Below are 57,671 nucleotides of genomic sequence, written 5' to 3' on the forward strand. Positions count from 1 at the left end.
CATGCAGCGTCCGGGGCCGACGCGGCTGACGCGGCTGGGGCGCGACACGGTGAGACGGCCTCGGCGGCCCCGAAGGCCGGGGGCGTAAGTCGGCAGAGCCGAGGGCTGTCCGGCTCGGCTCGCTCACAGCAGGCCGGGCTGCTGCCATTCGGCGCCGAGGACGTGGTGGTCCAGGAAGTTGAGGAACGTCTCGTACCACAGGCGTGTGTGGTTCGGCTTCAGGACCCAGTGGTTCTCGTCCGGGAAGTAGAGGTACTTCGCGGGGACCTCGTGCCGCTGCAGTTCCTGGAAGAGCGTGGCGCCCTGCCCGACGGGCACGCGGTAGTCCTTGGCGCCGTGGATGACCAGCATCGGGGTGCTGATCTTCGCGACGTCCAGGTGCGGCGAGTCGGCCTCGTACCGCTCGGGGCGGGTCAGCGGGTCGCCGAAGATCCGCTGGAAGTACCACGGCACATCGGTGTCGCCCTGGAACATCCGCAGGTCCCACAGGCCCGCATGGCTGATGATCGCCTTGAACCGGTCCGTGCTGGTGGCGACCCGGTTCGCCATGTATCCGCCGTACGAGCCGCCCGCGAGCGCCGTACGTGAGGCATCGATGTCGTTGCGGGCCTCGGTCGCGTCGGTCAGCGTGATCACATCCGTGTAGGGGCGGCCGCCCCACTGCCCCCAGCCGCGCCGGTGGTTGATCTGCCCGTAGCCGGTCGACAGGGCTGGATCGGGCAGCAGCACCGCATAGCCGCGCGCGGCGAACGGCCACGGGTTCCACCGCCAGGTCCAGCCGTTCCAGCTGGACTGCGGTCCGCCGTGGACGGCGACGAGCAGCGGGGCGGGTCGCTCGGCGGACGCGCCTTCGGGCAGCACGAGCCAGCCGCGCAGTACGAACCCGTCGTCCGCCTCCGCGTGCACCTCGGTGAGTGTGCCGGGCAGCTCGCCGACGCGACCCGGGGCGGGCAGCACGGCCGGAGTCTGGTCGGCGACGCCGGCGTCGATCCGGACGGGCGTCGGCGGCGCGTCGACCGCGTGGCGCAGGGCGTAGAGCGTCCGCCCGTCGGGGGCCACGGTCAGCGAGCCGTACGCGCCCGACGCGGTGAGCCGCGTGACGCTGCCGTCCGGGTCGCGGCGGAAGACGGGTGCGCGCCCTTGCTCGTCGGACGTGAAGAACAGCGTGTCGTCCACCGGTGAACAGGCCACGCCACCGGGCCAGTTGTCGAACCCGGGCAGCAGGTCCAGCACCGCGCCGTCGGCCAGGTCGATCCGGACGAGGGTCGCGTCCCAGGGTTCGTCGTACGTCGGGTAGCGCATTCGGCAGCACACGACGGCCGAGCCGTCGTGTGTGAACCGCGGCGCCTCGTAGAGGTGCTCCCGGTCACCGACGACGTGGATCTCCTCACCGCTCACCGCGTCGGCCACCACCACGGCGGTGCGATGCTCGTCCGGGACCCGCCCGGGCACGAACCGGCGGTACGCCACCCGTGTGCCGTCCGGCGACAACGCCGCGTCCCCCGGATCCTCCAGGCCGACCCCCTGCCCACCGGCGACGACCGGCTCCGCGTCGGTCCCGGAACGGACGAAGGTGTGCGGCTCCTCCGGGCCGAGGTCGTGGTCCCAGGCGCGGGTCGGCCCGGCGTCATACAGGATCGCGGTGACCTTCGCGTCCTGTCGCGCAGCGCGCAGCTTGCCGTGCGCCTCGGCGTCGGCGGCCCCCGGCAGCAGCCCCGCGGTGTGGCACAGCGCGCCGGAGTCCCGGGCGACGGTGACCGCGGCGATTCCGCCCGGGTGCCGGGCCACGACGACGGCCTCCCCGCGCGGCGGCAACGCCCACAGCGCGGCGCCCTGGTCCTCGTCGGCGTCACCGTCCGCAGCGGCGCGTCCGGACAGGAAGTACAGCGTCCCGTCAGGACCGAACACCGGCGCCGACTCACCCCTGTCGGACCGGGTCAGCCGCAGCGCGTCGCGCTCTCCGGTCGGATCGATCTCCCACAGGCCGGACACGAACCGCGTCCCGTCCCCGGACAGCGATTGCACGGCGGCGACGAGACGAGTGCCATCGACGGACAGGGCAAGGGAGTTGACGCGGGGGCAGGCGACGAGGGCGGACAGGTCACGGAAGGTGGACGGGCCACCGGACGACTCGGTCATGCGGGCGATTGTCACCCGCACGCGACGCGAGGGCCAGGGAGCCTGACGTAGACCTTTGCGTCTGTCAGCAGGCAGATGCGTCGATCCAGTCCGAACCGGCAGGCGGCGGGACCGCGAGCGCGTGCTGTCGGTGTCCCGCGCGATGTCGTCGACGGCGACGCGTGTGACACGTTTGCGGATCTTCGTGGAGCCGGGGCGGCCGTCTGTCCATGGTGCTGTGCTGCTCGCCGCGTGGCCGTGGTCCGGCTGGCGATGCTCGGCGCGTTCGGGGGAGAGAGAACGAGCGGCTGACGGCGGTGGAGCTGGGCACGACGCAGGACACGGCGCTGCGTGTGAGGATCGGCCCCTTCCGCATGGCCCTGGGCTGTGGGAACTCGCTGGTCGAATCCGGGTCGGTACGGGATGCTGCGGGCGTGATCGAGTGAGATGCCGCCGTACCGGCTGTCGAAGAGCAGCTGGAGCGCGACTATCAGCAGTGGCGGGCTGTGAGCGCGGACGCGGTGCGGGTGGCCGCGCCCGGAAGTTGAAGTACAGGCTGGTCGGCAACGGGCTCTATCTGGTCGACCGCGTCGACGGCGGGCTGCACGAGATCGGCGTCGTCTCCGCGAAGACAGGGGAGTGGGAGGCCGACTACCGGGCCCGGATACGCGGGCTGCCGGTGCGTACCGCGGTACGCCGTCGTGCGAAAGTCAGCCGTGCTCCTTCCCCGCGAGCCCGCCTTTCGACTTTGCCGACTTCTCGGGCGGGTTCTTGTCATTGGCTCGAGCGGCGCCCGGGCGGGGGCGGCTGTTCTGTGTGTCCTTGTGATCCGCTGACGTCCCCGGGCCGTGACCGCTCGTCGGATCGCTCGATGGCGTACGGGCCCGCGGATCGGAAGCCGCCGACGTCGCGTGGCGAGGAGCCTTCGACGGGGGCGCGGACGTGGATGCGGCCGGCTGTCCCGCCGCTCTCCGCGGGCTTTCTGCAGAGGTTGTGGGGGAGGGCTGCTCTAGGGGAGTGGATCCGAGCGAGCCCGGGGCGGACCGGTCGTCGCCGTTTCCCGCACCGTCCAGTGAGACGGCCAGGGTGGCACCGAGGAGCGCCGTGAGCACGGCCGCACCGGTGACGAGCAGCGGACGACGGGTACGGAGCGGCCTCACCGCCTGTTGCCGGAGCCTCGGCCCGGCGGCCGTCGGTGCAGGACATCCCTCAGTTCGCGCCCCTGCCCTGCCGCCGTCGGGGCCGTCGGGGCCGACAGCGTTCGCCGCGGTCGGTACGGGGGCCTCAGCGGCCAGGGCGGAAAGCACCTCGGCGCACTGCCGGGCATCGGGCCGTACGTTGTCGTCAAGAGCTGTCATGGCATGTATGAGCTCGGCCAGCCGCGGGGGCACCGTGCCAGGAAGCACGGGTGGGCGGTGCAGGCGAGCCACAGCGGCTTCAAGGGGTGTGCCGCCGTACTCGAGTTCACCCTTCAAGCACTCCAGCAGGACCAGGCCGAGCGCGTAGATGTCGGCGGACGGTCCCACGACCTTGCCCAGCACCTGCTCCGGTGCCAGGTAGGCGGCGGTGCCGAGGAGTGCCCCGGAAGCCGTGTGCCGGGTGGCGCCGATCATCCGTGAGATGCCGAAGTCAGCCAGGTGCGGGACGCCCGCGGTGTCCAGCAGGATGTTCGACGGTTTGACGTCGCGGTGCACTATGCCCGCCTCGTGCACATGGGCGAGAGCACCCGCGAGCGCGGTGCCGAGCCGGGCCACACGCGGAGGCTCCATGGCCCCTGCCGCGATGCCCTGAGCCAGGGTGGGGCCGTTCACCAGCTCCATCACGAGGAAGGGGCGGTTCTCGTGCCGTCCCGCGTCGTAGAGAGTGACCAGCCCCGGGTGCTGCAGCCCCGCCAGCAGCACGGCCTCGTCAGCGAAGCGCTCCTCCAGCGCCGGTTCGGCGTCGAGCCGGAAGACCTTGACGGCCACCGGACGCTTGAGGCGGAGATCGACCCCCCGGTATACGTCGGCGGCGCCACCGGAGCCGAGCCTGGCTCCCAACCGGTACCGGTCGGCCACGACTTCGGCGGTGGCGCTCAGCGCCGCTGGGAAGGCTGATCGGCGGGCCTTCATGTGTGATCTCCCGGTGCTGCGCCGCGAACTGGACGCGGTCCTCTACAAGGCTTCGTCGTGTGTACCCGCCGGAGCTCTGCCCATCCCCGCCGATTCGGCGGCCGGCAGGGCGGATGTGTCAGCTTGACCAGAGGGCCGCCTCGAAAAATGCCCTCGGGGATCGACAGGACCCAGGCACGGTTGAGGCAGGCGCCCGGCACCCGGCCGGCCGTACGTCCTGGATTACGGCGGGACCGAGTCGGCCACCGTCGCAGTACCCGAAGGTGCGGCGGCCCGGCGGTGGTGCACTGCGGACAGTCGGGCGTGTGCCGGCTCTCGCTCGGCAGCGTGACCTCGGCGCAGCCATTTTCGGGGGAGTGGCCCGGCTTGACCGGCGGCACACACGGCAGGTTTCCGTATCCTCAACGACCGCATCCGCCGCGGCGAGGGCCTTTGCCGACTCGACCGGACCACCTACCGGCGCCGCAACGTCGTCGAACGCTGCTTCAACAAGCTCAAGCGCAACAAGGTCCTGGCCACCCGCTACGACAAACGCGCCCGCCACTACAAAGCCCTGGTCACCCTTGCCTGCCTACGGCTCTGGCTGCCCTGACTCTGCGGACACGACCATCGGGCAGCGCCCTGCCCGGGCATGCCTCAGGGTCTGCTCAGCGACCTGTGTCAGTTTGATGTTGGTGTGCTGGGAGACCTTGCCGGAGCACGGTGAAGCCGTCGCACGGGGGTATCCGGCCCAGGACGGTCAGGAGCACTCACTGAAGGAACGGCCGCCGATCAGCAGCGTCATGCCCCCAGGCCGTACCTTGCAGGTTCTTGACGAAACCGCAGGACTGGAAGGAGAACCCAGGGCAATGAGCCAGAGGTGAAACGCTTCGCGATCGTCGCTCTGACTCTGGCCGCCGGCATGGCGGCGGCCGTTGCCGCAGCCGGTCTCTCGCCCTGGTGGTGCCTGGCCGCTGTCCCGCTCATCCTGCTGGGTCTGCTCGGTGTGGTGGACCTGCTGCAGCGCCGTCATTCGGTGCTGCGGAACTATCCTGTTCTGGGGCACGCCCGCTTTCTCATGGAGGGGATCCGCCCGGAGCTGCAGCAGTACTTCATCGAGCGGAACTTCGATGGGCGACCCTTCGACCGGGACGTCCGCACCATCGTCTACGAGCGGGCCAAGGGCACCGACGCCGAGCAGCCGTACGGCACCGAACGGGACGTGTACCAGCCCGGCTACGAGTTCCTTGTGCCGTCGATGGCTCCGTGCCCGGTGCCGAAGACGCCTCCGCGGGTGCGGATCGGCGGCCCCGACTGCAGCCGCCCCTACGACATGGCGTTGCTGAACGTGTCGGCGATGAGCTTCGGCTCGCTGTCGGCCAACGCGATCCTCGCTCTCAACGGTGGCGCGGCGGCCGGAGGCTTCGCTCACGACACCGGTGAAGGCGGCCTGTCGGAGTACCACCTGAGGCCGGGCGGGGATCTGGTCTGGGAGATCGGCACCGGCTACTTCGGCTGCCGTACCGAGGACGGCGCGTTCGACCCTGCCGAGTTCGCCGACAAGGCAGCGCACGAGCACGTCAAGTGCGTGTCCCTGAAGCTTTCGCAGGGCGCCAAACCGGGCATCGGCGGGGTCCTGCCGGGAGCCAAGGTCAACAGCGAGATAGCGAAGGTACGGGATGTGCCCCAGGGGCGGACGGTGATCTCACCGCCGTATCACCGGGTGTTCTCCACCCCACGCGAACTGGTCCGCTTCGTCGCCCGGATGCGAGAGCTGTCCGGGGGCAAGCCGACCGGATTCAAACTGTGCGTGGGCTCGCGCCAACAGTTCCTCGCCGTGTGCAAGGCCATGCTGGCGGAGGGCACGGCCCCCGACTTCATCATCGTGGACGGAGGTGAGGGCGGCACCGGAGCCGCGCCCCTGGAGTTCGCCGACCACGTGGGAACCCCGCTCACCGAAGGTCTGCTCACCGTGCACAACGCCCTCGTCGGCGCAGGCCTGCGCGACCGCATCAGGATCGGAGCGAGCGGCAAGATCGCCACGGGTACCGATCTGGTGAAACGCCTGGTGCAGGGCGCCGACTACGGCAACGCGGCACGGGCGATGATGTTCGCCGTCGGCTGCATCCAGGCCCAGCGCTGCCACACCAACACCTGCCCCACCGGCGTGACGACCCAGGACCCCCGACGCGCCCGCGCCCTCGACGTCCGTGACAAGACGCCGCGCGTCCAGCGCTTCCAGGAAGCGACCGTGGCCAGTGCCCTGCAGCTCATGGCGTCCATGGGCGTCACCGATCCCGCCGACCTGCGCCCGCACATGCTGCGCCGACGCATCGACCCCTACACCGAGCGCTCGTACGCGGAGTTGTACGAGTGGCTCGGACCGGGGCAGTTGCTCGCTGACCCGCCTGCCGCCTGGGCGGCCGACTGGACGGCCGCCGATCCCGACCGATTCACCGTCTGACTGGAGGACTCACGTGGCCCGTACCGTCGCCCGCGTCATCGTGGACGCATTGAGCGAACTCGGCGTGCACCAAGTGTTCGGCGTGGTGGGAGACGCGCTCAATCCCCTCACGGACGCCATTCGCACCACCGAGAACCTGGAGTGGGTGGGTTGCCGGCACGAGGAGGCGGCGGCGTTCGCCGCGAGCGCCCAGTCGCAGCTCTCGGGCACCCTGGGAGTCTGCATGGGCACGGTCGGACCCGGTTCCGTGCACCTGCTCAACGGGCTGTACGACGCGGCCAAGAGCCACACCCCCGTCCTGGCGATCGCCGGGCAGGTACCGCTCGCCGAACTCGGAACCGACTACTTCCAGGAAGTCGACAACGACGCCCTCTTCAGCGATGTCGCCGTGTTCCGCGCGACCATCACCTCTCCCGACCAACTGCCGCAGATGCTCGAGACGGCGGTGCGCCACGCCCTGGGCCGCAAGGGCGTTGCTGTCCTGACCGTGCCCGGCGACCTGGGCGAGCGCGAACTGACGTCGGACCGACCGGCCCGGTTCTCCCTGAACGCCCCGCTCAGCCGGCCCGAGGAATCCGCCGTACGGCGGGCCGCCGAACTCCTGGACCGCTCCGAGCGGGTCACGCTGCTCGTCGGACGGGGCGCACGCGCCGCACGCGAGGACGTCCTGGCCCTCGCCGACCGGCTGGCCGCACCCATGGTGCTCACGCTCAAGGCCAAGGAGGGCTTCGAGGGCGACACCAACCCCTTCCAGGTCGGCCAGACCGGGCTGATCGGCAACCCGGCCGCCGCGTCGGCCCTGCAGGACGCGGACACCCTGCTGCTCCTGGGAACCGACTTCCCCTACCGGGACTGGTATCCGGAGGGGAAGACCGTCATCCAGGTGGACACCGAGGCCGCCCACATCGGGCGCCGCGTGCCGGTCGACGTCGGTCTCGTCGGCGACACCGGTGCCACCGTCCGTGACCTCCTCGCCCACCTCGCCGCCGAACCCCCCGGGACGGACGGTGCGCGTGACCGCTCGCACCTGGAGAAGGCACGCGAGCGTTTCGAGCACTGGCGCGAGGGCCAGGCACGGCTGGCCGACCCGGCACACGACAAGGGCCTGCTCGGCCGAATGCGTTCCTCGCTAGACAACCGAACCCACGACATCCGGCCAGAGGCGCTGGCAGCCGTGGTGGACCGGCTGGCCGACGACGACGCCGTCTTCACCTCCGACACGGGCATGGCGACGGTATGGCTCTCGCGGTTCGTCGAAATGCGGGGCGAGCGGCAACTCATCGGCTCCTACAACCTCGGCTCCATGGCCAACGCGATGCCGCAGGCGCTGGGCGCCCAGTGCCTGGACCGCGAGCGGCAGGTCGTGGCCTTCTGCGGAGACGGCGGGCTGAGCATGCTCCTCGGTGACCTCATGACACTGAAGACGCACCAGCTCCCCGTGAAGCTCGTCGTCTTCGACAACCGCCGCCTGGGCATGGTCAAACTCGAACAGGAACAGGTCGGGCTGCCGGAGTTCGGCACCGTCCTGGACAACCCCGACTTCGCCGCCGTAGCCACCGCCATGGGCATCGCCGGAATCCGGGTGACCGACCCCGCCGACCTGGAGAAGGCCGTCCGCCGCGCCTTCGACACCCCCGGTCCTGTGCTGCTCGACGTGCTCACCAACCCGGACGAGATCGCGGTGCCGGCCAAGCCGACCGTCGAGCAGGGCTGGGGGTTCGCGGTGGCCAAAGTCAAGGAGATCGTGCGCAGCCACGGAGACGACAGCACGCTTTGAGGCGACCGTGAAGGCCCCGCACGCCTAGGCCATGCGTGCCGGGGCCTTCACGGGCGGGCGGACGTCGGTGAGTGAACCGACCGGTGGCGGCGCGGTGCGGCCGAGAAGCTCCGCGCCGAGCGGCGTGAGGGTATGGCGCATGGTGTTGCGCACGCGCAGGCTCTGGATCAGGCCCGCGTCACGCAGCACCGTCGTGTGCTCGCTCACGGACGCGGGCGAGATGCCCAGACGCCGGGCCGTCTCGCCGCCGGTGGCGTTCTCCCCCTCCGCGATCGCCAGGAGGGTCGCCGCCCGGGTGCGGCCGAGAAGCCGGTCGAGCGCACCGGCCCTCTCCGCGACATTGTGGGGCCGCAGGACGCCGACGCCCTGGCTCACCGGATACACCAGCACCGGTGCGAGGGAGCCGTCCCGCAGGGTGATGGGCTGTTCCCGGCAGAAATACGAGGGCACGAGCCGCAGCCCCCGCCCTTGGAGGTACAGGTCCCCGTCCCGGGGATAGGCGATCTCGAGAACCGGTGCCCGCCAGCGCACGGCGGGGTGCAGACCGCTCAGCAGCCGGTCCGTCCCGCCGGCCAGGAACGCCTTGGCGCGCAGGGCCCGTTCGGCGTTCACCGAGGCGCTGATCTGCGTCCAGTACGGGTGCAGCGCCTGCCGGTGGTAGTGGCGCAGGGCCCTGCCCAGACCCCGTCTGGCCGCGGGCACGCCCGAGGCGAGCGCGGTCGCCCACGACGGCAGTTTCCGCTCCGCGCCGAGCAGCGCCATGTCCGACCGCAGGCGGGCCGGGGAGGTGGACAGAATCATGTCGACGGCGGCGTCCGGGTCGGTCGTGCCTTCGGCGGGTGTCAGGAAGTCGGGCGAATACCCACGGGACGGAACGAGATGAAGCAGCGGCCGAGAAGTCACGTTCAACGTCGTCCGGACTCGGGTGGCCCAGCGCTGCAGTTCGGCATCGGTGCCAGAGGCGCCGAGGACATGAAGGCTGAGCAGAGCCTCCCATGCGGGATCTGGTCCTGTGGCCAGCCGAATCCGGCCGAGGTCTTCCGCACTGAAATGGATACGCAGCATCAGCTTCCCCCCGAAAGGCTGCTACCCCAGGTGTCTCACTCTCCCCTATGAACGCAGGGCGCGATAGCTGCGATTTCGCCAGCCCCGGTGTTTCGGCGAGGACCGAAAGTGCTCCCTCGCCCTGCCGGCCCATGCGTACTTTCAGAGCCAGTCACCACGGGGGTACGGCGACAGAGGCTGCCGACGGCTTACGCCGCCGCCCGTAGGCAAACGGAGGACACACGTGACATCTGCACGTCGAATGGGCGGTTCTTTGGCGGTCGCGGCAGCTCTCGTCGCCGGGACCACCGCCCTGGCCACCGCCCCGGCGTCCGCCCAGGCCGCGTCGTCAGCGCCCGCCCAGGCCAAGCGCGCCGCCTGGGACGGGAACATCTACCTCTACTACAGCGCGTCCGCCAACAGCTCATGGAGCAAGTACTACGGCTGGGTGGACGACTTCGCCGGCCATACCTTCGCGGCCGGCGGCGAAGGCCACGGCCTGCGGGTCAAGAACAACGTCAACCGCGCCTGGAACAACGACGCGACCCACGCCGCGCGGATCTACTACAACGAGAACCAGAACGCGAGCGGCAGCGCCCCGTACGACGACTTCTACCCCGGCAACGCCCGGCAGCTCAACGACGGTGTGCGCAACAACAACGCCTCGTTGAGCTGGTGGTACGTCGGCTGACACCGGCTCGGGCCCGTTCGCGACGAACGCGGACGGGCCCTTCGTACGGCCGCACACACAAGGGGGACAGGACATGCGGGCGCTCACCACACAGCTGGCAGGGCGGATCGGGGCCTTGGTCGTCCTGTCCGCCGTCGTCGCGGGCTGCGCGGAAGGTCAGGCCGTCGAGCCGCGGCCGAAGGCGTCGGGGCTGCCCCCGTTGGCCGGCGTGCCGACGCGGCTCGACGTCGGGTCGCTGGTCCTGCCCATCGAGCCCTATCTGTTCACCGACCGTCAGGTGGGGCGCCTGTTCCGGGCGCGGGCCGTGCTCACCGCGTCCTGCATGGAGCGTTTCGGCCACCGCTGGCCCGTCCCCGCGGAAGCCGCACCAGAGACCGGCACACTGAATCCGGCCAACACGGCACACCGGTACGGGATTACGGACGTCCGGCTCGCCGCCCGTTACGGCTACCACCCCGCTCCCGGCACGGTGCCGAGCAGGACCAAGCAGAAGAGTCCGGGGCCGAACCCAGGGCCGGAGGAGTTGCTGGTCCTGACGGGCCTCCATGAGGACGGCACACGGGCTGCGAAGGACGAGCGCGGACGCCCGGTCCCGGCGGGTGGATGCCAGGGGGAGGCCACGACGGCCCTGTCGGGCGACCCACAGAAGATCGGCAACCGGGAACTCGTCGGCACGATCAACATCGGCAGTTACCGCGACTCGCAGAAGGATCCGCGGGTGGTGAGGGTCTTTCGCGCCTGGTCACGCTGTATGCGGCAGTACGGCTACGTGTACGCGGATCCGACCCGGGCCCCCGGCAAGGGCGCCGAGTTCACGGGCCCGACGGCCACCAAGACCGAGATCGCCGTGGCCGGCAAGGACGTGGAATGCAAGCGCAGGACGAACGTGATCGGGATCTGGTCCTCCGTCGACGCCGCCTACCAGCGGCGGGCGATGAGCGAGAAGACACGGGAACTCGCCGCGATCAAACGGGACATCCGCACCCAGGTGGCCAACGCGGACAGAGTGCTGGGCAAGTAGCACGCGGCCGCCCCCCGCGCGGCTCTCCGACCAGCGCCGCACCCCAGAGGATCGGCCCGGGCCTCAACGCCGTACCGCACCGAGCGGGCTGGTCAAGGCCGGAAAACCAGTGAGGAGCGCAGTGGCCATGACCCCGTTATGCGGTGGGGGCTGCAGCGGGCTCTGCGAACTTCAGTCCCGCGACGCTTCGTTCGACCGGTGCTCGTGCCGCTGACAGGGCACGGTTGATCGTCCGCTGGGGGGCGCGGTGAGGTCCGGGCGCGGAAGGCATCTGATCGGCGTGGTCATCCATGAGCCGGCCCCCGTGTAGGCGCGTTCGGCGAGGAAGGTGCAGGCCGCGGTCAGGTCGTGGGCGGCCGGGCAGTGCGGGTGAGATCCACACCAACTTGCCCGCAGGGTCGGCAACGACCCGCACGTTCAGGCCTTGGCGGCACTGCTGCAGCATGGGCGCCCTGCGGGACAGATGGCTGACGACGGCGGTGACGTAGGCGTGGGCAGTGCCGACGCATAGTCCGAAACCGGCGGCGCTCTGCGCGAGTGTGTCGCTCCGGCGAAGGAAGACCAAGCCAACGATGATCATGGTTACCCACAAGACCAGGGCGTGTGGGAGGTAAAGTGCGGCAGCATCGGGAGCCAACGAGGCTCTTGCGTTGATGAGTTGAGACGTCGAACCCCTCTCTCAACGGCACAGGAGCCTCCCGCGGTGCGGGAGGGCCGCCCCGTCACCCGACGAGTGGCCACTTGGAAAAATGCTCAGTCGGCAAGGCTTGAGCTATTGCGCTTGTTGGCGAGGAAGCGTGCCTTCTTCTCGCGATTTCCACACGTGTTCATGTCGCACCATTTCCGTGTGCCGCCTCGGCTGGTGTCCAAGAAAGCGGCTCGGCACGTGGGCGACGCACACAGGGAGAGCTTTCCCTCTCGCTCTCGTGCAAGGAGAGTGATCGCATCGGCGGCGATCACGCTGAGCGCATCTTCTACGGAAGATGAGCTCAGCCGCCATTTCCGGCCGCCCTCTGCCGTCAAGATCGGCGTGGCTGAACCCTGAGTACTGCAGGAGTTGATGACTTGGACGGCTGAAGAGGGAAGCGGGTTGTGATTTGCAACGGCGGTGGCAACTGCGTGAATTGATTCCCTGAGCTCTCGAGCCCGGTCAAGTTGGAGCTGAGTGCAGGAGTCCACCTCGAGTCCATGGACTGCCAACCAGTCTGCGAGGCGAGAGGGTACAGGAATTCGCTCCAGTGTTTCACCGTAACGCTCTGACAGGGTCCCCGTGAAGCTGGTCGCCAGCACTTTACCCAGGCGGAAATCAGGGAAATAGACAGTAGCCACAGAACCACCTTAGCCAGTTGCCGCCCGAAGTGCAACCATGTTAGAACCGTCATGGGTGGTTCTGCGTCGACTCGGCGCTCTCGTAGGATTCGCCGAGGTCAGAAGCAGGTTTCCGGCCACCGACTGGGGCGACTCGGCGCCGATCGAGCACTGCTCGCGTCGAGGGGCTCCTGGCATGCCACGCCAGAGCCGGAGGTAGTTGACGATGGTGGATTTAACAGTACTGCCGAGCTATATTGCGGTGATCCTGCTCTTTCTCGCTCCGCCCGGGCCTGATATGGCCTATATGCTCGCAGTGGGTCTTGAAGGTGGTCGCCTGTCCGCGGTGAGAGCCATCCTCGGTATAGGAACAGGCATGAGTGTCTATGCCGCCGCCGTTGTTGCCGGGATGGGGGAGATCGCCCGATCGCACCCATCGGTGCTTGATGCCGTGAGAATACTGGGTGCAGGTTATCTGCTGTGGTTGGCGTACGTGACAATGCGAAGTGCGCGTCGCGCGGTCAGCGGACACGGAGACATCGCGACAGGGAGGTGGTATTTGCGAGGAGTGTTAGTCAGCCTGACGAATCCGAAAATTATTCTCTTCTACCTCGCAGTGCTCCCGCAGTTCATAGGAGGTGCAGAGAACCCCGAATTGCAGATGACTCTTCTTGGTGCAATCAACGTCCTGATGGAGATAATTCTCTACGGGTCCATTGGCGTGTTGTCGGGATTTTTTCAGGCACGACTCACCGGCTCAACAAGAGCGACGGCTGTGCTGAATTATGCTGCGTGTTCCGTTTATGTTGTGCTGGCAGCGGCGATCTCTGTCGAGGTTCTCCTGCCCTGATACTCCAGCCGGACGTCTGTATTTCTCCGGGGGGGCGTGGACGGGGCGGTCTCAGGGCGTACGCATCCGCGGCGACGGATCATGGACGCGATCTTCTACGTGGTGCACCTGGTGGCACCATGACGGCACTGTCGAGCGAATCCATGGAGCTCTACGCAGGAGGGTCCGTTCAGTCGAGCGGCGCAGTGCCGAGTCGTCCGTCGGGTTCGACTCACAGTCCGTCCGCACCGCCGACACACTCCGGGGTTCCGGCGGTCACACGGGGGCTTCGATGCAGGCAGAAGGCCAAAGCTGGCAAACGGTTCCTCGTCACCGACACACTCGGCTTGCTCCTGGCGGTCCACGTCGTAGCGGCCGGAGTCCAAGAACGATCACTGCCCACCGGCACCTGGCTCGCGACTATGAGAGCATCTCGGCCTACTCGGAGACCGTGATCCGTGGGGCCATGATTGGGGGTCATGGGTCGCCGCCTGGCGCGGGGTGGACCTGCCAATCGTCCTGGCCCCAAACCCCTTCCCCAGCTGCGGTGACGCGCCAGAACGCCAGTACCGTGTCGCTGTGACCAGTGACAAGGCCGACCGTCGCGGGCTCTGGGACGGCGCGGCGGTCCGTGCCCGTACCGCCGCCATGTCCCGGCGAGACCCTGGGCATCAGCGGTTCGGGTCCTCACACCATGGATATCGGCTTCGGCCTCCTCTGGCAGAGGACACGGTCCGGCTGTTCGAGCAGCAGCACGATGTCCGGCTCCCCGCTTCCTACCGCAGCTTCCTCAAGGATGTCGCCGACGGAGGAGCGGGACCGGACTACGGGCTCCTGGGCCTTACCGAGGAAGTGGACGACGACGAGGCCCTGCACGACCTTCGAGAAGAGGGCCGACGCGTGGGCTTCCTGGCCACGCCTTTTCCGCACACCACCGAGTGGCCGGGGCCGGGCAAGAACGGTGATGCCAACTACTCGGTCGGAGGGAGTCTCGTCATCGGGGAGCGCGGTTGCGGCATGTTCCACCGGCTGGTCGTCACGGGGAGGAACGCTGGCCAGGTCTGGCTCGACGATCCCGACTGGGGCGGCCTGACACCCGGGCCGGACTTCCGAGACTGGTACCTGGCATGGCTGGCTACGACCTGACTGCTGGGGTCTGAGGCCCGTCGGGGCAAGCTGGTCGGCAGATCCGGAACGCGGTCTCAGCATGGAACTGTCAACTGTTGCGGCGTGTCCACTGCGCGGCCCGGACCGTTCCCTCCTGAATGTCCTGCCGGGGCAGTTGGAGGTCGAAAGCGTCCTCCAGGGCGTGGAAGTACAGCTCGAACTCGCTGGTGAGTTCGGGGTGGTCCAATTCGGCACGGCGTATGGCCTGGTTGAGGAAGTCAAGCTGACCCCCTCGGAAGTAGGGGGCGCGGCCTCGGTCGTACCAGATCAGCTCCAGGACGCCCCAGTCGTCATCGACACGGCGGCCGTCGCGCATGTAGTCGAAGGTGTAGATGGCCTTCGCTGAGGTGGCGTTCAGGTGCACCGCCTCGGTGACACCGAGCCGGGCGAGAGCCTCAAGATCGGGCCCGGAGCCGGGGGTCTCGTGGTACATCAGGAACGCCCAGTCGCCGGCCTTCCCGTAGCAGCAGGTTTCCCAGACGATGTCCCAGTGGTCGAACGTCCCGCCGTCCATGCTGCGCAGATCCGCAAGACGGGTCCCGGCGGCGATCTGTGCGGGGTCGGCGCCGTGAAGCAGGGCGATCTGTTCGGCGCTGATGCTCTCGCCACGGAAGAAGGCGAGGTGGGTGTAGGGGTCCTGCTCGCGCCAACTGCCGGCGATCCAGGCAAGGCGCTCCAGCGGGTCGCGCCCGCACGCAGCGGAGGGCCGCGTACCGTCCATGCCGCCGTTGCGGAATCGGCTGCCCCAGGCGGGGTTGATCCGGTCCAGCAGCTCGGCCTGCCCGGAGACGAGATTGGCCACCGGACCGTGACCCGGGGACCGGGCCGCGATGTGCTCGGCAAGCTCGCGGACCGCGTCCTCGGCGGCGAAGTACAGCACCTGATCCAGGTCCTGCGTGACGAAGACTTCCCGATAGGGACCGATGTGGCCGTGCACCGTGCCGCCGTCGTCCAGGACCAGGAAGAGACGACCGTGCGACTCGCCCACGTGCCGCTCGTACTGGTCGGGTGAGGTGCCGATGGGCGGGAGCATCGCGTCGTCGAGCACGTCAGAGCCCGCGGACACCTGGTGCCAGGCCCGCTTGAGTGTGTACGCCGAAATCTGCATGGGCGTCAGTATGCGACCGGCCACTGACACGGTTGTCTCCAGAAGGTGTCTTCGGTGGCGAGGTGGCCGGTGGGTGGGGCCCTGCAAGGTGCTGCGCCGTCAGGAGGATCGTGCTGAGAGGAATGATCTTCGATCATTCCTCGGCGTTCGGTTCCGGCACCGGGCCCGGGCCCAGGACCCTGGTGGCGAAGTCCGCCAACTGAGCCCGCATTGTCTCCCGCGGGACGCCCTCCTCGCCGGCCAGGTGCTCGACCAGGTCGGCTCGCGTGGCGGCGAGCAGGGCGTGGGCGATGAAGTCGGCGTCGGGCAGGCCGGGAATCTGCTCCAGCACGGATTGGAGCAAGCCGTGCCACCCCTTGTAGTGGTCCGGCTGATACGGGCTGGTGCTTGCTCCGCCCGCCTCCAGCGCGAGCGTGAGGCGTCGGTTGTCGAGTTTGAAACACAGGAGGGCGTCGAGCAGGGCGATAGCGCGGGTCCCCGGAGGGGTCGCGGGTCCCAGCGGCGGCGGGCCTGACTCGACGGCCTCCCTGATCGGGTCGAGCCGTGCCTCGTACAGCGCACGCAGCAGGCCGGCGCGGTCACCGAAGGCGCGGAAGAGAGTCCCTTTGCCGACGCCGGCGGCCTCGGCGATGTCGGCCATGGTGACGTCGCCGGGGCTCTCGCGGCCGGCGAAGAGGGTGTCGGCGGCTGTGAGCACGGCTTCCCGGTTGCGGACGGCGTCCTTGCGGGACTTGCGTTCGGGCATGGTGCTCCCTCGTTTGCAAAGCGGACCGGAGGTCCGTATCGTCGAAGCGGACCCAAGGTCCGGATTCCGTGAACTGGAGGATACCCATGTCCGCACCGACTTCGCCGGTGGACCTGTACCGCCACAGCCTGCGACTGCTGCTCGACAAGAACATTCCCGCATGGGTCGACCTGTGGGCCGAGGACGGCCTCATGGAGTTCCCCTTCGCGCCCGCAGGCCGGCCCCAGCGCCTGGTGGGCAAGGAGGCCGTCGCCGCCTACATGCGGCACTATCCCGACCACATAGATCTGCACGGCTTCCCCGACCTGCGGATCCATCAGACCACCGACCCGCAGACCATCGTGGTCGAGATGCGGGGCGTCGGTCGCCTGGTGCAGACCGGCGCCCCCTTCGACATGACCTACATCGCCGTCGTGACCGTCCGAGACGGGCGTATCACCTCCTACCGCGACTACTGGAACCCCCTCGCCCTCCAGGAACCCGGCACCGACTTCGCGGGGAGCGGCCGATGACGACCGCAGGCACCACTTTGGTCATCGGCGCCACCGGAACCACCGGCAGCCGCACTGCCGCACAGCTGGCAGCCGGCGGCCACCGCGTCAAAGCCGCCAGCCGGCGGGGCACCCCGGTCGCCGACGCCGAGCCCGTCCCCTTCGACTGGCACGCCCCCGACACCCACGCCTCCGCGCTCGACGGGGTCGACCGTGTCTACCTCATACCGCCGGTAGGTGACTCCGAGGCCGCAGCGGTCATGCTGCCGTTCCTTCGGCAGGCCCGCAGCCTCGGCGTTCGACGCGCGGTGCTCCTGAGCTCCTCGGCCATTCCCGCAGGCGGCCCGGCGGTGGGAACGGTGCACCAGGCCCTGCCCGGTCTGTTCCAGGAGTGGGCCGTACTGCGACCCTCGTGGTTCATGCAGAACTTCACCGGCGCGCACGCGCACGGCCGCAGCATCCGTGACGAAGGCACCATCTGCACCGCGACCGGACGTGGTCGCGTCGCCTTCGTGGACGCCGAGGACATCGCAGCCGTCGCGGTCCGCGCTCTGACCGACGAACGGGCCCCCGACACCGACCTCGTCCTCACCGGCCCCGAGGCGCTCAGCCACGACGACATCGCCAGGATCATGACTGAGGTCACCGGCCGGTCCGTGGTCCATCGCCGTCTGACGTACGAGCAGATGCGCGATCGCCTCACGGCGGAAATCCCGGTGGAGTTCGCCGCATTGCTGGCCGACATGGATCGTGCGATCGCCGCGGGGGCGGAGGACCGCGTCACGGACGCGGTCCAGCGGCTCACCGGCCGGGCCCCGCGCAGCTTCCGGGCCCTGCTTGAGGCGGAGACGCGCTGCGGTGGCTGATGTTCGGGGCCGATCGGGTGTGAGTGTGTCGGCACGCGGCGACTCCTCGCAATTCCAGGTCGTCCTGGGTTGCATCCGGGTCCCGCGGCTGGGGCCGGGCGGGCCGCGTGTTCGTCCTGCTGGGGTCCGCGCCGACAACGCGTACGCCTTCCGCAAGAACCGCGCCTACCTGCGCCGATGTGGTATCCGCTGCACCATCCCGGACGAGGCCGACCACCCGCAACCGCATGAAACGCGGCTCCCATGGCGGCCGCCGCCGAAGTCCGACCCGGCGGACTACAAGGCCCGGCATGCAGGGGAGTGCGGCATGAATCGCTCAATAGACGCCGTGCCGTGGCGACGCGCTGTGACGAGCTCGCGTCCGCTACGAGGCGACCGTCCTCGTAGCGGACAACAACGCATGGCTGTGACCTCTCACGCCGCTCGTTCCATGCAGACCAACTGGTCCCGCTCGTCCCACGACTCGGTGACGGTGAATCCGAGCCGCTCGTACAAAGCGATCGCGCCCGCCCGCCATTTCCACACCGACAGCCGTACCGTGCGGACGCCGCTCTCCGCAGCATGCACGAGCGCGGCGCTGACCAGGCTGGACGCGATGCCCCGCCCTCGGAACGCCGGGTCCGTCCAGAGTCTTTTGACCTCGGACCGTCCGTCGACAGAGGCGGTCACCACCAGGCAGCCCACCGCGGTGTCTCCGCTCAACGCCAGCAGCACGACGTCGTCAACGAACACGGCCTGCGGGTCCGCGATCTCCACCCGGTAGCGGTCCGGCAACCCCTCCACACCGGCGACGGCCTCACCCTTCTCGGCCTGCGTCTGCAGATGGTAGGCCGCCAGCAGATCTGCCAGCCCATCCTGGGCGGAAGGGGCCTGGCCTGGCCAGCGGACGATGAGAACCTCGCGTTGATCAGTCACGACGTGAGCATCGCATGACACATGCCAGGGCCAGAACAAGTATCTTGATCCACTTTCGGCACGCGCCCCAAGAGCGCCACCTGGGGCCGGCGCGGACGCACGACGGTGGTGGCGGTGACCGCCGCCGACACCAAGCGGGTCTGGACGGCCACGCTGATCTGCACCAGCGCATGCGGTACGACACCGGGCTCATCGAGGGCTTCGTCGCCGGGACCGGGCTCGACCTGACACCGCCGGAAGCCATCGAGGATCCTGGTGCCGGAAGGCACCGCCGACCGGATTCACGACGGGCTCGGCGTCGCCGGGCGAAGTCGATTCGTCCCTGGTCGAGGCCACCGTAGTGAGCGCCGTGGCCTCGGTGGTGTTCCGGCGCGAGCGCCAGGTCCGCCAGCGTCCGCACCGGCCCGTCCGAGTACAACTCCGTCCGGAAGCATGACACTTCCGCGAACGGCTCCGGCAGGACTGGCTTCAGCAGTCGAAAGCCCGGAAGCGGTCCGCGCTGCCTGCCACACGCCCAGCGCTGATACGAGGCGATGCGGCTGCCGTGAACCAGCGGCGCACCCGGAAGATCGGGACTGGATATCACGGCTGCCGAGAACGTGAAGACTGGGCAGGGCTTCCCACGCGGGATCCGGTCCCGGCGCCAGCCGGATCCTGCCAAGGTCCTCCTCTTTCGGCGAGGACCGAAACAGTTCCCCTGTGCCACCAGACGTGTTCTATTCTCAGGAACGGGTGGCACGAGAAGCCCGGGGTGTGCGTCGTCATGTGTCTTTTCCGGGATGCCGGAGGGAAGGACGCCGTCGGAAAGGACCGCAGGAGGGGTCGCATTGCGATCGGGGCGGAATCTGCCGCACGAGGCAAACAGTCATGTATGCCGACGGTTTGACAGCTCCCCGGTATTTTCTTCCCTCCCGTACTAACACCCTTGCCTATGCGGAAACGTCGCCACCGACATGAGTCTGCCCCGACCCCGGTGAGTCCGACGCTTCATTCCCCGGCTTCCAGGGTGAAAGCGCGTCGGATCACCGGAGAGTGCACGGAATCACCTCAGCATTCGCCGCGCCAGACCGCCTTGGTGAACACCACGCCACTGGTGAAGTTCCACTTGTAGTCGCCGGGTCCGGGGTTGTAGTGCAGGCAGTCCTCATAGGTACCGCCGTTGTACGTCCAGGTCAGTTCGATGTGGTCCTCACCTGGGAACTCTACGCCGTTGTTGAAGACGGATCTGCCGCTGACGCTGCCCGTCCAGTTGCCCGCGGACTTCACCAGCAACTGGCCGGTCTGACCCTCGCCCGCGTATATGCAGAAGTAACTCTTCTCGCATCCCGGAGGGTTCGGTTCCGCTGACGCGGCGGGCGAGAGGGCGAGCACACCGGAGAACGCGGCGGAAACAGCCAGTGTCACGAATAAGCGCTTACGCACGAATCTTCCTCCTCTTTCGACGTCGGTCCATGCCCACCGTAGCAACGGCCAGGCGAGGACGGAAGCATTCCCCTGATCACGACCCCTTGGTGGTGCAGCAAGAGAAACTTGATATCAACGCCACCCGTCATGGAACCGAGAATTCCGGGGACCGTTTTTCGCCGTCCTGAACAGGGAGGTCCGAGCGATTCTCGAACGGCGTTTCCGCCGTCACCTGCACCGCGCCATGAAAAGCGCCCCGAACAATGACCTGTTCACGACCCAACCGTCCGTGCCGCATATTGCCTCTGGCCGATGTTCGGTCAGGGTGTGACCTCTTGGCCTCCTCGGCGTGACTGCCGAACTCGTCTCCGCAAGGGGGAAAAAATGCACCATCCGTCATTCCCGGCGTCACCGGACGCCCCTCGTCGACGGCGGAGAAGTCTCCGTGCCCACTGCGCACTGCCACTGACCTCGGTGTTGGTCACTCTGGCTCTGACGGCAACCGTCGCACCGGCCGCAGCGGCACCGCACACGAGCCCCACGGACACCCCGGGTTCGCACTGGGGCAGATCCACGCCCGCGAAGATGCCCGCCGTGCGCGCCGGCGTCACCAGACCTCCGCACTCCGTCCCCTCCGCTGCTCCCGACTCCGGCGAACGCGCCTGGCAGCAGCGCGAGGAGAGACGCTTACGCGGGCAGGAGCCGGCGCCCGAGCGCTCCGACGCTCTGCAGCCACAGCGCTATGTGCCCGAGGGACAGGGCGCCGTGCCCTGGCACCAGATCAGCGACTTCCGCATCACCGACGCCCTCGTCGGCCGGATCGACCACTCGACCGGCAACTTCATGCTGGCCGCCACCGACTTCGACATCGCCGGCGTAGGTCAGAGCCTCCAGCTCACCCGCACGTACAACTCCCTGGACGCCCCGTACGGTGAGGTCGACGCGCAGTGGTGGCTGGGGTACGAGCGCAGACTCGACCTGTCCTTCACCGACCAGGTCGTCCACTACGACAACACCGGCGCGACCGTCGAGTACGGCAGGAACGCCGACGGCACCTTCGCCACTCCTGGCGGCTACTCGAAGGACCTGCGCAAGAACGCGGACGGCACCTACACCCTCACCGACCGCTCCTCCGGCCTGGCCGACACTTACGCCGCTGACGGCAGCCTCACCAAGGTCAGCGACCGCAACAACGGCGCGGTCACCGTCGCCGCCCACCAGGACTCCTCCGGTGCGCCTGCCGGGTTCAGGCTGACCGAGACGCGCTCCGGCCGGTGGATCGACCTGACCCGCTCCACCAGCACCACTTGGCAGGCCAAGGACAACAGCGGACGCACCGCCCGGTACGAGGTGGACGCCGCCTCGGGCCGGCTGGTCCGCACCGTCGACACGGCGGGCAAGGCGACGGCCTTCTCCTACGACACCGACGGCCGACTGGTGAAGCTGACCACGTCGGAGTCCAGGTCCGCGGTACTCACCTACGACGCCCAGGACCGGGTTACCTCGCTGCGCCGTTACTCCGAGACCGGCGGCGGCCCCGGCCCGACGTACAAGTACTCCTACACGGGGGCCACCCACCACGACGCGGGCGTCACGACCGTCACCGATCCGCTGGGGGACACCAGCGAGTACCACCACACCGCGGACGGTGAGGTCACCAAGACCGTCGACGGACTGAAGCACGAGCGGTCCAAGACCTACAAGGACCACCTGGTGCAGACGGCCACCGACGCGATGGGCACCGGCAACGGCGGCCCCGGTGGCAACATCACCACGTACGGGTGGGACACCCGCAACAATCCCACCTCCGCCAAACTACCGACCGGTGCCACCGCCACCGGTAGCTGGCAGACCATCGCCGGCGCCGACGTGCCTTCCTCCGCCAACGGCCCGGACGGCGAGAAGACCGAGTTCAGCTACGACACGGCCGGCAACACCAAGACCGTCACCACCACGGGCACCGGGGGTGGCACCCGCAGTTTCACCCACAACGAGGCCACCCCCACCTGCGGCGGCTTCCAGGGCCAGACCTGCTCGGCCACCGACGCCAACGGCAAGAAGACGTCCTTCCGTTACGACGGACAGGGCAACCTCATCACGGCCACACCACCCGCCCCGCAGAGCCCGGCCGGGTACACGTACGACGCGCTCGGACGCACCCGGACCGCCACGGACGGGCGGGGTGTGAAGACCGTCTACACCTACGACGACCGTGACCGGGTCACCAAGGTCACGAGCCCGCAGTCCACGGTGACCTACGTCTACGACGACGACGGCAACCTCACCACGCGCACCGACCCCACAGGCATCCAGACCTACCGGTTCGACGCGCTCAGCCGGGAGACGATCCGCACGCTCCAGGACGGCTCGCAGACCGTGCTGGCGTACACGGCCGACGGCAACGTCGACACGTACACCGACCCCGGCGGCGTCACCGACTACGAGTGGGACGCCGCCAACCGGCTCACCTCGCTGACCGGGCCCACCGGCAAGAAGACCACGTACGAGTACGACAACAATGACGCACGCACCAAGACCACCTATCCGGGCAACACGGTGCAGTCGGTGACCCTCGACGGATCCGGCCGCCCGAACAACATCAAGAACATCGCGCCGTCCGGTCGTATCACCAGTGACCTGTCGTACACCTACGCCTACACGGCCGGCACCGAAACCCTTGACGGGATCAAGATCCGCTCGCTCACGGACAACTTGTCCCGCACCAGGACGACCTACCAGTACGACTCCGCCGGCCGGGCCTCCCTGGCCGAGGAGATCGAGCCGTCGGGCCGCAAGACCTCGTGGCAGTACTGCCACGACCCGGCCGGAAACCTGCTCTCGCAGGGCTCCGTCCCCGGCTGCCCCGGCTCCACGGTCTACACCTACAACGACGCCTCCCAGCTGGTCGCCCGCAACGGCATCACCACCAACTGGTCCTACGACAGTGCGGGCAACGAGACCGCGGGCGCCCCGACCACCGCAGCGACCCGCACCGCGGAGCAGTACACCGACTTCAGCCAGCTGAAGTCCCTGACCGTCGGCGACACCACGTACAGCGCGCAATACGCCAGCACCGACAGCAGTGAACGCACCCGCATGGGCAGCACCGTCTTCCACAACGGGCCCCTGGGCCTGTCCGGACAGACGACCGCAGGCAAGGACACCGAGTTCATCCGCGAACCCGGCGGCACACTCAACTCCCTGACCACCGGCGGAAAGAACTACTACTACCTCACCGACGCCCTCGGGTCGGTCACCGGTCTGGTGGACGAGAGCGGCAAGCAGGTGAACACCTACCGCTACACGCCCACCGGGATCAGCCGGTCGGGCACCACCGAATCCGTGCCCCAGCCCTACCGGTTCACGGGCGGCTACCAGGACCCCACGGGTCTGTACCACTTCGGCGCCCGGTACTACGACCCACAGATCAGCCGTTTCACCCAACCCGACCCCTCCGGCCAGGAGAAGAACCCCTACCTGTACGCGGAAGGCGATCCCCTCAACCGCATCGACCCCAGCGGCACCTACTGGCTCGTCGAAACGGCCAGCAAGCTCCTCGACCTCAAGACCGTCGCCGAAGGCGGCCTGGCCTTCCAGGAGGGCAACGGCAGGAAGTTGTGGGGCGTCGTGGCGGGAGCGGCGGTCGGTGCGGCGGCTGAAGCATCGTGCACCGCGCTCGCCGGTGCCGCCGGGATAGCGACAGGTGGTGCCGGGTTCTTCGCCGCGGCGGGCTGCCTCGCGCTCGGCGAGGTCCTCGGCAACCATACGGAGGACAGCATCGCAGGCGGCTGACCCAAGTCCCCCGCACAACCCACGAGAAGAGGACTGTCCATGATGACCGCCGAGACTTCAGGACGCTACGACTACCTGCCGGCGACCGGCTGGGTCATCGCCTTCATCGTCGTCTGCTTCGTCATCGCCTTCATTCTGAAGAGGCGAGGACGCAAGTAGGGCAGGAGGACGTTGCGGCGCCCCGACGGATGCCCACACTCGGCAGCCGTCGGGGCGCACGGTCGTGACGAAGAACGTCAAGTTGGGGCGGAAAGCCCCCTTCGCCGTCAGTCCGGTTACAGTCCCCAGCCCCAACGCAGTTGTGCCACGCCCGAGGAGTTGTTCACCGCCAGTCCGCTGCCGCTCTGCCGGGTGATCGAATAGGTGTCACCCGAGCGCAGGCCGGGCCAGTAGACGACGCCCATCTGACGAGACCTCGTCAGATCCGTGGTGGCGGCGAAGTACGCGGTGAAGGTGTTGCCGTCCTGGTTCCCGCCGTAGTAGTTCAGCCCGGTCGTCATCGGGGCACCGGCCTCGTCGATGATGGTGCGGGACGAGTACGAGCCGAGCCGGTTGCTCAGGTTGGTGGTCCACGCGGAGCGGGTCGTGTCCGAGGCCCAGTATCCGTAGAAGTGCAGCGACAGCAGTGTGCCGTTCAGGGCGCTGGCCGCCCCGACGCCCGTGACGTTGTCGTTGTAACCGGTGCCGCTGATGAGGACCCGCCCGCGGGGGGTGCTCGAATGCCGGGACAGCCACGACGAGCAGAGCGACACCCAGTCGTTCAGGCTGTAACCGAACGGCTCGTTCATCGGCTCGAAGTAGACGTTGCCGTTGCTGCCGTAGTCGCTGATGACCTTGTCCCACATGGTGTTCCACGCGTTCATGTCATCGACTTTGCCGTCCTTGTTCGCTTCCCAGTAGCCGAAGATGACCTTCATGCCGTGGGACAGGGCCGAGTCGGCGGCGCCCTTGTACCGTCCCCACCAGTCCGAGTTGACGCTCTGCGGGTTGATCGGCAGCCGCACGGTGTTCGCGCCGAGCTGCTGCTGGAAGCCGCTGATGATGCCGTCGGCCTTGGAGCGGACGCTGTCGTAGCTGTCCCCGGCCGTGAGACCGGTCGGGATCACCCAGCCGTCCACGTAATTGTCGCGGCTGTCCGCCCAGTTGACTCCGCGGAAGTCGTTCGTGGCGGCGGAGGCGCCATGGGAAACGGTCAGCAGTGGCGCGAGGAGTGCTGCGATCAGGAAGGCACGCAGACGGGTGCGAGAGCGGAGGCGATTCACGCGAACTCCATTGTTCGATTGCTGGATGTTTACGTAAACATCCGTCCTGACGTGGGGCTACCGAGTCGAAGACGGGGGAGGTTTCTGAATGCTGATCCCCCATCGATTCAGTGTCAAGAGCCTGTCAGGATCCGAGTCCCGTGTGACAGCGGCGGGTTGGGGTGGGCGACCAACGGGTGCTCACCGGCGTGGACCCCGAACGCCTGGCCTGGGTGCTGCTGTTCGCCCACTCGGTCCCGCCCTCAGAGCAGGTCCAGGGCGTCGAAACCGTAGCTGGGGCTGAGGTAGCCCCCGCCGCCCGCCGAGCCGCTGGCGGCGTCGATGCGCAGTGTGTTGGTGCCGGTCACCAGGTGCGCGGCGGGTATGACGTACTCGTACGTGTGATTGTTGCCGCGGTAGCTGCCCACGGTCAGGGTCCGGGTGGACGGCTCGGTCGCGCCGGCTGGGATGGCGGAGGTCCAGGCGTCGTTGACGGTGATCTGAGGGCGGCCGCCGGCCTTGGCGGTGGTGATGCCGATGCGCAAGGTGCGGTCGGTGGCGGCCTGGGCGGCGGTGAGGGTGAAGGAGACCAGGAGTCCCTGGTTGATCTCCTTGAACTGGTAGGCGGGCCAGGCCGAGGCCGTCGAGGTGCCGATGACATAGGTGCCGGCGGTCCAGGCGGCGGCGCGGGAGTCGGAGGGGTGGGCGTAGGTCACGAGGGAGGCGTTCTTGAAGCCGGCCGGGGTGCCGTTCCAGTCGCCGATGCGCCAGATCGCGGTGTCGGCGGCGGGGTCGCCGGTGATCGTGAGGGTGTGCACCGTGGTGACGGCGCCCGCGGTGACCGTGATGTCCTGGGTGTGGACCGCGAGTTCGCCCTTGTAGACGGTGAGGGTGTACGTACCCGGCAGGATGCCGGTGACCGCGTACTTGCCCGTGCTCGCGTCCACCTTCCCCCAGTACTGAGCCTCGGCGTTGGCCACACGCACGACGTAGGGGTGCGAAGTGTCCCGCCCCGCGAGCCCGTTGCCGACGATACGCCCGCGACCGCTCGCGCCGGTCCAGCCGGTGAGGCCGAGGGCGTCCACCCAGGCGGTGTTGTCGCGCCCGGAAACGGCGGCGGTGGGCGCCGCCCCGTCGGTGAAGGCGAGGACGTACGGGCCGTGCAGGCCGAAGCGCTCGGCCTCCGTCTGGCCTTCGGCGTAATAGAGGTGCTCGTAGAGGCCGGCGCCCGACTCGTTGCCGTGGCGCAGGAGTTGGCGGATGAAGGGGCCGCCGGAGTCCTTCTCCTTGTTGGAGCGGACGACCCACACGGAGGCGGCCGACGTACTGAAGCCGAAGTAGTCGTAGTCGATGGTCCGCAGGTTGGAGAAGTGCTTGGACCGGGTGGTGCCGTCGGACTTGGCGAAGACGTCGGCGGACTCGATGACGGTGTCGGAGTTGGACCAGGTGTCCGGGTAGGTGGTCGGGAAGATGCCGGGCTTCAGGCGTGCGATGTAGCGGCTGGCGGTCACGGAGGTGTCGGGCTTGTAGGTGAAGAGGTAGATGTTGTTCTCGCCGCTGCGCGCCGCGTAGTAGTGGATCAGGGTGCCGTGGACGACCTTGATGAGGACGACTCCCGTGGCGGGCGTGGAGACGGTGACCGTCGAGGTGCCCAGGCCGCTCTCGATGTGGGAGTTCTTGCCGTCGTAGCCCTGGTACTCGATGCCCTTGTAGACGAAGGAGGAGAGGTCGCCGTTGCTGTGGTTGACCTTGAAGACCAGGCCGGCACCGGTGTCGACGACGTAGTTCGTGCCGTCGTCGGTGTGGCCGAAGCCCGCGGCCGAGGCCCTGACCGGGGTGGCGAGAGCCAGGGCGAGTCCCGCCGCCGAGGCGAGGACGGTACGGCGGGACAACGGGCTGTCGTACGACATGCGGGCAACTCCTGTGACACGGGGGGCGGTTGGGCAAAGGTGCTGCCCCGAGCCTGCCTGCCCCGAGGGCTGTGCAGGAAGATCGACGACCGATGGCCACACAGCTGTAATGGGGCGTCACATTCGGTCCCGACATCCGGGATTCGACAGCGAATTCGACTGATCATGAACACTTCTTTTCACTTCTGTGGCTTTTGCTGATCGGAACGGTTGGCTTCCGTACGATCCTGGCCGTCCACAGAAAGGGATCTTCCGATGCGCTACACCTGGGCCACCGTTGCGGTGAGCCTCGCGGTCGCGGTCACCACCGCGCTGTCCACCGGCGCCGCCGCCGCACCGTCCCATGAAGGTCCGCACCACCGCGGGTTGCTGGCGCGCGACGACTTCCGGCACGGCACCCGCCAGTGGCGGGCCGAGCTGGAGCAGGGCGGCAGCGTCACGGCGAAGGACGGTGTGCTGGACGTCGACGTGCCCGCCGGGGCGTCGGTGTGGTTCAAACGGCCGTTCTCGGGCCGGTACGAGATCGATTTCACGGCGACCCCGGTCTCGGCCGGCGGTGCCAACGACCGGGTCAGCGACCTGAACTCGTTCTGGAACGCCAGGGATGCGCGGTCCCCCGAGGACCTGTTCGCCACGGCGCGCAGCGGCGCCCTGGCGGACTACGACCACCTCACCACGTACTACGCGGGCCTCGGCGCCAACTACAACACCACCACCCGTCTGCGCCGCTACGTCGGCGTCGCGGGCTCCCGGCCGCTGATCTACGACTACACCTCGCCGCTGCTCACCGCGAACGAGCCCAACCGCATCCGGCTGGTCTCCGACGGCAGGCACATCCAGTACTGGGACAACGGTGAGCTGGTCTTCGACTACACCGACCAGGATGCCTACACCAGTGGCTGGTTCGCCTTCCGTACGACCTGGAGTCACTTCCACATCACCGACTTCCGCGTCTGGCGGCTCGGGGGTGGTCACGGTGCCTGAGATGTCGCGCAGAGACGCCCTCAAGGCGGCAGCCGCGGCCGTCGTGGCGACCCAGCTCTCCTGGGCACTCGCCGCCGACCCGGCCGCAGCAGTCCCGGCCGAAGCCACCGCGGGCCCGGTGCAGCTCACGTGGCTGGAGGGCGGCACCCCTGCCGAGGCTCCCGGCACCACCTTCGGAGTGGCCTGGCCCCAGGGCGCACTCCCCGCCGACCGTGCCTTCGCCCTCACCGCCGGCGACGGCACCGCCGTCCCCGTCCAGTCCTGGCCCACCGCCTACTGGCCCGACGGCAGCCTGAAGTGGACCGCTCACGCGGTCGGCGCCACCACCAGGACCGCCGAGACCTACACCCTGGCCCCGGGCACGCCCGCGAAAGCGGACACCGCGCTCACCGTGGACACCAAGGGAGGCACGATCGACGTCGACACCGGCGTCATCCAGGTCAGCATCGCCAAGGCCGGCGCACACGACGTCGTACGCACCATCAAGCGCGGCAGCACCGAGATCGCGCGCAAGGCCGAACTGGTCGTCCTGCGCCAACCCGAGATCGACGACGACTACGACGGCAGTGGCTCCAGCACCCGGTGGGAACGCTTCACCGGCCGCGTCAGCTCCGTCACCGTCGAGCAGTCCGGCCCGGTGCGCGCCGTCATCCGCCTGGAGGGCAGACACGAGCGCGGCAGCCGTTCCTGGCTGCCCTTCGTCATCCGGCTCTACCTCTACGCCGGGTCCGAGGCCATCCGTGTCGTCCACACCCTCACCTACGACGGCACACAAGAGCCCGGCAAGGACGACGGCGACTTCATCAAGGGCCTGGGCCTGCGCATCCGCGTCCCCCTCACCGACGAGCTCTACAACCGCCACGTCCGCCTCGCCGGCGCCGACGACGGATTCCTCACCGAAGCCGTCCAGGGCGTCACCGGCCTGCGCCGCGACCCCGGTGCGGCCGTGCGCACCGCGCAGGTCAAGGGCGAAAAGCTGCCGGACATCTCCACCTGGGACACCCGGGTCTCCTCCGCGCTGCAGTACGTCCCGGCCTGGGGCGACCACACCCTCGCCCAGCTCTCGGCCGACGGCTTCACGGTCCGCAAGCGGACCAAGGCCGGTCACGGCTGGGTCCACACCACCGGCGGCACCCGGGCCCCCGGCTTCGGCTACGTCGGCGGGGTCAGCGGAGGACTCTCCTTCGGCCTGCGGGACTTCTGGCAGAAGCACCCCGCCCAGCTCGACATCAGAGACGCCGCCTCCGACGAGGCGACCGTCACCCTCTGGCTGTGGTCGCCCGAAGCCCAGCCGCTCGACCTGCGCTTCTACCACGACGGCCTCGGCCAGGACACCTACGAGGAGCAGACCGCAGGACTGGCCATCACCTACGAGGACTACGAGCCCGGGTTCGGCACCCCGTACGGCATCGCCCGCACCTCTGAGCTCTACCTGTGGGCCAACTCCGCCACCCCCACAGCCGGCACCCTGGTCGCCCAGAAGGACGCGTTGACCACCCCGCCGCAGTTGGTCGCCGCCCCCGAGACCCTTCACAAGGCGGGCGTCTTCGCCGGGCTCTGGTCCCCCGTGGACCGCTCGACCCCCGCCAGGAAGACCATCGAGGACCGCCTCGACCTGCTCTTCACCTACTACCGGGACCAGCGCGAACAGCGCCGCTGGTACGGCTTCCTGGACTACGGCGACGTCCAGCACACCTACGACCCCGACCGCCACACCTGGTGCTACGACGTGGGCGGCTACGCCTGGGACAACTCCGAGCTCTCCACCGACCTGTGGCTGTGGCTGGCCTATCTGCGCTCCGGACGGGCCGACATCTTCCGCTTCGCCGAGGCCATGACCCGCCACACCGGCGAGGTCGACGTCTACCACATCGGCAAGTGGGCCGGTCTGGGCACCCGGCACGGCGTCCAGCACTTCGGCGACAGCGCCAAACAGGTCCGTATCTCCACCCCGGTCTACCGCCGCCTCTTCTACTACCTCACCGCCGACGAGCGCACCGGCGACCTGATGCACGCCCAGGTGGACGCGGACGAGACGTTCCTGCGCCTCGACCCCCAGCGCAAGGTCCGCACCGACGGCTACGTCCCCGGGGACCGGCACGCCCTGTCCATCGGCTTCGGTACCGACTGGAGCGGGCTCGGCTGGGCCTGGTGGACCGAGTGGGAGCGGCGTGGCCCCCAGTGGCGTACGGCGAAGAAGAAGCTGTTGGCCAGCGCCTCGACCATCGCGGCCCAGCCCAACGGCTTCGTCCAGGGCAGCGGCCTGTACGACCTCGACACGGGCGCCTTCGCCCTCCAGAGCAAGCCCGTGATCGACGTCTCCCACCTCTCCGCGAGCTTCGGCCTGCCCGAGCTGGCCGCCGAACTGATCGACGCCGTCGACGAGAAGGACATCCCCGGCTTCCGGGCCGCCTGGCTGGACTACTGCCGTTACTTCAACGCCACCACGGCCGAGAAGACCGCCCGCTACGGCGCGGGCTTCAAGGTCAGCCTGGTCCAGGGGCACTCCCGCCTGGACGCCTACGCGGCGAAACTGACCGGCGAGGAGGCGCTGGCCCAGCGGGCCTGGCGCAACTTCACGGCGAGCGACGGCTATCCGGACGCGAGCACCACATGGACGACCACGAAGGTCAACGGTCCCACCGTGCTCAACGCCGGGACCGACGCTCCCTGGATCAGCAGCAACTCCACGGCACTGTACGGTCTCGCGGCCATCCAGGACCTCGCCCTGGTCGGTGACGCACTGAGTTGAGCCCAGGCCCGCGCCTGAGCGGTGCGGGCCTGCGCGCTGCACAGAAGTTCATGCCTGCCCGTTCGGTGCAGCGCCTCTTGGAGGGGCTGTGCGCGACCTCGGCCCGGAGGGCGCCCGACGCGGGATCGCTTACCCCGCGTTCGTCGTGGACGTGTTCTCCCGGGCGATCGCGGGCCGGCCCGCTGCGACCAGTCAGCGGGCCAAGCTCGTCCTCGACGCCTTGACATGGCCCTGTGGCGTCGCGACCGGGGCGGAACTCCCGCTCGGTCAGGGGAGGAAGCGTTTCTCTGTGTTGCCCCTCTCACCGGGAGGTGTGCTTCTGACACGGCCAACAGGCCGGGCAGCTTCCAGGTCGTTACGGGGCTCTGGGGAGCGCGGTCTCCCTGCCGATACCGGAGGACGCACGCGTCCGATCAGAGAACTCGGTGCCAACTGAGCTCACCATGCCACGTGGAGCGGAAGGTCCACGACAGCTTGCGCCGGGCCCTGTGGCTCGTTCAGGGGCCGCGCGGGCGCTGCTGGAACTCCTGCCGGTACAGCGAAAGGTCTTCTGCGTAGGCTGCCGCCAGGCCTGTCCTGGAGGGGGAGTGTGCACGGTCGGTCATTTCTCCATTACGACGGTGGGCCTGGCGGGCCATGGCGGACGGTGCCGTTTCCTGCCTGGGGCAGCGCCGCCCTGTCCGGCGCTGCTGTCGTGACTTCGGCTCCTGAAGCACCGCCCGCGCCGAGGGCCGGGCGTGTCCGACCGTCGGCGGACGACAAGAGCGCCGGTCAAGCCATCCGAGGGCGCGCGTGCCGCGCGTCTGAGCGGCCGGTCATGGCGTGTTATGTACGTGCAGGAGAAAGGTCGGCCGCCAGGGTGCCTATCGCCGAATATCGGATTCCGGATTTGCACAACCTTTACCCCGAGTTAGGGCAACCTTCCTTTGCGTGCTGTTGACCGTCCCGACCTTGCCTGTTCGCCTGTCGGGTATATACGGTGTATACAGCGTCTGGCGATTTCGCGGGGGGAAACGCATGGATCTGCGGCGGCTGCGTTATTTTCTTGCGGTGGCGGAGGATTTGCATTTCGGCCATGCCGCCGAGCGGCTGGGAATCACTCAGCCGGCACTGAGTCAGCAAGTCAGCAAGCTGGAGATGGAATTAGGCGCCACTTTGATCGAACGCACCAGTCGAACGGTCTCGCTCACCGAGGCCGGACGTGACGTGCTGGGGCCCTTGCGGCGCTGCGTGGCCGCCTACGAAGAGGCGCGTGTGGTCGCGCGAAGGGCCCCGTCGAGCGGCGGCGGGGTCCTTCGCATCGGGTTCCCGCGTGGCGAGTCGAGCACCGTGCTGACGCCGTTCCTGCGCCGGATCGCCCACGGCGCCCCTGGCATCCGCATGGAACTCACCGACGTGCCCTGCGAGAGGCAGGCGGTGGCCGTCCGGGAGGGCGAGCTGGACGTCGGCTTCATGCATCTGCCGATTCTCGAACCGAATCTGACCCCGCTGGTGATCCGGCGGGACCGGCTGGTGGTGGTCATGCCGGGCAACCATCCGTGCGCCAAGGACCGCTTCGTCGACATCCGGAGTCTGGAAGAGGAGCCCTTCATCGGGGTCCGCCTGCGCTGCCCCGCCTACACCGACGCCCTGGGGACCCTGGCGCGACACGGCGGCTTCCGGCCGCGTATAGAGATCGAGACGAACGGGATCGAGGCCACGGTCTCGATGGTGGCGGACCGTCTGGGCGTGGCGATCGTGCCCGGCGCCGGCGTGCAGAGACATCCCGGCGTGGCCATACGCGACATCTCCCCGGCGCCTCACCGCCTGGACCTGGCGTTCGTGCTGCACCAGGACCAGCGCTCGCCGGTTCTGCGCACGATGCGCAGAGTCGTGCAGGAAGCTTCCAGGGAAAAAGCCCTGGCACGGGACGGGGTGCGCGAGGAACGCGCCGTCTGAAAGAAGTGCCGCGCGGCTGTCGGTTTTGCATCCGACGGTTGCGCGGCTATTATTCGACCTCAGGTATACAAGGTATACTCTAATCCGTGGAGCACAGCGTGTTAGACGTCCAGGATCTGCACAAGAGGTGGGGGGTCGTCCATGCCCTTGCCGGCTTCGACCTCGCCGTGGCGTCGGGGGAGATCTGCGGTCTCATGGGACACAACGGCGCCGGCAAGACCACGTTCGCCAGGGTGTGCGCCGGACTGGAGCGCCCCGACCGCGGGCGGGTGGTGATCGACGGCATCGACCTGGCCACCGCACCCGGCCGGGCGCGGGCACGCGTGGGGCTGGCACCCCAGGAGATCGCGCTCTACCCGACGGTGACACTGCGCCGGAACCTGGAGTTCCACGGAGGCTTGGCGGGCCTGCGCGGCAAGGCCCTGCGCAACGCCGTCGAGGAGATCACCACGGCCGTGGAGTTGAGCGGACAACTGGACCAGATCGTCGAGCACCTCTCCGGCGGGCAGCAGCGTCGGGCCCAGGCCGCGACCGCCCTGCTGCACCGGCCCGCCGTCATGCTGCTCGACGAGCCCACGGTCGGCGCCGACCCGGTGACCCGGCAGGCGCTGCTGGCCCTCGTCCGGGCCCGCGCCGACGAAGGGGCGGCGGTCGTCTACACCACCCATTACCTGCCGGAACTCGAGGACCTCGACGCCACGCTCGCGGTCGCGGAGGCGGGCCGGGTGCTGGCACGCGGCGGCCGCCGCGAGCTCCTGGCCGGGCTGCCGGGGCGGATCGGCATCGCGTTCGCCGGGCGGGCCCCGGACCGACTGGCCGAGCGCGCGGACGAGACGACGGCGGACGGCGGACTCTGGTTCACCGCCGCCCGTCCCGCCGAGACACTGGCCCGGCTGCTGGGCGAGCTGGGCGCGGAGGCCGACCGGGTGCGGACCGTGCAAATCAGCGAGCCGACGCTTGACGACCTGTACCAACACCTGCTGGGTGCCGGGCGCACGGCCGATCTGCCGGACCGCTCAGGCGCCGAGCTTCGCGACGACCCGTCCCCCGAGGAGGCGACCCACAGCCATGGCCACTGAGAGCGCTTCGCCGACCACGGTGCCTCGGTGGGCGGCAGCACCGCGCCGCACCGCCGTCATCGCCCGCCACACCGGGATACTGCTGCTGCGTGAGCCGGGCACGGTCATCGCCTACGCGGTCATGTCGATCCTGCTGATGATCGTGCTGCGGCCGGTCTATCAGCGCCTCGGCAGTCCGGACGGCCCGGCCATCAACCAGCAGGCCGCCGGCCTGGCCGTGATGTTCACCCTGCTCGCGCTCGACATGGCGGGACAGACCCTGCTGTCCGAGCGCACCTGGCGGACCTGGGACCGGCTGCGCACCAGCCCCGCCGGACCGGCCGCCGTACTGCTCGGCAAGGTGCTGCCCCTGACCGTGGTCTTCGCCCTCCAGCAGGCCGTGACCTTCGGGTTCGCTGCCGCCGCCTTCGGGTTCGATGTGGCCGCCGGTTCCTGGCGGCTGGCCGTCATGGTGCTGGCCTGGGCACTGTGCGTGTCCTGCTGCGGCCTGGCGCTCGGCGCGTGGGTACGAACGCAGGGACAGCTCGCCGCCGTCTCCGACATCGGGGCGCTGACCGTCACCTGCCTGAGCGGATGCCTGGTCCCGCTGTTCGTGCTGCCGCACTGGGTGAGCGATGTGGCCAAGTTCAGCCCCGGCTACTGGGCCTCGCGAGGCTTCCAGGCCGCGGTGACCGGCGACCACGCCGTCTACGACAAGGCGCTGACCATCACCCTCACCGTCAGCCTGCTAGTCCTGGCCATTGCCGCGATCCGCGCCCCTCGGGCGGTCCGCTGAGGCGGCGGCCGGGTCCCCAAGCGGTCCGCTGAGGCGGCCGGCGCTGGTCCGGGCGGTCTGCGTGGTGCCCTGGAGTCGCCGGTCCAGGCCCAACTGGGTTCGCTGAGGTGTGGACCGGCGGCCAGCTGAGGCACGGACCAGGAGAGCCGGCCGCTGAGGCATGGGCCAGGAGACCCGGCCGCGGAGCCGCGGTCACCGCCGGGCTCACTCACGCAGCAGCCCGGCGGTGACCTCGTGATCCGGGACCCGGCCGCTGAGCGCCTGTTCGACCTGGTGGGCCGCAGCGATCTCCATGTCCCGCCGGATCACGTCGACGGCGGAGCCCAGATGCGGCGTCAGCAGCGTCCGGGGATGTGTGAGCAGCCGCCGGGGCACCTCGCGCAGGTGCCCCGGCGCGGTCAGGTCCTCGCATCCGAAGACGTCCGCCGCGTAGCCGCCGAGCGGCCCGCAGTCCAGTGCCGCGGCCACTGCGTCCTCGTCGACGACCGAGCCGCGTCCGACGTTAACCAGCAGCTGCCCAGGCCGGGCGGCCGCGATCGCGTCGCTGCCGATCAGATGGCGGGTGTCCATGGCCAACGGCAGCAGCGACAGGACGACCTGACAGCGGCCCATCAGCTCCTCCAGCCCCGCGGCCCGGACTCCGAGCCGGCGCTCCTCGGACGCGCCGAGCGGCTGTTTGTCGTAGTACAGCACCTCGGACGGCTCGAACCCGGACAGCCGTCGGGCCACCGCCCGCCCGAGCCGGCCCATGCCGACCACTCCGACCCGGGAGCGGTACAGGCCCGTGCCGTACAGCACCGGCCGCCAGCCGTCGTATCGGCCGGAGCGCATCAGCGCGTCGCCCTCGCGGATCCGCCGGCCCAGTGCGACGGCCAGCGTCACCGCCAGTTCGGCCGTCGGTGCGGTCAGCAGGTCCGGCAGCACCGTGAGCCACACACCGCGCCGGGCGCAGGCCTCGGCGTCGAAGTTGTCGTAACCCTTGACCACCGTGCTGATCACCCGCAGCCTCGGGCACTGCGCCAGGAAGTCGTCGTCGACCCGGTCGGCCATGCACATGATCAGCGCATCGGCGTCCGCCGCCAGCTCCAGGCACTGCCTGCGCCCCAGCACCTCCGTCTCGACCGGCACCACCGGGTCGCAGAACCGGCGCAGGTAGTCGACGACCTCGGGATGGATCCAGTGCGTCACCACGACTCTGCGCCGGCGGGCTCCGCCTTCCTCGGGCGGCCGGTGGAACGCGGCCACCGAGACGCTTGGTCTGTGGGTGGTCCGGGACAGGGCGATCCGTTTGCCGCTGTTCGCTTGCCGGGGCCTGCCGTTCACCGCGGCGTCACCTCCCAAGCCGTCGCGAGGACGTAGTCGGCTGCATCGGGTCCGGGGACACGGCGGACGGCGACGGCCGACACGTCGGGCCCGGACATGACAAATCCGCCCGGCCGTGGCAGCAGTTCCACGGTCAGATAGCGGTGCCTGGCACCGCCCCCGCGCGCTTTGTAGACGGCTTCCTTGGCGCAGAAGACGGAGGTCGTCCGGTAGGCGGCCTCGGCGGTGTCACGGGAACCCGCGATCCACGCGCGTTCGGTTTCTGTGGCGAAGTGGCGCAGCCCGGCGGCCGGCACCCGCCCCTCGAGCTCCAGATCGACACCGACCGTGAGATCACCGGGAGCCGCGGCGCAGACCCCGTAACCGTCGCAGTGACTGATCGACCCGGCCACGCCGACCGGGAACACCGGCTGCCCGTTCGCCGCGCGCAGCACCGGCCCCGAGTGGCCCAGGAGAGCGAGGGCCAACCCGGCGGCGCGGCGGCCGATCAGGAAGTCCGTGCGCCGGGCGGCGGGGAGCCCCGCTGCCAGCCGGGTCTCGGCCGGATCCGCTTCGGGTACGGCGGTGCGCGGGCCCGCGGGGGCGTCCCGGCCGACGACACAGACCACGATCCCGCGGCCGGTCCGCAGCGTCATGGTCGCCTCCGGGGTGAGCCCGGTGGCGCTCACCCGCCCGAGACTGCCGGCGTCTCCAGTGCCTTCTCCACGAGCACCGCGACGTCCCCGACGGTGCCGAGGCCGTACAGCTGCTCGTCGTCGAGTGTGATCGCGTACTGCGTCTCCAGCGCCGCGACGACGCGCAGCAGCTTGACGGAGTCCAGGCCCGCGAGTTCCGTCAGCGGGGTGTCGCCGGTGACCTTGCCGAGGGGCAGGAACAGCTCCGAGGCGAACGCCGCGCGCACGGTGTCGCCCACGGGGGGACGATTCTCATCCACGGTTCTCTCCGTAGTCTGGTGGTCGGGTGGTGTGTATGTCAGCCGGTGCATGTCGATCGGTGTGTGTCGTCCCGGGGCGGACCGTCATGCGGCCCCGGGGGAGGACCGTCACACGGCCCCGGATTCGAGGACGGCCCGTACCCGGTTGCGCTGGACCTTCCCGCTGCTGGTCTGCGGCAGCCAGTGCGGCTCGACCAGCCTGACCTTCACCTCGGTCAGACCGAGTGCCGCGGTCAGGGTCGAGGTCAGCCGGTGTTCCAGATCCGCGCGCTCGCCGTCATCGCTCAGGGCGGTCTCCACGACGAGCACCAGCGTCTCGCCGCCGGAGCCGGAGCCGGAGCCGGAGCCGGAGCCGGCGATCGCGACGCAGCGGTTGCGGTACACGCCGGACAGATCGCGTACGACCGCCTCCGCGTCCTCGGCGTAGAAGTTCTCGCCGCGGACCACGACCATGTTCTTGTCGCGTCCCGCGATGAAGAGCTCGCCGTCGTCGTCCAGGAAGCCCAGATCTCCCGTACGCAACCAGCCGTCGGCGGTGAAGGCCTCGCCGCGCGGACGCCCGTGGTAGCCGGAGGTGACCGCGGGCCCCATGATCTGGACCTCGCCGACTCGGCCCGCACCGGCACCAAGGCCCTCACCCGCCTCGCTGTCGGCGATCCTGACCCGCATCCCGGGCACCGGACGCCCCACGCTCACCAGTGCCTGCGCCGTGACCGAGCCGGGCTCGGCGGACACCGCCCGGCCGGGGCCGCGCAGCTGCGCACGGTCCATCCACACGGTCCGCGCACCCTTGCCGACCTCGCTGAAGGTCACCGCGAGCGTGGCCTCCGCCATGCCGTACACCGGGCAGACGGCACCGGCGGCGAAGCCGTGCCGGGCGAAGACGCGGGTGAACTCCTCGACCGTGTGGGCCTGCACCGGTTCCGCCCCGTTGCAGGCGACCCGCCACGCGGACAGGTCGAGCGGGACGGAGTCGAACTGGTCCGCGACCGCGACGAGATGGTCGTAGAAGAAGTTCGGCGCCGTACAGACGGTGCAGTTCTCCCGGGCGAACGCCGCGAGCCACTGGGCCGGGCGCCGGACGAAGTCGGCGGGACGCCACACGACCAGTCTCCCGGCGGCGAGCAGTCCGACCAGGACCGACACCAGGCCCATGTCGTGAAAGAGCGGCAGCCACAGGCCGATCGTGTCGTCGCGGGTCACCTGCGCGGCGGCGACGATCGCCTCGACGCCGGTGGCCATCGCGCGCTGACTGAGCACGACACCCTTGGGTGCCGATGTGCTGCCGGAGGTGTACTGGATGAAACCTGGCCGGTCCGGGTCGATCGGCAGACACAGCCGCGACTCCACCTGCGGCAAGGTGTCGAGGTCGAGCACGACGGGACCGCCGTCCAGACCGTCGGCGAGCCGCCCGCGCAGTCGACGCAGCTCCACGCCGGTCACCAAGAAGCGCATATCGCAGTCCTGCGCGACGGCGGCGAGATGGCGGCCGTAGGCGTCCAGTCCGCCCAGGGAATGGGGCAGCGCGAGCGGTGCCGGGATCGCCCCCGCGTACATCAGACCGAACAGCGTCGTAAGGAAGCCGGTGCCGTTCTGCAGCACGACACCCACGACGTCACCGGGCCGGACCCCGGCCTCGTGCAGGTCGCCGGCGAGGAACCGGGCGCGGTCCAGCAGGTCCCGCAGGTTCGTCTCCTCACCGCTGCCGGGCAGCCGGACGACCGTCGGATCGGGCCGGCGCGCGCGTTCCTCCAGCCGGCCGATCAGCGTGTCCTCCATGGTGGCGCACCTCCTTTCACAGGATCTGGACGAGAAGCAGGCAGTTGAGTGCCACGATCACCGCCGCGCAGCCGGACGCGGCCAGCACAGTCACCCTGCCGACGGCCCAGTCGCCCATCAGATCGACCCGCCGGACGAACCGGATCAGGGGCACGAGTGCGAACGGGATACCGAACGACAGCACGACCTGGCTCGCGACCAGCGCCTTGGTCGGTTCCATCCCGACGCAGAGCACGACGAGCCCCGGCAGCGCTGTGAGGCCCCGCCGCAGCACCGTCGGCACCGACCGACGCAGCAGGCCACGCATGACGACCTGGCCCGCATAGGTGCCGACACCGGAGGCGGCCAGACCGGACAGCAGCAGCGCGACGAGGAAGACCAGGCCCAGGAGCGGGGAGGCGCCAGTGAACGCGTGGTGCGCGTCGGCGAGGGTGACGTCGCCGGAGAACCCTGACCGACCGTGCAGCAGGGCGGCTGCGACACCGAGCAGAACGAGGTTGCCCAGCGCGGCCAGGGTCATGGCCAGACCGACGTCGGTCCGCTGTCCGTGGGCGGCCACACCGCGTGCCGTGCCGTGCAGTCGGGCGGTCAGCGCGGAGTGGACGTAGATGGCGTGCGGCATCACGGTGGCGCCGACGATGGCGATGGCGAGGGTCAGATAGGTTTTGTCGATGTCCGAAGCGGACGGCACCAGTCCCGTCGCGACCGCGCCGACACGGACCTTCGCCAGCACACAGGCCGCCACGAAGGCGACCAGCACACCGCCGAGCGCCAGCGCCATCAGCCGTTCGAACCGCACCTGCCGCCGGTCGGCGAGGGCGGTGACCGCGTACGACAGCCCGACTACGAGCAGTCCGCCGAGCGCGGGCTGCAGACCGAACAGGAGGTTCAGGGCCACCGCCCCGCCGACGATCTCGGCGAGATCGGTCGCCATGCAGACGAGTTCGGCCTGCACCCACATCATCGCGACCTGCCACGGCCGACCCTGTTCCCGGACCAGAGTGCACAGGTCGCGCCCGGTGGCCAGGCCCAGACGCCCGGCCAGGAACTGGATCAGCGCCGCCGCGCCGCTGGCCGCGACCACGATCCAGACCAGGCTGTAGCCCTCGGTCGCACCCCCGGAGACATTGGTGGCGAAGTTGCCCGGATCGACGTACGCGATGGCAGCCACGAACGCCGGCCCGAGCATCCGCAGCAACGGCCGGCCGCCGACACCGGACGCCACCGGGGTGCCGACACCGGATACCTCCGGGCTACCGACACCCGACGCCACCGTGGTACCGGTAGCGGAGTCGACACCCGACGCCGCCGGGCCGCCGGCCGTGTCCGCCACGACATCGCCGGAGCCCGCAAGCGTCCCCGGCCCTCCCGCCGTTGCCCGCGTGCCGGCGGCCGTCGCCGCGAGACCGCCGCCCGCCGTGCGGCCCGCCCGCCGCGCCTGGCTCACCGCAACCCCAGCTCGACGTCCGCGTACTTGCGCTCGTCCTCGGCCAGTTCGTCGTAGCCGAGCAGGTCGAAGACCTCCGACAGCGGGGCGAGGTCGTCCTCGACCCGGACCACCCCCTCGGCGGCGAGAATGTCCCGTGAGACCCTGCTCATGGCGGCGAACGCGGCGCGCATGTTCTGGTTGGCCCAGATCACCCCCTTGATGCCCATGGCCCGGAATTCGGCGGTCGGCGTGTCCGCGTACGTCGTCGGCGCGATGACCAGGGGCAGCCGCTCACGCCACGCCGCGGCGAACTCCGCTATCTGTTCCGCGGTCTTGCGCCGTGAGTGGATGAAGACGGCGTGCGCCCCCGCGTCGGCATAGGCGTGCGCGCGCTCCAGGGCCTCGGCGACCGATCCGCCGGCGATCAGGGCCTCGGTCCGCGCGACGACACGGAAGTCGTCGTCGTCCCGCGCGTCCAGGCAGGCACGCAGCTTCCCGCAGAACTCGCCGACCGGTGCCAGCTCGTGGCCGTCCCCGACGAAGGAGTTCATCTTCGGGAAGACCTTGTCCTCCAGGCACACCGCCGAGGCGCCGATCCGCTCGGCCTGCCGGGTGAACCGCCGCGCGCTGTTGAAGTCGCCGTGCCCGGTGTCGCCGTCGACCATCACCGGCACGTGGGAGGCGTCCACGACCCGGGCCACCACGTCGAGGATCTGCGACCACGAGGCCTCGGAACTGTCCCGCACACCAAGGGCGGTGGAGATGGACAGCCCTGACGCCCACAGGGCGGGAAACCCGGCGGTGTCGGCGATCCGGGCGGACAACCCGTCGTGCGCCTCCATGAAGAAGAACAACTCCGGGGCTTCGAACAGGGCTCGCAGTCGGGCGCTGCGTGTACCAGTGGACATGCGTGTCTCACTTCTCTGGTCAGGTGTGTCAGACATAGACAACGACATCGCCGTCCTCGACCTCCGCGCGGTATGTCGCCGCGCGCAGCGGCCGTGGCTCCCAGACGGAGCATCCGGTCGAGACATCGGTCTCGAAGTTGTGCCAGGGGCAGACCGCCACGGTCCGGCTGGCGGAACGCCGGTGTTCGCCGGGCCGATCCGCCTCCCACATCCGCTCCACCGAGCCGCCCGACAGCGGCCCGCCCTGGTGCGGGCAGAGGTTCGACAGGGCGTGCAGTGCTCCGTTCTCGTCGCGGACCACCAGGATCCGCCGGCGCCCGAGTTCGGCGACGCGACTGGTGCCGGGGGCGAGCTCGTCCAGGGCGAACACCACATGCCGCTTGCGTTCGCGTGTGTACTCGCTGCTCATCGCCTCACACCTCGATCCCGTAGAACGAGGCCGCGTTGTCGTGGAAGATCTTGCGGCGCAGCTCGGGCGAGAAGCTCGTGGGCAGGGCGCGGGTGGGCGAGTCGAAGTCCCAGTGCGGGTAGTCCGAGGAGAACATGAGGAACTCGTCGTTGCCGACCATGTCGAACGTCTGGAGCAGATGCTCGGGGTTCTCGGCGATCTCCATCGGCTGGGTCGTGAACTTCACCCGTTCCCGGATGATGTCGGAGGGCAGCCGTGTCACCCACGGGATCTCCCGGCGCAGACTCCGGTAGTTGTGGTCGAAGCGCCACATGAGGTGCGGCAGCCACGTCCAGCTCGACTCGATCATCGCCACCCGCAGGTCGGGGAACTTGTCGAAGACTCCGTGCACCACGAGTCCGATCAACTGCGACTGCCACGCCTGCTCGATCGCCGTGTGCCACTCGATGTAGTACGGCGGCAGCCCGACCGCGGTCTCGACCGTGGCGCCCTGGTGGAAGCCGACCGCCAGGTCGTTGCGCTGGGCGGCGGCGTAGACCGGGTGGTAGTGCTCCCGGCCGAGTACGTCGTGCGAGATCACCGGCAGGATGACCTGCACGATCTGGGGGTGCTGCCCGATCCGGTCGATCTCCCGGGCCGCCTCCTCCGGCTTCTGGGCGGCCACACACACGGATCCCAGCAACCGCGGGTCCTTCTCCAGCCAGTTGGAGATCAGCCAGTCGTTGTAGGCCTTGGCGATCCCGCACGCGAACTCGGGCTGGGTCTTGAACTCGCTGGGGTACAGCAGGCCCGTCAGCACGGCCTTGCCGATGCCGAACTCGTCCAGGTGCTGACGTTGCATCAGGCCCAGGTCGCTGCCGGCCCGGTAGCCGTTGCCGGGGTTGGCGTCGGGGCGGGCCAGCCCGCCGGTGGTGGGCCAGGAGTAGGGGATGGAGATGCCCATCCAGTTGTCGGGGTGGATACGGCTGCGCCAGGGTTCGTCGACGTACTGCAGGAACTCCAGCGGATTGCCGATCATCTCGTGCACATCGGTGTCGATCACGGGGATGTCCGTGGTCCGGGCCGATTCCTCCATCGCTGTCACGGTCACGCCTTTCCGGGTGTGCGGACGGCCCTGGGATAGCGTCTGGCGATGAGACGCTCGACGAGCCGGCCGGTGAGAAGCCGTTTGAGGAACAACTGCAAGGGGACGGACGCGCCGACGGAGTACACCGGCGCCGGGTCCGAGTGGTTGGCGATCCGCCAGACCAGCCGTGCCACCTCGGCCGGATCGCCGGCCTTGGAGTGCGAACCGTCGAGCGTGTCCGAGGCCGCGGCGAGCGCGGTGGCGTACGCCGAGCCGGGCAGCTCCACGCGCTCGCGCCGCCGGCTGATGGCGGACCGGTAGTAGCCGGGCTGCACGACGCTGACGCGGACCCCGAAAGGCGCGACCTCGTACCGCAGTGACCGGGCGAGACCCTGAAGCGCCAGCTTGGACGCCGCGTAGGCGGACTGGTACGGCAGCGGGAACTCGGCCATCAGCGAGCCGACCATGATGATCGTCCCGCCGCGTGCCGCGCGCATCCCGGGCAGGTACTCCCGGGCCATCCGCGCGGGCCCGAACACGTTCACCGCGAAGAGATGCTCGATCGTCCGGTCGTCGAGATCCTCGAAGGGGGCCAGCTGGCTCATCCCGGCGTTGTTCACCAGCAGGTCCACCGGGCCGGTCAGTTTGGCGCACGCCGCGACGCCGGCCGGGTCGGTCACCTCCAGCGGCAGGTACTCCACTCCGGGCAGCCGGTCGGAGTCCGCGAGCGCCTCGGGGTCGCGGCAGGTGCCGAACACCGTCAAACCCTGCGCGGCCAGGTAACGGGCCATCTCCCTGCCCAGCCCGCTGGACGCGCCCGTGACCAGCGCCCGGCGGCACGAGGTGTCAGACGAGGAGGTCGAGGAGGCGGTCATACGCCGTCACCACCTTGTCGTTGTCGGCCGCCGTGTGAGCGGCACAGAGCATGTCCCGGCCCATGCGGGACAGGACGCCGGCGTTCTGGACCGGCAGCATGTAACGGCTGAGGATTTCGCGACGGCGCAGCACCTCGGCGAAGTCGTCTGGGCCGCGCAGCGGGAGGGCGTGCGGAGCGGTCAGCTCGATCCGCACCACGGTCCCGAAGTGGTAGGCGAAGAAGTCGAAACCGCGCGTGCCGAACAGGTCGTTGAGGCGGCGTACCAGATCCGCGGCGGCCGCCTCGGCATGCTCGAACACACCGTCCCGGGTGATGATGCCGAGGGTGTGGTAGGCGGCAGCGGCCGACAACACGTTCCCGGACAGGGTCCCGCCGATGTAGGTGGTGGGGCGTTCGTCGGGAACACCGATGTGCGCGGTGTCGATGATCTCCCGGCGGCCCCCGACCGCCCCGCACGACGGGTAGCCGTTCATCAGACCCTTGCCGAGCGTGGTCAGATCCGGTGTGACACCGAACCGGGTCTGCGCACCGCCGCGGGCGGCCCGCACGCCGGTGACCACCTCGTCGAACACGTACAACGCCCCGTACCGGTGGGCCAGTTCGATCGCCTGGGCGTGGAAGTCCTCGTCGAAGGGCACCAGGCCCGACTCGGCGCCGAGCGGCTCGCAGATCACTGCCGCCACGCCGCCGTCCGGCTCGGCCGCCACCAGCGCCCGCTCCAGCTCGTCCAGGTCGTTCTGGTGGACGAGGACCGTCGCGCTCAGGAACTGAGGCGGCACACCGCCGGCCAGCACCGTCCCGGAGCCCGGCACCTCCAGGTCGGTCATGAACTGGTCGCCCCAACCGTGGTACGCGCCACGGAACTTGATGACCTTGCTGCGGCCGGTGTAGGCGCGGGCCATGCGCATCGCCGCGAGATCGGCCTCGGCCCCGGAGGAGGTGAACCGCACTGCCTCGACCGAAGGGAACGTCTGCGCGATACGCCTGGCGGCGAGCACCTCGAACTCGTCCATGTAGCCGTGGAAGTTGGTGCGCTCGTCCACCAGAGCGGCCAAGGCCCCGTTCAGCTCGGGGTCGTTGTGCCCCAGACTCAGCGCCCCGCCGGCCAGGATGCAGTCCACGTACTCGTTGCCGTCGACGTCCGTCACCCGGCTGCCCCGGCCGCCCCGCATGAACAGCGGATACGGATACGACATCGGGTCGACGTGCTCGACGCCGCGCGGCAGCACCTCGGCCGCCTGCCGGGCCAGTTCGGCGGAGCGACGGGTGCGGCGCAGGAACTGCCCGTGCTCGGCCTCCAGCCGCGCCGGGTCGGGCAGGCGCAGCGGCGCCTTGGCCACAGCGGCCTGCCGCTCGCGGATCTCCGCGGCCTTCATGCCCGGCCCACCAGATCGAAGTAGACCTTCTCTATCGCCTCCACGGTGCGCGCCACGTCGTCGGCGGTGTGCAGGGCGGTCGGTGTCAACCGCAGCTGGGTGACGCCCCTGGGCACCACCGGGTAGGTGACCAGACTGGCGAAGACACCGTGCTCGTCGCGCAGCCGCCGGATGAACTCGACCGCGCCCTCGGTGTCCATGTCCAGATAGACCGGGGTGACCGGGCTCTGGGTGGCGCCGACCTCCAGACCGCGGGCCCGCAACTCCCGTTGCAGCAGACCGGCCACGCTCCACAGCGCCTCGCGCGCCTCGGGCCGCGTCCGCATCAGCCGCAGCCGGGCGCGGTTGCCGACCACCACGGGCATCGGCAGGCCCTTGGAGAAGATCTGCGAGCGGGTGTTGTAGCGCAGGAAGGAGACGACCTCCGACGCACCGGCGACGAACGCGCCGATGCTCGCTCCGGCCTTGGCGAAGGTGCCGAAGTACAGGTCGATGCCGTCCTGCACCCCGAAGTGCTCGCCGGTGCCGCCGCCGCTGGGGCCGGTGACGCCGAAGCCGTGGGCATCGTCGACCAGCAGCCGGAAGTCGAACCGCTCCTTGAGCCGCACGATCTCGTCGAGTCTGCCGAGATCGCCGGACATGCCGAAGACGCCCTCGGTGACGACGAGGATGCCGCCGCTCGGATGCAGCTGGGCGCTCACCCGCTCCAGCAGGTCGGTGAGGGCAGCGATGTCGTTGTGCGGGAAGGCGAAGTGCTTGCCCTGGTGCAGTACGACGCCGTCCACGATGCAGGCGTGGCAGTGCGCGTCATAGACGATCACGTCGTGCCGGCCGGCCAGCGCGTCGATCATCGAGGACATGCCCGGGTAGCCGAAATTCATGAAGAACGCGGCGGGTTTGCCCGCGTAATCAGCCAACTCGCCTTCCAGATACTCCAGTTCATCGCTCTCGCCGGACATCATCCGCGAGCCCATCGGTGCGGCCAGCCCGTACTCGGCGGCGGCCTTGGCGTCGACGGCGCGGATCTCGGGGTCGTTGGCCAGGCCCAGGTAGTTGTTGATGCTCCACACGACGCACTCGCGTCCGCCGAAGCTCATCCGGTTCGAGATCTCGCCGCGCAGTTTGGGGAAGGCGCACAGCCCGTGGGTGCGCTCGGCCCAGGAGCCGAGTGTGCCTTCGACGGGTTTCGTCTTCGCGAACAGGTCCATCTGCGGTCCCTCCAAGCGATATCGCACGCCGGTTCGGTAGGTGCGATGAAGCGGAAACCTAGGCAGCGGCCGAGAAGCCGGTCAACGACAGTGCCCGTCACTGATCAATCGATAAGGAATGCCTGATACATCAAGACCTGCCCCGCGATAAGCGACCCCTTATAGATCGCGCCGAGTCGGCTAATACAAGTTGGCCGACCGGTGGAGCACTGATTGCCTGTGCGTGTCCAGCGGACCGGCGGCGCGGTGACCCCCGCACCGCGCCGCCTCGTGACCAGCGACGACACCCGATCGCACACCGCAGCCCAGCATCGCCGGCTCGCAGCACCGAAACGTTCTTGCGCCGTCAGCTCCCACAGCATCCATACGCCTGGCGCCACCAGCTCGCAGCACCGCACCACCCCTGCCCAGTGGCGAGCACCCCGCGGCCGCCCCCTGCTCGTGGACCGGCCGCCGGCCAGATCCAGGCACGCCAACAACCGGAATGCCGAGGACCCATGACCACCGCACTGCCCCCGACCCAGCGGTCCCGCCCCGCCACCGCCTACGTGGCATTCGGCCCCGGCGCGGCCCTGGGGCTGCCCCAGATCCTGGACCGTTTCGGCGACGAACGGCCTGCGCTGGTCCTGGCCGGGCACGGTGCGGGCGGCCGCCCCTGGCTCGCCGAGCTGCGCGCCACGCTGCCGCGGCACGTCTTCATCACGCTCCCCGGCGGCTACCCGACCTGGGACAAGATCGACCGGATCGCGGCCCTGATGAACCGCCTGGGCACCGGCCCGATCGTGGCGGTCGGCGGCGGCAGCGTGCTGGACACCGCCAAGGTCGCCGCCGTCCGTGCCGCCGAGACCGCCGGCACCCCGCGCCGCCCGGTCACCGCCGTACCCACCACCCCCGGCACCGGCGCCGAGGTGACACCGTTCGCGACGGTGTGGGACTTCACCGGCAACACCAAGGAATCCTTTGCAGGCGAGGTGCCGGACGCCGTCGTCGTCGATCCCGAACTGACCCGCACCTTGAGGACCGAGGCCCTGGGCGGCATGGTCTTCGACACCCTGGCGCAGGGCATGGAGGCAGCCTGGTCCGCCGGCTCGACACCCGAGGCGGTGGCACACGGTACCGGCGCCGTCGCCTTGGCCGCCGCCAACCTGGAACGGCTGCTGGCCGACCCGGACGACATGGCCGCACGCAGCGCGATCAGCCTTGCCGGCCTGTACTCCGGACGCGCGATCGCCGTCGCCCGTACCACCGTGTGCCACGCCCTGTCGTACCCCATGACCTTGCGCCACGGCATCCCGCACGGCCACGCCTGCGGACTCACCCTCGGCGCGGTCCTCGCCTACAACGCCCGCACCACCGACCGCGACTGCCGGCACCCCCGGGGCGCGCGCGGCGTACGGGACATCGTCGCGCGGATCCTCGACGCACTGCGCTGCGACAACCCCGACGCGGCCGCACAACGCCTGGAGGACCTGCTCGCCGCGAGCGGCCTGGCCGGCTACGACGCCCATGACTTCGACGACGAGCGCCTGGCGGCGGAGGCCATGCGCTACGACCGGGCCGACAACAACCCGCGCAGACTCGACCCCGGCCGCCTCCGGGCGCTGCTCGCGGGTCTGCGCCAGCCCTCCTCACCTCGGAGCGAGTGATGACACCCGACCGGTTCCGACTCATGCACTGGATGAACGCGCGCAAGACCACGCCGGAACTCCTCGGCGCCGAAGGCGTGGACACGGCGGTCCTGACCGCCGTCCTGGACGGAAGCCGCACCGAGATACCGCAGGCACAGTTCACCGCCCTGTGTACGGCACTACGGGTCACACCGGAACAGATAGCCGCCCGCGAGGACACCGCCCCGGTGGCGATCGTGCAGAGCGCACAGGACATGCACGCCACACGCAGGCCGATCCAGCGGGCGGGCATCCACTTCTACAACTACTACACGATGGCCGCGCCCCCAGGCCGGGTCGCGCCAGTCATCCTCGACATCCTCTGCCCCGCCGACACACTGCCGACGCTCAACAACGGCCACCTCGAACCCGCGATCACCATCAACCTCGGCCCCGGACGCATCCACGGACGCTGGGCGGCGGAACTCGACGACGTCACCTGGCGCGTCCTGGAGCCGGGCGACTCCTACGTCGAGCCCTCCTACTGCCCGCACACCTACGGCCTCGTGGACGACACCCCCGCCCGCATCGTCTCCTACACCGGCGTCTCCAACCTGGCGCGGCTGCTGGACGAGACCAACGTCTGGCAGGACCCGGCCGCCGAGGCGATGCTCACCGACCTCGACGCCGTCCCCGCGGTCTCGGCGATACTGCGCGCCGCACTGCGCCGACGCGCCTGCGACGCCGACGGCGCCGGCCGGCTCGCCGGCGTAAGCGCCGAACACATCAGCGCTTTCTGCGACGGCAAGACCGACAGCCTCACCCTGGACGAGCTGCGCGAGCTCGGCGCCGCCCTCGGCTTCGACTTCCGCACCCTGATCGAACCGGTCCGGCGCCGCGACGCGCTGGGCAAGACCCACCTGACCGCCGCACAGAGCCGGGCGAGCACCCGGACCTTCGCGAGCTACACGGCCGCCTCGGCCGCCATGACTCCCGAACTCCCGGACCTGATCGGGGTCTTCCTCACCGTCGACGGCGAAGCGGACGGCCTCGACCTGTGCGACCACGGCGAGAACCACTACCTGGTCACCGAGGGCGAACCGACCTTGCGCTGGCAGGAACCCGACGGGACGGTCGCGGACGCCGTACTCGGCCCGGACGGCACCGCGTGGCTGGCCCCGTTCGTCGCGCACTCCTGGTCCGGCTCCGGCTCCGTCATCAAGCTCGGCAGCGGCGACCACCTCGGCTACCTCGACCAGATCGAACTCACCAACACCTTCGACCCGGTCGCCACCCTGCGACGCGGCCGCCGGGACGCACACGGCTGGGGCTACGAGCCCAGCAAAGGGAGCTGAGGAGAGCCCATGCCAAGCGTCTTCTACACCGACCCCGCCTGGGCCGTCGACTCCTCCGGACGCCTGGACCCCGCCCTGGCGACGATCGAGCGCGAGGTCTACGGCGACGAGATCGAGATCCGGTTCGGCGCCCGCGACGACGCCGGATACCGGATCGACGGAGAGGAACTGTACGCCCGAGCAGCCGGCGCCGACGCCATGGTCGTCTACCGCTGCCAGGTCACCCCGCGGCTGCTGGAAGCGGCCGGCGACGGCTGCCGGGTCGTGGCCCGCCAGGGCGTCGGCCTGGACAACCTGAACATCCCGCTGCTGAAGGAGACGGGCCGATTCGGCTTCCACGTCCCCGACTACTGCGGCGACGAGGTCAGCACCCACGCCATGGCGCTGCTCCTCGCCCTGGAACGCGGCGTGACCGTGCAGAACGAGGCGGTGAAGACCGACCACTGGGGCATCTACCACGGCGGCGTCCCCCGCCGCACCGCGGACGCGACCGCCGGCATCGTCGGCTTCGGCCGCATCGGCCGCGCGGCGGCCCGCAAACTCCAGGCCTTCTACGGCCGTGTCCTGGCCTACGACCCCCATGTCCCCGGAGATCTGATGGCCAGCCACGGCGTCGAGCACCGCGCGACACTGGAGGAGCTCCTCACCGCCTGCGACGCGGTACTGCTGCACGCCGAACTCACCCCGCAGAGCAGGGGGCTGATCAACGCCGACACCGCCCGCGCCTTCAAACCGGGCAGCTTGCTCGTCAACGCCGCCCGCGGCGCACTCGTCGAGCTGCCCGCCGTCGCCGCCGCCCTCGACGACGGCCACCTGGCAGGCTTCGCCTCCGACGTCTTCTCCCCGGAGGACCCCAACCGCGACCCGGTCGCCGTCCAACTGCTCAAACGCGACGACGTCGTGGTCACTTCGCACCGGGCGTTCTTGTCACAGCAGGCCGAGGCCAGCCTGCGTCGCCGCACCGCCGAGAACATCCTGCACGTGGTGCGCACCGGCCAACCCCCGCGCTCGGGCCGGGTGGCGTGATGGTCACAGCCGCACACCTGCTGGACCTCCTGGCCGACCGCGGCGTCGTCGACGTCACCGGCGTCCCCTGCTCCTACCTCACCCCTCTCATCAACCGGGCGGCGTCCGGCTCCCGAGCCCGCTACCTCCCGGTGACGCAGGAGGGCGAGGCGGTGGCCCTGGCGGCGGGCGCCTGGCTGGCCGGCGCAGGCGCCTGCGTGATCGCCCAGAACTCCGGCCTGGGCAACATGGTCAACCCCCTGACCTCGCTCACCCACCCGGCCCGCATCCCGACACCCGTGGTGCTGACATGGCGCGGCGAACCCGGCCGCCCCGACGAGCCGCAGCACGAACTGATGGGCCGCGCCATGCACGACCTGATGGACGTCATCGAGATGAGCCACACCCTGCTCCCCGGCGAACCCGACGCCATGGCAGGCGCCGTAGCGCTCGGCTGGAAGGAGATGGAGACCTCCGAACTGCCCCACGCCTTTGTCCTGCGGCAGGGCATCCTCGCCGACGAACCCCTGCACGAACCACCCCCGGCCCCCCCGGCGCGCCCCGACGTCGTACGGCACGAGCCGCAGCGGACGCCACCAGCCCGGATCACCGCGCTGGAGGAACTGCTGTCCGTCCTCCCCGACTCCGCGGCGATCGTGTGCACCACCGGCAAGTCCAGCCGCGAGCTGTTCACCCTCGCCGACCGGCCGCAGCACTTCTACCTTGTGGGCGCCATGGGCTCGGCCTCCGCGGTCGGCCTCGGTACCGCCCGCCACACCGACCGGCCGGTGGTCGTCGTCGACGGCGACGGCGCGGCCCTGATGCGGCTGGGCGCCTTCGCCACCGTCGGACGGCACGGCACCGGACGGCTCCTGCACATCCTGCTGGACAACGGCGTCCACGACTCCACCGGCGGTCAGCAAACCCTCGCCGGCCAGGTGGACTTCCCCGCGATCGCCGCAGCCAGCGGCTACCGGACCGTCCACGACTGCCCCGACCTCCCCTCCTTCACCACCGCGCTCCGCAGCGCGCTCGACAACGCCCACGGCCCGACACTCATCCGTCTCGCCATCACACCCGGATCACTGCGACGACTGGGACGGCCCACCGTCAAACCGGCCGAAGTGGCCCGCCGCTTCCGCGACTTCATCACCGGAGGCACCCGATGACGGACCCCGTCGGCGTGATCCACGGCCGCTTCCAGCCCCTGCACCACGGCCACCTGGAATACCTGCTCGCCGGCGCACAGCGTTGCACGACACTCGTGGTCGGCATCACCAACCCCGACCCCGAACAGACCGGCTTCGAGCCCACCGACACCGAACGCGGCCGCCCGGAATCCAATCCGTGCACGTACTACGAGCGCTACCTCATGGTGCTCAGAGCGCTGACCGACTCCGGCATCGAACCCTCCCGGCTGCACATCGTCCCGTTCCCGCACTAGTTCCCCGAACGGCTCCGCTTCTACGCCCCCGAAGAAGCGGTCTACTACCTCACCGTCTACGACGACTGGGGAGACACCAAACTCCGTCGCTTCCACGACCTCGGCCTGCGCACCGAGGTCATGTGGAAACGCGACGACAAACCCATCAGCGGCACCCGGGTGCGCCGGGCGATCGCCGAGGGCACGGCCCACTGGCCCGACCTGGTCCCCGACGCCGTGGCCACCGTCATAAAGGAGCGTGGCATCGATGAACGCATCCGCGCCGCCCGCGGCTAGCGGCAAGGTCTACGTCCTCGCACTGTGCGGAGGCGCCGACCGGCCGACCGAAGCGCTCGGTGACCGCACACCCTTCGAGGCCGCCCACACCCCACACCTGGACGCACTCGCCGCACGCGGCGCGAGCGCCCTCATCGAGGTCATCGGCTCGGACATCCCACCCGAGTCCGACTCCGGCGCCATGGCCCTGCTCGGCTACGACCCGCTGCTCCACTACACCGGACGCGGCCCGCTCGAAGGCTACGGCGGCGGCTACTGGCACGGCGGCTCCTCGGTGGCGTTCCGCATCAACTTCGGCAGCCTCGACACCGTCTCCGGGCGCCTGGACCGGCGCACCTCACGGGACCTGACCGACCCCGAACTGGAAGCGATGGTCGAAGAGATCCTTGCCGCCGTCGACCTCGGGCCGGACATCCGGCTGTCCCTGACCGGCTGGGGACGCCACCGCGGCATCCTCGCCCTGACCAGCGCGACGACACAACTGTCCGGCGCGGTGACCAACACCGACCCCGGATTCATCAAGCAGGGCGCCTTCGGAGTGCCGGTCGCCGAGCCCGCCGACGCCCCGCTGCCCTGCCGCCCCCTGCACGAGGACGCGGCCGCCCAGCGCACCGCCGACCTGGTCAACGAGTTCGTCGCGGCCAGCGCCCACGTCCTTGCGGACAGCACGGTCAACCACGCCCGCATCAGGGCCGGCCGCAAACCCGCCAACATCATCCTGGTACGCGACGGCGGCCACACCCTGCCCACACTGGCACCCGTGCCCAGGCCCACGTCGATGTACGGCCAGGTTCCCGCCGAACAGGGCCTCGCCACCCTGGCAGGGGCTCGGTTCACCCGCTCCAAACCCGCCCCGGACGAACCCGTCGAGGCCTACTACGCCACCCTGGTCCCCACCCTGCTCAACGACCCCGCCACAGTGGTGTTCGTCCACGTCAAAGGACCCGACGAGCCTGGCCACGACGGCCGGGTCCAGGCAAAGGTCCGCGCGATCGAGGCCCTCGACACCCACCTGGTCGGCCCCCTCGTCTCGGCGCTCACGCCGGCCGACACCCTCGTCGTGACCTGCGACCACTCCACACCGTGCGCGCTCGGCATCCACGCGCCCGACCCGGTGCCCCTCACCGTCGCCGGCCCCACGATCGCGACCGACGACTGCGTCACGTTCGGCGAACGAGCCTGCGCTACGGGCTCGTTACCGCTGACGCGAGCCTGCGAACTGATGGACTGGCTGTTCAAGGACCGGCCGTGCTGATCGAACGAGTACGACTGCGCGGTGTGCTCGACTCCCGGGCACAACCCACCGTCGAGGCCGACCTCCATCTCGCCGGGGACGAGAGCTTCGGCCGAGGCTCCTGCCCGGTCGCCATCGCGCCCGGACGGCTCGAACGACGCCGCGGCCTGAACACCGGCGACCTCGGCAGCCTCCTGGACGAAGGCCCCGCCGCACACCTGGTGCACGCGGCCCTCCACGGGCGGCAGGTTGCGGGCCAGCGAGAACTCGACACCGTACTGCGCGCCCTCGACGACGAGCACGCCCTGGGCGCCGACGTCACACTCGCACTGTCCCTGGCCTTCGCCCGCGCCGCGGCCCGACGCAGCCGACTCCAGCTCGTCGACTGGCTCATCCAGCACAACGACGGGCCGCCCCCGCAACTGCCCCGACTGCTCGTCAACACCTTCTCCGGCGGCATCCACGCCCAAGGCCCCGCGGACTCCTTCCAGCAGATCATGGCCATCCCTCTCGGCGAGACCCTGACCGACGACATCCGCATGGCCATGCAGGTCCACTCAGCCCTGGCCAGAACGCTGGACAACCCCCGGCTGTCGGCGTCGAGCGGATTCATGGTCACGGACCGCTCAACGAGGGACCAGCTGACAACCCTGGCCTCCGTCATCCAGGCATGTGGGCTCGACGGCCAGGTCGCCAGCGGCGTCGACGTGGCCGCCGAGCACCTGAGCATCGACGGCGGCTACCGCTTCGAGGGGGCGACGCACACCTCCGCCGACTTCGGCGAACTGCTCCTGAGCATCGTCGACGACCACGGCCTCGCCTACGTCGAAGACCCCTTCGACCCGGCCGATACGACTGCCTGGCGCACCTTCACACCCCGACTCGGCACGGCCGGCGCGTCCACGGTCGGCGACGACCTGTTCGCCTCCGACGCCCAGCGCATCCAACCCGGCCTGGCCCACGCGGCCCTCCTCAAACCCAGCCAGGCCGGAACCGTCTCGGCCACCCTCGACGCCGCGTCCGAGGCCGCGTTCGCGGGTCTGCGCACCGTCGTCTCCCACCGCTCCGGTGAGACCGAGGACACCGCCATCTGCGACCTGGCCATCGCGGTCGGCGCCGACCACATCAAGATCGGCGGCCCCCGCCGTGGCGACCGCATCACCAAGTACAACCGCTTCCTGCGCCTGCTGGAGTCGCCTCCACTGGCCGGCCTCCCACGTCCGCCCGCCCACCCCAAGGAGAACCAGCATGTCTCGTGCCAGTGAGTTCAAGCAGCTGATGCTCGACCCGAAGATCCTCGTGGTGCCGAGCGCGTACGACGCACTGAGCGCCAGGGTCATCGAACAGGCCGGATTCCCGGCCGTCCACATGACCGGCTCAGGCACCTCGGCAGCCATGCTAGGGCTGCCCGACCTCGGCTTCGCCACCATCACCGAGATGGCGTGGAACGCCAAGAACATCTGCCTCGCCGTCGACCTGCCAGTGATCATGGACCTGGACGCCGGCTACGGCAACGCCATGAACACCTGGCGCTGCATCCGCGAGTTCGAGCAGGCCGGCATCGTCGGCGGCCACCTGGAGGACCAGGTCGTCCCCAAGCGCTGCGGCCACCTGGAAGGCAAGCGGCTGATATCGGCGCGCGAGATGACCGGCAAGATCGAGGCCGCGGTCGAAGCCCGACGCGACCCCGACTGGACCATCATCGCCCGCACCGACGCCCGCGAGAAACTCGGACTGGACGAGGCGATCCGCCGCTCCAAGGAGTACGTCGCGGCCGGCGCCGACTGCATCTTCCTGGAGGCGATGCTCTCCCTGGACGAGATGAAGCGGGTTCGCGACGAGATCGACGCCCCGCTGCTGGCGAACATGGTCGAGGGCGGCAAGACCCCCTGGCTGACCACCGCCGAACTGGAGGCGATCGGCTACAACCTCGCGATCTACCCCCTGTCCGGATGGTTCGCGGCCACCTCAATCCTGCGCAAGGTGTTCGCCGAACTCCGCGACGCGGGCACGACCCAGGGCTTCTGGCCCCGCCACGGCATGGAGATGACCTTCGAGGAGCTCTTCGAGGTCTTCGGCTACAGCAAGATCTCCGAACTGGAGGAGCGCGTCGTGGTGAAGGACGACGATGTTTCTTGACGGCCGGCTCCACGGCACCGGTCACGAACTGACCGTCACCGACCCCTGGCTCGGCAGCATCGTCGGAACCCTCCCGGCGGACGGTCCCGAACAGGTCGAGGCGGCGCTGACGGTGCTCGCCGCCGCCGGCCCCACCCCGCCGGCCACCGACCGCCGCGAGGTCCTCGCGCGCGCCGCCGACCTGATCACCCAGCGGGCCGAGGAGTTCGCGGCGCTGATCACCGCCGAGGCCGGGATCTGCCGCGCCGAGTCGGCCCGCGAGGTCGAACGCGCCGTGGGAAACCTGCGGGTCGCGGCCGTCGAGGCCGAGCGGATCCGTGGAGAGTCCATCCCCGTCCCAGGCGCCGACCGACTCGCGGTCACCGTGCCCGAGCCGATCGGCGTGGTCGCCGCGATCACACCGTTCAACCGGCCGTTGAACCAGGTGGTCGTGAAGGTCGCACCGGCCGTCGCCGCCGGATGCCCGGTCGCGGTCAAGCCATCCGAACGCACACCGCTGACCGCCATCCGCTTCGCGGAAGTCCTTATCGAAGCCGGCCTTCCTCCCGACCGGCTGGCGGTCCTCGTCGGCCAACCACGCGAGGTGGGACCGGCCCTCGTCGGCCATCCCGAGGTGGCCATGGTGACCCTGACCGGCAGTGTCGCAACCGGCCGCACGGTGGCGGCAATGGCCGCGGGCCGCAAGCTTCTGCTCGAACTGGGCGGCAACGACCCGCTGTTCGTGCTGCCGGACACCGACCTCACGGCAGCAGCCCGACTGGCCGCCGACGGCGCGTGCGCCACCGCGGGCCAGTCGTGCCGCGGAGTGAAGCGCGTCATCGTCTGGGAATCGGTCGCCGACGCGTTCGTCCCCCTGCTCACCGCAGCGGTCGCGGCCAAGCGGGCCGGCGACCCCCATGCCGCAGACACCGACGTCGGACCGTTGATCACCGAGGACGCGGCCCGCCTGGTCGCCGAACGGGTGGCCGCAGCGGAAAAGGACGGCGCCGTCGTCACCACCGGCGGCACCCACACAGGACCGCTCATGGCACCGACCGTCCTCGACCGGGTCCGCCCGCACAGCGACCTGGTCACAGAGGAGACATTCGGCCCGGTCGCACCGGTGCTCCGCGTCGCCGACACCGACGAAGCGGTACGGCTGTCCAACAGCACACCGTACGGACTCCAGGCGGGCGTACTCACCAACGACAGCGCGGCCTTCTGGGAACTGGCATCCCGACTGCGGGTCGGCGCGGTGAACCTCGGCGCCGGACCCCACTACGATTCCCCGCACATCCCGTTCGGCGGAGTCAAGGCCAGCGGAGTCGGCCGCGAGGGCATCAGGTACGCCATCGCGGAGATGACATCCATCAAGACGGTGACCCTCCCTTATCGCTGAGGAGAACGCATGCGGGTGACGATCGCGGGCTCGGGCGACGCGTTCGGCAGCGGCGGCCGTTTCCAGGCCTGCACACACATCGCACCGTCACACGCCCCGGCGATCCTCATCGACTGTGGAACGACATCGTTGACCGCGCTCCGTAGCCTCGACCTGGACCCAGGGGAGGTCACCCTGGTCGCCGTCACCCACCTGCACGGCGACCATTTCGGCGGCCTCCCTTTCCTGGTCCTCGACGGCCAGTTTCGCCGCCGGACCACCGATCTACGGATCATCGGCCCACCCGGCACCCGCCGACGTCTCACCGAAACGATGGAAGCCCTCTTCCCCGGCTCCTCCACCGTCACCCGGCGCTTCACGACCGTCGTCGACGAGATCGCACCCGACGAGACACTGTCGGTGCCGTCCCACGGCCTGCACATCGAGGCCCACCCCGCCGACCACTCAGCAGGCGCCCCGGCACTCTCCCTCCGACTCACCCTCGCCAACCGAACTCTGGCCTTCTCCGGCGACACAGCCTGGACCCCCACGCTGCCCGAGGTGGCAGCGGACTCCGACCTGTTCCTCTGCGAGGGCTACACCTGGGGCCGGAAAGTACCCGGCCACATGGAGGTCACGGACCTCGTCAACAACCGCGAAACGCTGAACACCACCCGACTTCTCCTCACCCACCCTTCACCCGGCGTCCTCGACCAACAGGCAACGCTGCCCTTCGAACTGGCCTCAGACGGAACAACCGTCGACATCCCGGACTCGCCCCCGCCCCCTGATGGATAGATGCCCGCTCAACTGTCTACGATGTATACATGCCCGTAACAAGGACCACCCCACCAGGCCGCCAACCTCTGGCCCGCACCCGCATCCTCGATGCGACCTGGGCACTGGCGGCCGAACGCGGACTGGCAGCAGTGACCATGCGGGCCGTCGCTGAACGCCTGGGAGTCACCCCCATGGCGCTCTACCGGCACATCGGCGACAAACAAGGACTCCTGGACGGCCTGGTGGAACGCCTCCTGGGGGAAATCCCCTTGCCGGACCCTGAGTTGCCCTGGCCCGACCGGCTGGAGCAGCTCGCCCAGGGAATGCGCGCCGTCGCGCGAGCCCACCCGGACCTGTTCCCGCTGCTGTTCGAACGCTCCGCGACCACTGAGGCCGCACGGCGCCCACGAGACGCCGCTTACAGCGCCCTGCGCGAAGCGGGCCTCAAAGAAGCAGACGTCGAACGAGCCGAGCGAATGCTGTCGACCTTCATCCTGGGCTTCGCCTGCTCCGAGGCAGCCGGCCGCTTCGCACACGTAGATGCTGACACTGAGTTCACCTACGCTACCGAGGCCCTGCGCAGGGTGTTCGTCAGCTGAAGGCCTCTGAACCTCGAGCGGCGCCCCTAGGGGATGCGGTGCTCGGGGGTCAGCCCT

Annotated in this window: 48 protein-coding genes and 2 pseudogenes (1 of these 50 running past the window's edge); 27 read left to right on the forward strand and 23 right to left on the reverse strand. The window is 69.6% G+C overall.

The features are described from left to right. Positions 1-123: 123 nt before the first annotated feature. Positions 124-2,139 (reverse strand): S9 family peptidase, encoded by a 2,016-nt coding sequence (locus D1369_RS40805; protein WP_118083060.1) that lies wholly within the window; start codon positions 2,137-2,139, stop codon positions 124-126. A gap of 689 nt (positions 2,140-2,828) precedes the next feature. After that, positions 2,829-4,229 (reverse strand): serine/threonine-protein kinase, encoded by a 1,401-nt coding sequence (locus tag D1369_RS40815; protein WP_037898610.1) that lies wholly within the window; start codon positions 4,227-4,229, stop codon positions 2,829-2,831. 400 nt (positions 4,230-4,629) lie between these two features. On the opposite strand from D1369_RS40815, the pseudogene D1369_RS40820 reads away from it, so the two are divergent. From D1369_RS40820 to D1369_RS40835, 3 genes and pseudogenes are all read left to right on the forward strand, one after another. Further along, positions 4,630-4,821 (forward strand): annotated as a pseudogene (locus D1369_RS40820) (transposase); the annotation flags it as partial. A gap of 267 nt (positions 4,822-5,088) precedes the next feature. Next, the gene (locus D1369_RS40830; protein ID WP_007379380.1) at positions 5,089-6,672 is read left to right on the forward strand and encodes an FMN-binding glutamate synthase family protein; all 1,584 of its coding nucleotides are present in this window, start codon (positions 5,089-5,091) and stop codon (positions 6,670-6,672) included. Positions 6,673-6,685: 13 nt separating this feature from the next. Beyond that, a complete protein-coding gene (locus D1369_RS40835; RefSeq protein ID WP_007379379.1) occupies positions 6,686-8,449 on the forward strand; it encodes a thiamine pyrophosphate-dependent enzyme in 1,764 nt (587 codons plus the stop codon). 24 nt (positions 8,450-8,473) lie between these two features. On the opposite strand, the gene D1369_RS40840 is transcribed toward D1369_RS40835, so the two are convergent. Next, complete coding sequence (locus D1369_RS40840) at positions 8,474-9,352, reverse strand: winged helix-turn-helix domain-containing protein (RefSeq protein ID WP_240436135.1); 879 nt, start codon at positions 9,350-9,352, stop codon at positions 8,474-8,476. Positions 9,353-9,737: 385 nt separating this feature from the next. Between D1369_RS40840 and D1369_RS40845 the strand changes: the two genes are divergently transcribed. Both D1369_RS40845 and D1369_RS40850 read left to right on the forward strand, forming a co-directional pair. Continuing rightward, positions 9,738-10,184: a hypothetical protein gene (locus D1369_RS40845; protein WP_240436136.1), complete on the forward strand. Its 447-nt coding sequence runs from the start codon at positions 9,738-9,740 to the stop codon at positions 10,182-10,184. A gap of 73 nt (positions 10,185-10,257) precedes the next feature. Beyond that, positions 10,258-11,205: a hypothetical protein gene (locus D1369_RS40850; protein ID WP_007379375.1), complete on the forward strand. Its 948-nt coding sequence runs from the start codon at positions 10,258-10,260 to the stop codon at positions 11,203-11,205. Positions 11,206-11,297: 92 nt separating this feature from the next. On the opposite strand, the pseudogene D1369_RS40855 reads toward D1369_RS40850, so the two are convergent. Continuing rightward, positions 11,298-11,842: pseudogene (locus D1369_RS40855) on the reverse strand (hypothetical protein). A 116-nt stretch (positions 11,843-11,958) separates the two neighbouring features. Beyond that, positions 11,959-12,534 (reverse strand): CGNR zinc finger domain-containing protein, encoded by a 576-nt coding sequence (locus D1369_RS40860; RefSeq protein ID WP_007379374.1) that lies wholly within the window; start codon positions 12,532-12,534, stop codon positions 11,959-11,961. Between the two features lie 205 nt (positions 12,535-12,739). On the opposite strand from D1369_RS40860, the gene D1369_RS40865 reads away from it, so the two are divergent. Continuing rightward, positions 12,740-13,363, forward strand: a complete 624-nt coding sequence (locus D1369_RS40865) for a LysE family translocator (RefSeq protein ID WP_007379373.1) — start codon at positions 12,740-12,742, stop codon at positions 13,361-13,363. Between the two features lie 558 nt (positions 13,364-13,921). After that, the gene (locus D1369_RS40870; RefSeq protein ID WP_037898605.1) at positions 13,922-14,488 is read left to right on the forward strand and encodes an SMI1/KNR4 family protein; all 567 of its coding nucleotides are present in this window, start codon (positions 13,922-13,924) and stop codon (positions 14,486-14,488) included. Between the two features lie 70 nt (positions 14,489-14,558). Here D1369_RS40870 and D1369_RS40875 read toward each other — a convergent pair whose 3' ends face one another. Both D1369_RS40875 and D1369_RS40880 read right to left on the reverse strand, forming a co-directional pair. Then, positions 14,559-15,617: a hypothetical protein gene (locus tag D1369_RS40875; RefSeq protein WP_037898602.1), complete on the reverse strand. Its 1,059-nt coding sequence runs from the start codon at positions 15,615-15,617 to the stop codon at positions 14,559-14,561. Positions 15,618-15,750: 133 nt separating this feature from the next. After that, a complete protein-coding gene (locus D1369_RS40880; RefSeq protein WP_007379370.1) occupies positions 15,751-16,362 on the reverse strand; it encodes a TetR/AcrR family transcriptional regulator in 612 nt (203 codons plus the stop codon). Positions 16,363-16,448: 86 nt separating this feature from the next. Between D1369_RS40880 and D1369_RS40885 the strand changes: the two genes are divergently transcribed. Then, the gene (locus D1369_RS40885) at positions 16,449-16,874 is read left to right on the forward strand and encodes a nuclear transport factor 2 family protein (protein ID WP_037898600.1); all 426 of its coding nucleotides are present in this window, start codon (positions 16,449-16,451) and stop codon (positions 16,872-16,874) included. Next, positions 16,871-17,719: an NAD(P)H-binding protein gene (locus D1369_RS40890; protein WP_007379368.1), complete on the forward strand. Its 849-nt coding sequence runs from the start codon at positions 16,871-16,873 to the stop codon at positions 17,717-17,719. Before D1369_RS40885 ends, D1369_RS40890 begins: the two co-directional genes overlap by 4 nt. A 414-nt stretch (positions 17,720-18,133) precedes the next feature. Here the strand turns inward: D1369_RS40890 and D1369_RS40900 are convergent, their stop codons facing one another. Next, positions 18,134-18,634: a GNAT family N-acetyltransferase gene (locus tag D1369_RS40900; protein WP_037898598.1), complete on the reverse strand. Its 501-nt coding sequence runs from the start codon at positions 18,632-18,634 to the stop codon at positions 18,134-18,136. Between the two features lie 1,047 nt (positions 18,635-19,681). Beyond that, positions 19,682-20,056 carry a peptidase inhibitor family I36 protein gene (locus D1369_RS40915; protein WP_007379364.1) on the reverse strand — a complete coding sequence of 125 codons (375 nt, stop codon included), beginning with the start codon at positions 20,054-20,056 and terminating at the stop codon, positions 19,682-19,684. Positions 20,057-20,623: 567 nt separating this feature from the next. On the opposite strand from D1369_RS40915, the gene D1369_RS44660 reads away from it, so the two are divergent. Further along, a complete protein-coding gene (locus tag D1369_RS44660; protein ID WP_007379363.1) occupies positions 20,624-23,830 on the forward strand; it encodes an RHS repeat-associated core domain-containing protein in 3,207 nt (1,068 codons plus the stop codon). A 275-nt stretch (positions 23,831-24,105) separates the two neighbouring features. Here D1369_RS44660 and D1369_RS40925 read toward each other — a convergent pair whose 3' ends face one another. Both D1369_RS40925 and D1369_RS40930 read right to left on the reverse strand, forming a co-directional pair. Beyond that, entirely contained in the window at positions 24,106-25,092 is a 987-nt protein-coding gene (locus D1369_RS40925; protein ID WP_007379362.1) for a cellulase family glycosylhydrolase, read from the reverse strand. A 242-nt stretch (positions 25,093-25,334) separates the two neighbouring features. Continuing rightward, positions 25,335-26,981, reverse strand: a complete 1,647-nt coding sequence (locus tag D1369_RS40930; protein WP_037898596.1) for a rhamnogalacturonan lyase B N-terminal domain-containing protein — start codon at positions 26,979-26,981, stop codon at positions 25,335-25,337. A gap of 255 nt (positions 26,982-27,236) precedes the next feature. Here D1369_RS40930 and D1369_RS40935 point away from each other — a divergent pair, with 255 nt between their 5' ends. The 5 genes from D1369_RS40935 to D1369_RS40955 all read left to right on the forward strand — a co-directional run bounded on the left by D1369_RS40935 (position 27,237) and on the right by D1369_RS40955 (position 34,509). Next, positions 27,237-27,965: a DUF6250 domain-containing protein gene (locus D1369_RS40935; RefSeq protein ID WP_007379360.1), complete on the forward strand. Its 729-nt coding sequence runs from the start codon at positions 27,237-27,239 to the stop codon at positions 27,963-27,965. Next, on the forward strand, positions 27,958-30,717 hold the full coding sequence (locus D1369_RS40940) for a Tat pathway signal sequence domain protein (RefSeq protein WP_086023237.1): 2,760 nt from the start codon (positions 27,958-27,960) through the stop codon (positions 30,715-30,717). The genes D1369_RS40935 and D1369_RS40940 overlap by 8 nt, the downstream gene beginning before the upstream one ends. Positions 30,718-31,647: 930 nt before the next feature. Further along, on the forward strand, positions 31,648-32,655 hold the full coding sequence (locus D1369_RS40945; RefSeq protein WP_158680100.1) for a LysR substrate-binding domain-containing protein: 1,008 nt from the start codon (positions 31,648-31,650) through the stop codon (positions 32,653-32,655). 86 nt (positions 32,656-32,741) lie between these two features. Continuing rightward, on the forward strand, positions 32,742-33,734 hold the full coding sequence (locus D1369_RS40950) for an ABC transporter ATP-binding protein (protein WP_240436137.1): 993 nt from the start codon (positions 32,742-32,744) through the stop codon (positions 33,732-33,734). Next, a complete protein-coding gene (locus tag D1369_RS40955; RefSeq protein WP_106433455.1) occupies positions 33,724-34,509 on the forward strand; it encodes an ABC transporter permease in 786 nt (261 codons plus the stop codon). Before D1369_RS40950 ends, D1369_RS40955 begins: the two co-directional genes overlap by 11 nt. 204 nt (positions 34,510-34,713) lie before the next feature. Here D1369_RS40955 and D1369_RS40960 read toward each other — a convergent pair whose 3' ends face one another. The 11 genes from D1369_RS40960 to D1369_RS41010 all read right to left on the reverse strand — a co-directional run bounded on the left by D1369_RS40960 (position 34,714) and on the right by D1369_RS41010 (position 45,845). Then, a complete protein-coding gene (locus D1369_RS40960; protein WP_205574506.1) occupies positions 34,714-35,832 on the reverse strand; it encodes an NAD(P)-dependent oxidoreductase in 1,119 nt (372 codons plus the stop codon). Beyond that, the gene (locus D1369_RS40965) at positions 35,829-36,500 is read right to left on the reverse strand and encodes a 4'-phosphopantetheinyl transferase superfamily protein (RefSeq protein WP_007379355.1); all 672 of its coding nucleotides are present in this window, start codon (positions 36,498-36,500) and stop codon (positions 35,829-35,831) included. Before D1369_RS40965 ends, D1369_RS40960 begins: the two co-directional genes overlap by 4 nt. Next, entirely contained in the window at positions 36,497-36,745 is a 249-nt protein-coding gene (locus tag D1369_RS40970) for an acyl carrier protein (protein ID WP_037898592.1), read from the reverse strand. Before D1369_RS40970 ends, D1369_RS40965 begins: the two co-directional genes overlap by 4 nt. Before the next feature lie 129 nt (positions 36,746-36,874). Beyond that, a complete protein-coding gene (locus D1369_RS40975) occupies positions 36,875-38,545 on the reverse strand; it encodes an AMP-binding protein (protein ID WP_007379353.1) in 1,671 nt (556 codons plus the stop codon). Positions 38,546-38,561: 16 nt separating this feature from the next. Beyond that, entirely contained in the window at positions 38,562-39,992 is a 1,431-nt protein-coding gene (locus tag D1369_RS40980; RefSeq protein ID WP_202476900.1) for an Nramp family divalent metal transporter, read from the reverse strand. Continuing rightward, entirely contained in the window at positions 39,989-40,882 is an 894-nt protein-coding gene (aepX, locus tag D1369_RS40985; protein WP_106433454.1) for a phosphoenolpyruvate mutase, read from the reverse strand. The genes D1369_RS40980 and aepX overlap by 4 nt, the downstream gene beginning before the upstream one ends. A gap of 28 nt (positions 40,883-40,910) precedes the next feature. Then, positions 40,911-41,291, reverse strand: a complete 381-nt coding sequence (locus D1369_RS40990) for a Rieske (2Fe-2S) protein (RefSeq protein WP_007379350.1) — start codon at positions 41,289-41,291, stop codon at positions 40,911-40,913. A 4-nt stretch (positions 41,292-41,295) separates the two neighbouring features. Continuing rightward, positions 41,296-42,366, reverse strand: a complete 1,071-nt coding sequence (locus D1369_RS40995) for an amidohydrolase family protein (RefSeq protein ID WP_007379349.1) — start codon at positions 42,364-42,366, stop codon at positions 41,296-41,298. An 11-nt stretch (positions 42,367-42,377) separates the two neighbouring features. Next, entirely contained in the window at positions 42,378-43,232 is an 855-nt protein-coding gene (locus D1369_RS41000) for an SDR family oxidoreductase (RefSeq protein WP_007379348.1), read from the reverse strand. Continuing rightward, positions 43,204-44,610 (reverse strand): aminotransferase class III-fold pyridoxal phosphate-dependent enzyme, encoded by a 1,407-nt coding sequence (locus D1369_RS41005; RefSeq protein ID WP_007379347.1) that lies wholly within the window; start codon positions 44,608-44,610, stop codon positions 43,204-43,206. The genes D1369_RS41000 and D1369_RS41005 overlap by 29 nt, the downstream gene beginning before the upstream one ends. After that, positions 44,607-45,845, reverse strand: coding sequence for a pyridoxal phosphate-dependent aminotransferase family protein (locus tag D1369_RS41010; RefSeq protein WP_007379346.1), 1,239 nt, complete (start codon positions 45,843-45,845; stop codon positions 44,607-44,609). Before D1369_RS41010 ends, D1369_RS41005 begins: the two co-directional genes overlap by 4 nt. Positions 45,846-46,315: 470 nt before the next feature. Between D1369_RS41010 and D1369_RS41015 the strand changes: the two genes are divergently transcribed. The 12 genes from D1369_RS41015 to D1369_RS41065 all read left to right on the forward strand — a co-directional run bounded on the left by D1369_RS41015 (position 46,316) and on the right by D1369_RS41065 (position 57,614). Then, complete coding sequence (locus tag D1369_RS41015) at positions 46,316-47,464, forward strand: iron-containing alcohol dehydrogenase (protein ID WP_118083062.1); 1,149 nt, start codon at positions 46,316-46,318, stop codon at positions 47,462-47,464. Positions 47,465-47,496: 32 nt separating this feature from the next. Then, complete coding sequence (locus tag D1369_RS41020; RefSeq protein WP_240436138.1) at positions 47,497-48,780, forward strand: histidine kinase; 1,284 nt, start codon at positions 47,497-47,499, stop codon at positions 48,778-48,780. A gap of 9 nt (positions 48,781-48,789) precedes the next feature. Further along, the gene (locus tag D1369_RS41025) at positions 48,790-49,806 is read left to right on the forward strand and encodes a C-terminal binding protein (protein ID WP_118083064.1); all 1,017 of its coding nucleotides are present in this window, start codon (positions 48,790-48,792) and stop codon (positions 49,804-49,806) included. After that, a complete protein-coding gene (gene aepY / locus D1369_RS41030) occupies positions 49,806-50,954 on the forward strand; it encodes a phosphonopyruvate decarboxylase (protein ID WP_118083065.1) in 1,149 nt (382 codons plus the stop codon). The genes D1369_RS41025 and aepY overlap by 1 nt, the downstream gene beginning before the upstream one ends. Then, positions 50,951-51,229, forward strand: a complete 279-nt coding sequence (locus tag D1369_RS43485; RefSeq protein ID WP_205574508.1) for an adenylyltransferase/cytidyltransferase family protein — start codon at positions 50,951-50,953, stop codon at positions 51,227-51,229. The genes aepY and D1369_RS43485 overlap by 4 nt, the downstream gene beginning before the upstream one ends. A gap of 120 nt (positions 51,230-51,349) precedes the next feature. After that, positions 51,350-51,505, forward strand: a complete 156-nt coding sequence (locus D1369_RS43490; protein ID WP_205574509.1) for a hypothetical protein — start codon at positions 51,350-51,352, stop codon at positions 51,503-51,505. Further along, a complete protein-coding gene (locus tag D1369_RS41040; protein WP_118083066.1) occupies positions 51,477-52,760 on the forward strand; it encodes a CMP-5'-phosphonoformate--3-phosphoglycerate phosphonoformyl transferase in 1,284 nt (427 codons plus the stop codon). Before D1369_RS43490 ends, D1369_RS41040 begins: the two co-directional genes overlap by 29 nt. Further along, positions 52,754-54,004, forward strand: a complete 1,251-nt coding sequence (locus tag D1369_RS41045; protein ID WP_162951052.1) for a hypothetical protein — start codon at positions 52,754-52,756, stop codon at positions 54,002-54,004. Before D1369_RS41040 ends, D1369_RS41045 begins: the two co-directional genes overlap by 7 nt. Then, complete coding sequence (gene bcpA, locus D1369_RS41050; protein ID WP_118083068.1) at positions 53,988-54,878, forward strand: carboxyvinyl-carboxyphosphonate phosphorylmutase; 891 nt, start codon at positions 53,988-53,990, stop codon at positions 54,876-54,878. The genes D1369_RS41045 and bcpA overlap by 17 nt, the downstream gene beginning before the upstream one ends. Then, complete coding sequence (locus D1369_RS41055; protein WP_118083069.1) at positions 54,868-56,256, forward strand: aldehyde dehydrogenase family protein; 1,389 nt, start codon at positions 54,868-54,870, stop codon at positions 56,254-56,256. The genes bcpA and D1369_RS41055 overlap by 11 nt, the downstream gene beginning before the upstream one ends. A gap of 9 nt (positions 56,257-56,265) precedes the next feature. Then, positions 56,266-57,033: an MBL fold metallo-hydrolase gene (locus tag D1369_RS41060; protein WP_007379338.1), complete on the forward strand. Its 768-nt coding sequence runs from the start codon at positions 56,266-56,268 to the stop codon at positions 57,031-57,033. A gap of 29 nt (positions 57,034-57,062) precedes the next feature. After that, positions 57,063-57,614, forward strand: a complete 552-nt coding sequence (locus tag D1369_RS41065) for a TetR/AcrR family transcriptional regulator (RefSeq protein ID WP_007379337.1) — start codon at positions 57,063-57,065, stop codon at positions 57,612-57,614. Positions 57,615-57,663: 49 nt separating this feature from the next. On the opposite strand, the gene D1369_RS44310 is transcribed toward D1369_RS41065, so the two are convergent. Then, positions 57,664-57,671: the 3' end of a peptidoglycan-binding protein gene (locus D1369_RS44310; protein WP_007379336.1), read on the reverse strand. The gene runs 745 nt beyond the window's last position; the window shows 8 of its 753 coding nt (coding positions 746-753); its start codon lies beyond the right edge, outside the window — the gene reads right to left on this strand; it ends in the stop codon at positions 57,664-57,666.

It is taken from the genome of Streptomyces sp. CC0208 (assembly GCF_003443735.1).
GTDB lineage: Bacteria > Actinomycetota > Actinomycetes > Streptomycetales > Streptomycetaceae > Streptomyces > Streptomyces sviceus.

Excerpts from the sequence above, each read along its gene's own strand:
- D1369_RS41040 (WP_118083066.1), top strand. The coding sequence starts at position 51,477 with ATGAACGCATCCGCGCCGCCCGCGGCTAGCGGCAAGGTCTACGTCCTC.
- D1369_RS41015 (WP_118083062.1), top strand. The coding sequence starts at position 46,316 with ATGACCACCGCACTGCCCCCGACCCAGCGGTCCCGCCCCGCCACCGCC.
- D1369_RS40990 (WP_007379350.1), bottom strand. The coding sequence starts at position 41,291 with ATGAGCAGCGAGTACACACGCGAACGCAAGCGGCATGTGGTGTTCGCC.
- D1369_RS40815 (WP_037898610.1), bottom strand. The coding sequence starts at position 4,229 with ATGAAGGCCCGCCGATCAGCCTTCCCAGCGGCGCTGAGCGCCACCGCC.
- D1369_RS41005 (WP_007379347.1), bottom strand. The coding sequence starts at position 44,610 with ATGAAGGCCGCGGAGATCCGCGAGCGGCAGGCCGCTGTGGCCAAGGCG.
- D1369_RS40930 (WP_037898596.1), bottom strand. The coding sequence starts at position 26,981 with ATGTCGTACGACAGCCCGTTGTCCCGCCGTACCGTCCTCGCCTCGGCG.
- D1369_RS40865 (WP_007379373.1), top strand. The coding sequence starts at position 12,740 with ATGGTGGATTTAACAGTACTGCCGAGCTATATTGCGGTGATCCTGCTC.
- D1369_RS40875 (WP_037898602.1), bottom strand. The coding sequence starts at position 15,617 with ATGCAGATTTCGGCGTACACACTCAAGCGGGCCTGGCACCAGGTGTCC.
- D1369_RS44660 (WP_007379363.1), top strand. The coding sequence starts at position 20,624 with ATGCCCGCCGTGCGCGCCGGCGTCACCAGACCTCCGCACTCCGTCCCC.
- D1369_RS40885 (WP_037898600.1), top strand. The coding sequence starts at position 16,449 with ATGTCCGCACCGACTTCGCCGGTGGACCTGTACCGCCACAGCCTGCGA.
- D1369_RS41000 (WP_007379348.1), bottom strand. The coding sequence starts at position 43,232 with ATGACCGCCTCCTCGACCTCCTCGTCTGACACCTCGTGCCGCCGGGCG.
- D1369_RS40890 (WP_007379368.1), top strand. The coding sequence starts at position 16,871 with ATGACGACCGCAGGCACCACTTTGGTCATCGGCGCCACCGGAACCACC.
- D1369_RS40975 (WP_007379353.1), bottom strand. The coding sequence starts at position 38,545 with ATGGAGGACACGCTGATCGGCCGGCTGGAGGAACGCGCGCGCCGGCCC.
- D1369_RS40850 (WP_007379375.1), top strand. The coding sequence starts at position 10,258 with ATGCGGGCGCTCACCACACAGCTGGCAGGGCGGATCGGGGCCTTGGTC.
- D1369_RS40805 (WP_118083060.1), bottom strand. The coding sequence starts at position 2,139 with ATGACCGAGTCGTCCGGTGGCCCGTCCACCTTCCGTGACCTGTCCGCC.
- D1369_RS41020 (WP_240436138.1), top strand. The coding sequence starts at position 47,497 with ATGAACGCGCGCAAGACCACGCCGGAACTCCTCGGCGCCGAAGGCGTG.
- aepX (WP_106433454.1), bottom strand. The coding sequence starts at position 40,882 with ATGTCCACTGGTACACGCAGCGCCCGACTGCGAGCCCTGTTCGAAGCC.
- D1369_RS41060 (WP_007379338.1), top strand. The coding sequence starts at position 56,266 with ATGCGGGTGACGATCGCGGGCTCGGGCGACGCGTTCGGCAGCGGCGGC.
- D1369_RS40995 (WP_007379349.1), bottom strand. The coding sequence starts at position 42,366 with ATGGAGGAATCGGCCCGGACCACGGACATCCCCGTGATCGACACCGAT.
- D1369_RS41025 (WP_118083064.1), top strand. The coding sequence starts at position 48,790 with ATGCCAAGCGTCTTCTACACCGACCCCGCCTGGGCCGTCGACTCCTCC.
- D1369_RS40935 (WP_007379360.1), top strand. The coding sequence starts at position 27,237 with ATGCGCTACACCTGGGCCACCGTTGCGGTGAGCCTCGCGGTCGCGGTC.
- D1369_RS41055 (WP_118083069.1), top strand. The coding sequence starts at position 54,868 with ATGTTTCTTGACGGCCGGCTCCACGGCACCGGTCACGAACTGACCGTC.
- D1369_RS43490 (WP_205574509.1), top strand. The coding sequence starts at position 51,350 with ATGTGGAAACGCGACGACAAACCCATCAGCGGCACCCGGGTGCGCCGG.
- D1369_RS40880 (WP_007379370.1), bottom strand. The coding sequence starts at position 16,362 with ATGCCCGAACGCAAGTCCCGCAAGGACGCCGTCCGCAACCGGGAAGCC.
- D1369_RS43485 (WP_205574508.1), top strand. The coding sequence starts at position 50,951 with ATGACGGACCCCGTCGGCGTGATCCACGGCCGCTTCCAGCCCCTGCAC.
- D1369_RS40955 (WP_106433455.1), top strand. The coding sequence starts at position 33,724 with ATGGCCACTGAGAGCGCTTCGCCGACCACGGTGCCTCGGTGGGCGGCA.
- aepY (WP_118083065.1), top strand. The coding sequence starts at position 49,806 with ATGGTCACAGCCGCACACCTGCTGGACCTCCTGGCCGACCGCGGCGTC.
- bcpA (WP_118083068.1), top strand. The coding sequence starts at position 53,988 with ATGTCTCGTGCCAGTGAGTTCAAGCAGCTGATGCTCGACCCGAAGATC.
- D1369_RS41065 (WP_007379337.1), top strand. The coding sequence starts at position 57,063 with ATGCCCGTAACAAGGACCACCCCACCAGGCCGCCAACCTCTGGCCCGC.